Source organism: Microcoleus sp. A006_D1 (assembly GCF_036702805.1).
GTDB lineage: Bacteria > Cyanobacteriota > Cyanobacteriia > Cyanobacteriales > Microcoleaceae > Microcoleus.
This window is the reverse complement of the sequence record NZ_JAUBVZ010000026.1, coordinates 1-57,527: the sequence shown is the minus strand read 5'-3', so window position 1 is coordinate 57,527 and position 57,527 is coordinate 1. Positions and strand designations below refer to the sequence as shown.

The 57,527-nt window shown below is 46.0% G+C and carries 56 protein-coding genes, 1 tRNA gene and 1 pseudogene (1 of these 58 running past the window's edge); 30 read left to right on the top strand and 28 right to left on the bottom strand.

Going from position 1 to position 57,527, the window contains the following annotated elements; translation table 11 throughout:
- The 6 genes from QUB68_RS28720 to QUB68_RS28695 form a co-directional block, all read left to right on the top strand.
- Positions 1-460: the 3' portion of a hypothetical protein gene (locus QUB68_RS28720; RefSeq protein ID WP_332998313.1), read on the top strand. 419 nt of this gene lie to the left of the window's left edge; the window shows 460 of its 879 coding nt (coding positions 420-879); its start codon lies beyond the left edge, outside the window; its stop codon occupies positions 458-460.
- A gap of 10 nt (positions 461-470) precedes the next feature.
- Positions 471-1,100 carry a DUF1822 family protein gene (locus QUB68_RS28715; RefSeq protein ID WP_332998312.1) on the top strand — a complete coding sequence of 210 codons (630 nt, stop codon included), beginning with the start codon at positions 471-473 and terminating at the stop codon, positions 1,098-1,100.
- Between the two features lie 20 nt (positions 1,101-1,120).
- Complete coding sequence (locus QUB68_RS28710) at positions 1,121-3,832, top strand: protein kinase domain-containing protein (protein WP_332998311.1); 2,712 nt, start codon at positions 1,121-1,123, stop codon at positions 3,830-3,832.
- Between the two features lie 160 nt (positions 3,833-3,992).
- Entirely contained in the window at positions 3,993-4,424 is a 432-nt protein-coding gene (locus QUB68_RS28705) for a hypothetical protein (RefSeq protein WP_332998310.1), read from the top strand.
- Between the two features lie 104 nt (positions 4,425-4,528).
- The gene (locus tag QUB68_RS28700; protein WP_332998309.1) at positions 4,529-4,849 is read left to right on the top strand and encodes a hypothetical protein; all 321 of its coding nucleotides are present in this window, start codon (positions 4,529-4,531) and stop codon (positions 4,847-4,849) included.
- On the top strand, positions 4,850-5,296 hold the full coding sequence (locus tag QUB68_RS28695) for a DUF7689 domain-containing protein (RefSeq protein WP_332998308.1): 447 nt from the start codon (positions 4,850-4,852) through the stop codon (positions 5,294-5,296). It begins immediately after the preceding gene.
- Positions 5,297-5,360: 64 nt separating this feature from the next.
- Here QUB68_RS28695 and QUB68_RS28690 read toward each other — a convergent pair whose 3' ends face one another.
- Both QUB68_RS28690 and QUB68_RS28685 read right to left on the bottom strand, forming a co-directional pair.
- On the bottom strand, positions 5,361-5,750 hold the full coding sequence (locus QUB68_RS28690; RefSeq protein WP_332998307.1) for an SCO4402 family protein: 390 nt from the start codon (positions 5,748-5,750) through the stop codon (positions 5,361-5,363).
- Positions 5,751-5,766: 16 nt separating this feature from the next.
- The gene (locus QUB68_RS28685; RefSeq protein WP_332998306.1) at positions 5,767-6,090 is read right to left on the bottom strand and encodes a hypothetical protein; all 324 of its coding nucleotides are present in this window, start codon (positions 6,088-6,090) and stop codon (positions 5,767-5,769) included.
- Between the two features lie 252 nt (positions 6,091-6,342).
- Here QUB68_RS28685 and QUB68_RS28680 point away from each other — a divergent pair, with 252 nt between their 5' ends.
- Both QUB68_RS28680 and QUB68_RS28675 read left to right on the top strand, forming a co-directional pair.
- Positions 6,343-7,377: a mechanosensitive ion channel family protein gene (locus tag QUB68_RS28680; protein ID WP_332998305.1), complete on the top strand. Its 1,035-nt coding sequence runs from the start codon at positions 6,343-6,345 to the stop codon at positions 7,375-7,377.
- Positions 7,374-8,720, top strand: coding sequence for a DUF2254 domain-containing protein (locus tag QUB68_RS28675; RefSeq protein WP_332998304.1), 1,347 nt, complete (start codon positions 7,374-7,376; stop codon positions 8,718-8,720). The genes QUB68_RS28680 and QUB68_RS28675 overlap by 4 nt, the downstream gene beginning before the upstream one ends.
- Positions 8,721-8,763: 43 nt before the next feature.
- On the opposite strand, the gene QUB68_RS28670 is transcribed toward QUB68_RS28675, so the two are convergent.
- From QUB68_RS28670 to lpdA, 3 genes are all read right to left on the bottom strand, one after another.
- Positions 8,764-9,321, bottom strand: a complete 558-nt coding sequence (locus tag QUB68_RS28670) for a hypothetical protein (protein ID WP_332998303.1) — start codon at positions 9,319-9,321, stop codon at positions 8,764-8,766.
- A complete protein-coding gene (locus QUB68_RS28665) occupies positions 9,318-9,812 on the bottom strand; it encodes a DUF4365 domain-containing protein (RefSeq protein WP_332998302.1) in 495 nt (164 codons plus the stop codon). Before QUB68_RS28665 ends, QUB68_RS28670 begins: the two co-directional genes overlap by 4 nt.
- Before the next feature lie 328 nt (positions 9,813-10,140).
- On the bottom strand, positions 10,141-11,580 hold the full coding sequence (gene lpdA, locus QUB68_RS28660; RefSeq protein WP_332998301.1) for a dihydrolipoyl dehydrogenase: 1,440 nt from the start codon (positions 11,578-11,580) through the stop codon (positions 10,141-10,143).
- A 529-nt stretch (positions 11,581-12,109) separates the two neighbouring features.
- On the opposite strand from lpdA, the gene QUB68_RS28655 reads away from it, so the two are divergent.
- Positions 12,110-12,457 carry a hypothetical protein gene (locus QUB68_RS28655; protein WP_332998300.1) on the top strand — a complete coding sequence of 116 codons (348 nt, stop codon included), beginning with the start codon at positions 12,110-12,112 and terminating at the stop codon, positions 12,455-12,457.
- Entirely contained in the window at positions 12,457-12,594 is a 138-nt protein-coding gene (locus QUB68_RS28650; RefSeq protein ID WP_332998299.1) for a hypothetical protein, read from the top strand. Before QUB68_RS28655 ends, QUB68_RS28650 begins: the two co-directional genes overlap by 1 nt.
- Here the strand turns inward: QUB68_RS28650 and QUB68_RS28645 are convergent.
- Positions 12,574-12,873 carry a hypothetical protein gene (locus QUB68_RS28645; protein WP_332998298.1) on the bottom strand — a complete coding sequence of 100 codons (300 nt, stop codon included), beginning with the start codon at positions 12,871-12,873 and terminating at the stop codon, positions 12,574-12,576. The genes QUB68_RS28650 and QUB68_RS28645 overlap by 21 nt on opposite strands.
- Before the next feature lie 68 nt (positions 12,874-12,941).
- Between QUB68_RS28645 and QUB68_RS28640 the strand changes: the two genes are divergently transcribed.
- The 3 genes from QUB68_RS28640 to QUB68_RS28630 all read left to right on the top strand — a co-directional run bounded on the left by QUB68_RS28640 (position 12,942) and on the right by QUB68_RS28630 (position 16,939).
- Positions 12,942-14,045 carry an ATP-binding protein gene (locus tag QUB68_RS28640; protein ID WP_332998297.1) on the top strand — a complete coding sequence of 368 codons (1,104 nt, stop codon included), beginning with the start codon at positions 12,942-12,944 and terminating at the stop codon, positions 14,043-14,045.
- 29 nt (positions 14,046-14,074) lie between these two features.
- The gene (locus QUB68_RS28635; RefSeq protein WP_332998296.1) at positions 14,075-14,422 is read left to right on the top strand and encodes a hypothetical protein; all 348 of its coding nucleotides are present in this window, start codon (positions 14,075-14,077) and stop codon (positions 14,420-14,422) included.
- A 156-nt stretch (positions 14,423-14,578) separates the two neighbouring features.
- The gene (locus QUB68_RS28630) at positions 14,579-16,939 is read left to right on the top strand and encodes an AAA family ATPase (protein WP_332998295.1); all 2,361 of its coding nucleotides are present in this window, start codon (positions 14,579-14,581) and stop codon (positions 16,937-16,939) included.
- Between the two features lie 98 nt (positions 16,940-17,037).
- Here the strand turns inward: QUB68_RS28630 and QUB68_RS28625 are convergent, their stop codons facing one another.
- Positions 17,038-18,315 (bottom strand): ribulose bisphosphate carboxylase small subunit, encoded by a 1,278-nt coding sequence (locus QUB68_RS28625; protein WP_332998294.1) that lies wholly within the window; start codon positions 18,313-18,315, stop codon positions 17,038-17,040.
- 128 nt (positions 18,316-18,443) lie between these two features.
- Between QUB68_RS28625 and QUB68_RS28620 the strand changes: the two genes are divergently transcribed.
- Together QUB68_RS28620 and QUB68_RS28615 are read left to right on the top strand one after the other, a co-directional pair.
- Positions 18,444-19,715, top strand: coding sequence for an aspartate aminotransferase family protein (locus QUB68_RS28620; protein ID WP_332998293.1), 1,272 nt, complete (start codon positions 18,444-18,446; stop codon positions 19,713-19,715).
- 350 nt (positions 19,716-20,065) lie between these two features.
- Positions 20,066-23,731 carry a CHAT domain-containing protein gene (locus tag QUB68_RS28615; protein ID WP_332998292.1) on the top strand — a complete coding sequence of 1,222 codons (3,666 nt, stop codon included), beginning with the start codon at positions 20,066-20,068 and terminating at the stop codon, positions 23,729-23,731.
- Positions 23,732-24,024: 293 nt separating this feature from the next.
- Here the strand turns inward: QUB68_RS28615 and QUB68_RS28610 are convergent, their stop codons facing one another.
- From QUB68_RS28610 to QUB68_RS28600, 3 genes and pseudogenes are all read right to left on the bottom strand, one after another.
- Complete coding sequence (locus QUB68_RS28610) at positions 24,025-24,459, bottom strand: CAAD domain-containing protein (protein ID WP_332998325.1); 435 nt, start codon at positions 24,457-24,459, stop codon at positions 24,025-24,027.
- 423 nt (positions 24,460-24,882) lie between these two features.
- Positions 24,883-26,304 (bottom strand): annotated as a pseudogene (gene gltX / locus QUB68_RS28605) (glutamate--tRNA ligase); the annotation flags it as partial.
- Positions 26,305-26,368: 64 nt separating this feature from the next.
- Complete coding sequence (locus QUB68_RS28600; protein ID WP_332998291.1) at positions 26,369-26,536, bottom strand: hypothetical protein; 168 nt, start codon at positions 26,534-26,536, stop codon at positions 26,369-26,371.
- Positions 26,537-26,621: 85 nt separating this feature from the next.
- On the opposite strand from QUB68_RS28600, the gene QUB68_RS28595 reads away from it, so the two are divergent.
- Positions 26,622-27,104, top strand: coding sequence for a thiol-disulfide oxidoreductase DCC family protein (locus tag QUB68_RS28595; RefSeq protein ID WP_332998290.1), 483 nt, complete (start codon positions 26,622-26,624; stop codon positions 27,102-27,104).
- An 81-nt stretch (positions 27,105-27,185) separates the two neighbouring features.
- Entirely contained in the window at positions 27,186-27,395 is a 210-nt protein-coding gene (locus QUB68_RS28590; protein WP_332998289.1) for a hypothetical protein, read from the top strand.
- A gap of 25 nt (positions 27,396-27,420) precedes the next feature.
- Here QUB68_RS28590 and QUB68_RS28585 read toward each other — a convergent pair whose 3' ends face one another.
- The 4 genes from QUB68_RS28585 to QUB68_RS28570 form a co-directional block, all read right to left on the bottom strand.
- Entirely contained in the window at positions 27,421-28,086 is a 666-nt protein-coding gene (locus QUB68_RS28585; RefSeq protein WP_332998288.1) for a Uma2 family endonuclease, read from the bottom strand.
- 162 nt (positions 28,087-28,248) lie between these two features.
- Positions 28,249-28,322, bottom strand: a tRNA-Asp gene (locus tag QUB68_RS28580).
- 56 nt (positions 28,323-28,378) lie between these two features.
- Positions 28,379-29,509, bottom strand: a complete 1,131-nt coding sequence (locus QUB68_RS28575; RefSeq protein ID WP_332998287.1) for an esterase-like activity of phytase family protein — start codon at positions 29,507-29,509, stop codon at positions 28,379-28,381.
- Positions 29,510-29,718: 209 nt separating this feature from the next.
- Entirely contained in the window at positions 29,719-31,578 is a 1,860-nt protein-coding gene (locus QUB68_RS28570) for a TM0106 family RecB-like putative nuclease (protein WP_332998286.1), read from the bottom strand.
- 198 nt (positions 31,579-31,776) lie between these two features.
- Here QUB68_RS28570 and QUB68_RS28565 point away from each other — a divergent pair, with 198 nt between their 5' ends.
- From QUB68_RS28565 to QUB68_RS28550, 4 genes are all read left to right on the top strand, one after another.
- Positions 31,777-32,940 carry an aminotransferase class V-fold PLP-dependent enzyme gene (locus QUB68_RS28565; RefSeq protein ID WP_332998285.1) on the top strand — a complete coding sequence of 388 codons (1,164 nt, stop codon included), beginning with the start codon at positions 31,777-31,779 and terminating at the stop codon, positions 32,938-32,940.
- Between the two features lie 31 nt (positions 32,941-32,971).
- Positions 32,972-33,631, top strand: a complete 660-nt coding sequence (locus QUB68_RS28560; protein WP_332998284.1) for a Uma2 family endonuclease — start codon at positions 32,972-32,974, stop codon at positions 33,629-33,631.
- Between the two features lie 222 nt (positions 33,632-33,853).
- Positions 33,854-34,078, top strand: a complete 225-nt coding sequence (locus QUB68_RS28555; protein ID WP_332998283.1) for a DUF2281 domain-containing protein — start codon at positions 33,854-33,856, stop codon at positions 34,076-34,078.
- The gene (locus tag QUB68_RS28550) at positions 34,078-34,482 is read left to right on the top strand and encodes a type II toxin-antitoxin system VapC family toxin (protein WP_332998282.1); all 405 of its coding nucleotides are present in this window, start codon (positions 34,078-34,080) and stop codon (positions 34,480-34,482) included. The genes QUB68_RS28555 and QUB68_RS28550 overlap by 1 nt, the downstream gene beginning before the upstream one ends.
- A 44-nt stretch (positions 34,483-34,526) precedes the next feature.
- Here the strand turns inward: QUB68_RS28550 and QUB68_RS28545 are convergent, their stop codons facing one another.
- The 5 genes from QUB68_RS28545 to QUB68_RS28525 form a co-directional block, all read right to left on the bottom strand.
- On the bottom strand, positions 34,527-34,838 hold the full coding sequence (locus QUB68_RS28545; protein WP_332998281.1) for a DUF433 domain-containing protein: 312 nt from the start codon (positions 34,836-34,838) through the stop codon (positions 34,527-34,529).
- Positions 34,839-34,954: 116 nt separating this feature from the next.
- Positions 34,955-35,182, bottom strand: coding sequence for an AbrB/MazE/SpoVT family DNA-binding domain-containing protein (locus tag QUB68_RS28540; protein WP_332998280.1), 228 nt, complete (start codon positions 35,180-35,182; stop codon positions 34,955-34,957).
- A gap of 24 nt (positions 35,183-35,206) precedes the next feature.
- Positions 35,207-37,282: a DUF1036 domain-containing protein gene (locus QUB68_RS28535; protein WP_332998279.1), complete on the bottom strand. Its 2,076-nt coding sequence runs from the start codon at positions 37,280-37,282 to the stop codon at positions 35,207-35,209.
- Positions 37,233-38,615 carry a hypothetical protein gene (locus QUB68_RS28530; protein ID WP_332998278.1) on the bottom strand — a complete coding sequence of 461 codons (1,383 nt, stop codon included), beginning with the start codon at positions 38,613-38,615 and terminating at the stop codon, positions 37,233-37,235. Before QUB68_RS28530 ends, QUB68_RS28535 begins: the two co-directional genes overlap by 50 nt.
- Before the next feature lie 107 nt (positions 38,616-38,722).
- Positions 38,723-39,595, bottom strand: a complete 873-nt coding sequence (locus QUB68_RS28525) for a VWA domain-containing protein (protein ID WP_332998277.1) — start codon at positions 39,593-39,595, stop codon at positions 38,723-38,725.
- A 100-nt stretch (positions 39,596-39,695) separates the two neighbouring features.
- Here QUB68_RS28525 and QUB68_RS28520 point away from each other — a divergent pair, with 100 nt between their 5' ends.
- The gene (locus tag QUB68_RS28520; RefSeq protein WP_332998276.1) at positions 39,696-40,181 is read left to right on the top strand and encodes a helix-turn-helix transcriptional regulator; all 486 of its coding nucleotides are present in this window, start codon (positions 39,696-39,698) and stop codon (positions 40,179-40,181) included.
- A 181-nt stretch (positions 40,182-40,362) separates the two neighbouring features.
- Here QUB68_RS28520 and QUB68_RS28515 read toward each other — a convergent pair whose 3' ends face one another.
- Positions 40,363-41,559: a ferrochelatase gene (locus QUB68_RS28515; RefSeq protein ID WP_332998275.1), complete on the bottom strand. Its 1,197-nt coding sequence runs from the start codon at positions 41,557-41,559 to the stop codon at positions 40,363-40,365.
- 477 nt (positions 41,560-42,036) lie between these two features.
- On the opposite strand from QUB68_RS28515, the gene QUB68_RS28510 reads away from it, so the two are divergent.
- From QUB68_RS28510 to QUB68_RS28495, 4 genes are all read left to right on the top strand, one after another.
- The gene (locus QUB68_RS28510; RefSeq protein ID WP_332998274.1) at positions 42,037-42,618 is read left to right on the top strand and encodes a hypothetical protein; all 582 of its coding nucleotides are present in this window, start codon (positions 42,037-42,039) and stop codon (positions 42,616-42,618) included.
- Positions 42,611-43,336, top strand: coding sequence for a DUF3120 domain-containing protein (locus tag QUB68_RS28505; RefSeq protein WP_332998273.1), 726 nt, complete (start codon positions 42,611-42,613; stop codon positions 43,334-43,336). The genes QUB68_RS28510 and QUB68_RS28505 overlap by 8 nt, the downstream gene beginning before the upstream one ends.
- 134 nt (positions 43,337-43,470) lie before the next feature.
- A complete protein-coding gene (locus QUB68_RS28500) occupies positions 43,471-44,319 on the top strand; it encodes an alpha/beta fold hydrolase (protein WP_332998272.1) in 849 nt (282 codons plus the stop codon).
- Positions 44,320-44,427: 108 nt separating this feature from the next.
- The gene (locus QUB68_RS28495; RefSeq protein ID WP_332998271.1) at positions 44,428-45,510 is read left to right on the top strand and encodes a pentapeptide repeat-containing protein; all 1,083 of its coding nucleotides are present in this window, start codon (positions 44,428-44,430) and stop codon (positions 45,508-45,510) included.
- Between the two features lie 549 nt (positions 45,511-46,059).
- On the opposite strand, the gene QUB68_RS28490 is transcribed toward QUB68_RS28495, so the two are convergent.
- Together QUB68_RS28490 and ggt are read right to left on the bottom strand one after the other, a co-directional pair.
- Positions 46,060-46,926: a choice-of-anchor L family PEP-CTERM protein gene (locus QUB68_RS28490; RefSeq protein WP_332998270.1), complete on the bottom strand. Its 867-nt coding sequence runs from the start codon at positions 46,924-46,926 to the stop codon at positions 46,060-46,062.
- A 429-nt stretch (positions 46,927-47,355) separates the two neighbouring features.
- A complete protein-coding gene (ggt, locus tag QUB68_RS28485; protein WP_332998269.1) occupies positions 47,356-49,080 on the bottom strand; it encodes a gamma-glutamyltransferase in 1,725 nt (574 codons plus the stop codon).
- A gap of 1,077 nt (positions 49,081-50,157) precedes the next feature.
- On the opposite strand from ggt, the gene QUB68_RS28480 reads away from it, so the two are divergent.
- Both QUB68_RS28480 and QUB68_RS28475 read left to right on the top strand, forming a co-directional pair.
- On the top strand, positions 50,158-51,189 hold the full coding sequence (locus QUB68_RS28480) for a glycosyltransferase family 2 protein (protein ID WP_332998268.1): 1,032 nt from the start codon (positions 50,158-50,160) through the stop codon (positions 51,187-51,189).
- Positions 51,190-51,646: 457 nt separating this feature from the next.
- Positions 51,647-52,414, top strand: a complete 768-nt coding sequence (locus QUB68_RS28475) for a DUF1350 family protein (RefSeq protein ID WP_332998267.1) — start codon at positions 51,647-51,649, stop codon at positions 52,412-52,414.
- A 16-nt stretch (positions 52,415-52,430) separates the two neighbouring features.
- On the opposite strand, the gene QUB68_RS28470 is transcribed toward QUB68_RS28475, so the two are convergent.
- On the bottom strand, positions 52,431-52,940 hold the full coding sequence (locus QUB68_RS28470; RefSeq protein WP_332998266.1) for an ATP-binding protein: 510 nt from the start codon (positions 52,938-52,940) through the stop codon (positions 52,431-52,433).
- A gap of 59 nt (positions 52,941-52,999) precedes the next feature.
- On the bottom strand, positions 53,000-53,173 hold the full coding sequence (locus QUB68_RS28465; protein ID WP_332998265.1) for a hypothetical protein: 174 nt from the start codon (positions 53,171-53,173) through the stop codon (positions 53,000-53,002).
- 286 nt (positions 53,174-53,459) lie between these two features.
- Between QUB68_RS28465 and QUB68_RS28460 the strand changes: the two genes are divergently transcribed.
- Positions 53,460-54,596, top strand: a complete 1,137-nt coding sequence (locus QUB68_RS28460; RefSeq protein ID WP_332998264.1) for a PP2C family protein-serine/threonine phosphatase — start codon at positions 53,460-53,462, stop codon at positions 54,594-54,596.
- Between the two features lie 56 nt (positions 54,597-54,652).
- Here QUB68_RS28460 and QUB68_RS28455 read toward each other — a convergent pair whose 3' ends face one another.
- The 4 genes from QUB68_RS28455 to QUB68_RS28440 all read right to left on the bottom strand — a co-directional run bounded on the left by QUB68_RS28455 (position 54,653) and on the right by QUB68_RS28440 (position 56,995).
- Positions 54,653-54,979 carry an STAS domain-containing protein gene (locus QUB68_RS28455; protein ID WP_293148351.1) on the bottom strand — a complete coding sequence of 109 codons (327 nt, stop codon included), beginning with the start codon at positions 54,977-54,979 and terminating at the stop codon, positions 54,653-54,655.
- Between the two features lie 238 nt (positions 54,980-55,217).
- Positions 55,218-55,850 carry a helix-turn-helix transcriptional regulator gene (locus QUB68_RS28450; RefSeq protein WP_332998263.1) on the bottom strand — a complete coding sequence of 211 codons (633 nt, stop codon included), beginning with the start codon at positions 55,848-55,850 and terminating at the stop codon, positions 55,218-55,220.
- Between the two features lie 275 nt (positions 55,851-56,125).
- On the bottom strand, positions 56,126-56,677 hold the full coding sequence (gene dps, locus QUB68_RS28445) for a DNA starvation/stationary phase protection protein Dps (RefSeq protein WP_332998262.1): 552 nt from the start codon (positions 56,675-56,677) through the stop codon (positions 56,126-56,128).
- A 57-nt stretch (positions 56,678-56,734) separates the two neighbouring features.
- Positions 56,735-56,995: a sulfiredoxin gene (locus QUB68_RS28440; protein WP_332998261.1), complete on the bottom strand. Its 261-nt coding sequence runs from the start codon at positions 56,993-56,995 to the stop codon at positions 56,735-56,737.
- A gap of 146 nt (positions 56,996-57,141) precedes the next feature.
- Here QUB68_RS28440 and QUB68_RS28435 point away from each other — a divergent pair, with 146 nt between their 5' ends.
- Positions 57,142-57,375, top strand: a complete 234-nt coding sequence (locus QUB68_RS28435; RefSeq protein WP_006632006.1) for a DUF433 domain-containing protein — start codon at positions 57,142-57,144, stop codon at positions 57,373-57,375.
- Positions 57,376-57,527: the final 152 nt, after the last annotated feature.

Sequence of the window (57,527 nt, the reverse complement as noted above, 5' to 3'; positions counted from 1 at the left end):
AGAAGGGGAGTTAGCTAAGGAGCGAATTAAAAAAATTAAAGATAACCTGATAGCTGAGGCGCTGCTCAGGTATGGTGATTTGCCTGAATGCTACAGAGCCAAAGTCAGGGAAGTTTTATTTCAACGGGTGTGCGAACAATTTACCGCTCAGATCAAGTACGTGCCAGAGGTTCGCAGAATCTTTCAGGCACAGTTATTAGCTCAAGTTCATGCTAATTCAGCAGAACAGCAGCAAAAAACTCAAAAAACAGTAGATGATTCTATGTCTATACTCTTATCAGAAATGGGAGACATTAAAAACACTATGCAGCAAGTATTGAATCGCAGTAACGACCATCCACCCATTCAAAAAATGGACTTAGAAAAGTGTGCTGAGGGTACATTAGTATTGAGGGTATCAATTGATAATATATCTCCGCAAAGGTTGACAGAGATAGTCCAGTATTTACAACGAGTTTAGGAGAAATTTTATGGAGATACGCAGAATAGAAGCAAACGATAAAGATTCAGTAAATTTGGTTGTGGAAGGTTCACTAGAGCAGTTGCAGCGGATTCTGGAACTGTTTAGATCGGGACAATTGAATGAAATATTAGGAATTCCTGTTGAGGATATACAAGTAACTTTACCAGTCAAGGAAAAAGATGTCGTACATCGTGAAGTGCTGGTAAACTTGAGTCAGTGGCTTAACAATGTGGTTGACGAGCTTTGGAAAACTGTACAAGAAGTTTTGGATGAGGAAAGAGTTGATCTGATTTTTAGTCACAGATCCGCTAGCTCTCAGGCCGTGCTAAAAGCACAGCAGATTGTCTTAGGAATGCCACCAAATAGTCATTCTTTAGCTCTGGTAGTTGCTGTTATCGAACAAGCAGGTCAAGAAAGGGACATCTGTCTGCAAGTGCATCCCATTGGCAGCAAAAATCTCCCAGAAAGTCTGAGATTTGTGGCAATTAATACAACATCTGGTGAAACTATCGTGCAAGACAACGCTGGAAATTATAGAGAATGGATTCAATTAAATATTAATGGCCAACCAGGAGAAGAATTTAGTATAAGAGTTGAACTCGGTGATCTAAGTGTTACGCAAAGTTTTGTAATTTGAATAGTTTCCCAGGAGGGGCAATGGGTAAAATAGTTCTTCTCGATTTAGTAGAGGGTAATTTTGATAGAGGTTTTACGGTCACGCTTCGTATTGAAACTGAAGAAGAGCATCGTTGTATTAGTTATACCACAGGCAAACTGCCTCAAAATCCAGAGATTCGCGATTACTATGAGCTTTGGCAGTCACGCTATCTCTCTCGCGTAGACCCCATGAGGTCTGCTACTAGAATAGGTGGTCACACTAACCCTGACCCTGGTATCAAGCAAATAGAAGGACACGCGCGAAACTTGGAGTCAAGTATTAATCTATGGCTCAAATCTCCTGATATGTTCCCTATCAAAGAGGAACTATTACATAAACTTACTGATAAAAATGAAGAAATTAGATTTATATTTAAGACTGAAGACCCAAAGTTACAGCGATTGCCTTGGCATAGCTGGGATATTTTTCATCCGAAATACTATGCTAAAGCTTCGGCTGGTTTATTTTTACCAGTGGGAAAACAGCCACCTATTCCTAGAGAAAAAGTCAAAGTATTAGCAGTTTTTGGCAAGAAAGAAGCGGTCGGCAATACCACAAAAATTAAGACAGATAAGGACTGGGAATTGCTGCAAAAGTTTTTATCTAGAGACTCCAACGGTGACATTATTCGCTTAGATGAGCCGACTTGTGAGGAGTTAGGAGAGGAGATTGAGAAACAAAGTCCGCAGATATTTTTCTTTGCGGGTCATAGCAAAAGTGAAGATGATGCTGCTAGAGGGGTGATTGAACTAAATCAGAACGAGAGCATAACCATCGAGCATTTGAAACATGATATTACAGGTGCGGTAGAGCATGGTTTGCAGTTAGCCATTTTCAATTCCTGCGATGGGTTGGGAATAGCACAGCAACTGAGAAATTCAGGAGTTCCAAATGTCATCGTTATGCGAGAAATTGTGCCAGATGAGGTAGCACAGAAGTTTTTGCAGCGTTTTTTGGAAGCATTTGTGGCTGGATATTCTGTCAGCCTTGCGGTGCGGAAAGCACGGGAAAAACTCAACCGTCTGGAAAGTAGATTTCCCGGTGTAACTTTCTTGCCTGTGAGTTTTCATAATCCAGCAGAAGCACCTTTGACTTGGCAATCTCTTGGGGGAGAAGAGCTGAGACAATCAAATAAGACGGCTGAATCGGCTGCAAAGTCTCAAACAGGCAATCAAAATTCAATGTTGTGGTTGCCAAGTGCGGTAGTCCATCCACCTCAAGAGCAGCAAAATCACCCATCACATACGATCGTTATTCCATACCCTCACAAAGAACAAGAGTTACCTGCATCAAGCAACAATTCATCTCAGCTAGAGCAACAGCAAGCACCAGCTACTATCATACATTCATCTCAGTTGCCACAACAACAAACAAAGCATAGAATTTCTATTCTCTTGTGTAGTAAGGGACATGAAAATCCCTCAGAAAATAAATTTTGTATACATTGCCGTGAATCTCTCAATCCACTACCAGTAACGGGTGTTAACTCCTATGCGCCTCAAACACAACAATCGAAGCTAAATTTGCCAGAAAATCAAGTAGCGAGTGTTAATTCCTTGTTGTCGCAGCCACAGCAGCCAAAGCTAAAAGCGATCGCTAATCAACCTGCACCTAGAGTACAGGGGGGCGGTGTCTACTGCATTAATCCCAACTGCCGCTATCCAGGAAATCTTGTAACTGTCAACTTTTGTCAAAGCTGCGGCTCAAAGTTGTTGATAGACGATCGCTATCGGGTAATTACTGTTTTGGGACAAGGAGGCTTTGGGAAAACTTTTGAAGTCAGAGATAGAGACGGGACTCGGAAAGTTTTAAAAGTTCTCACTTACGTCGAACCGAAAGGGGTGGAACTGTTTCAAAAAGAAGCTATTGTTTTGCAGCGCCTGAAGCATCCGGGACTCCCGAAAGTGGAACAAGACGGCTATTTTACTTTCAAGCCTAACGAGACGAGCAATTCTCTGCACTGTCTGATAATGGAGAAAATTGAAGGTAAAAATTTGCAGCAGTGGTTGGAAGATCGGAACTACCAGTCCATTTCTTCGGAACTAGCTATTGACTGGTTGACACAATTGACGGAAATCTTGAATCTAGTTCACAATCAAAATTATTTTCACCGAGATATCAAGCCGGCGAATATCATATGCCGATCTGACGGGACATTAGTATTGATTGATTTTGGGGCGGTGCGGGAATATACAGAAACTGTTGAGAGAACAAGTGGAGAGGTGACAAGAATTTCTTCAAGCGGTTACACTCCGCCCGAACAAAAAAATGGCAGGGCCGAGCCGCGATCGGATTTTTTTGCTTTGGGCCGGACTTTTGTTTATTTGCTAACGGCTCAAGAACCGAGAAATTTGCAGGAAGATATGCGATCGGGAAAGTTGATTTGGCGAACTTTAGCGACTCAAGTACCGAAGCCAGTGGCAGATTTGGTTGACGATTTGATGGCTCATTTCCCGGATGGGCGGCCGAAAAATACGCAAGTTCTGTTGCAGCGGCTGGGTCAACTGAGAGTTCTACCAGCTCTACCGCCATCCTCGGCTACCTCCCAGAGAACTCCTAGGGGCAGAATGGCTATAGTTGCAGCATTCATTACTGCGATTTTTCTACTGAGTGGACTAGCATTAAAAACCTTTGCTCCCAAAATACCTATCTCCGATCATCCATCAGGGACACCCGGACAGAAAACAGGTGATGCTCCTTTCCCTCCCTAAAGTGCGGCTATTTTTTTGAGTATCACTAATTCTGTTTCTCCAACACCATAGGGAATTTTTACCGCTTTGACAACCATTCATAAGACAAGCTATAGTCAGTAGGAGAAAATCGGAGTGCGATATTTGGTATAATCAAAGAATCCCGATCGCAGACAACGAAATGGAATCTTTACCCAATAATTGGGATGAACTTGCTAAAATCTTAGAACCTATTCATATAAATCACCTCGTCACCCAACATTTAGAATCCTGTAATTACAAAATAAGAGGTTACTGGGATAGCAATAATAAGTTCTATGAAGAGATTGCTTTTATTCATCCTATCTGTGCAGAGTTGATCGGCCGATCGCTCGGCACAAACATTATCAACAACCATCCCACTTCTCACTGGATCAAGCTTAAATTTTTACTCAAAGCAGATTTATCTGCTAGCGAAAACAACGTAGTTAGCGATGATGACGATGAGGAAATTGGCGAACTGACTCTGATTTTAGATACGAATCACACAGTTATTGATGAAAACTGGCTAATTGATGTCGAATCTCCTTTTGTTGTTGCCAAAAGTCAGCCTGATTTGCAGCATTCTGCTTAAAGTGCGATCGAGGGAAGCTATCCTGAGCATGAATCGCCCTTTTCACCAGAGCCCAATACAATGCTATAATCCCATAAAGCCAATCAACAGCGCGATTACAGCTCATGGATAAACTAGAGCATTCCGACTTACAAACTCAGCAGCCATTGGAAGAAACATTTTTAGAACTTGCAGAAAAATGGCGTTATGACACAGAAATGTTCTCTTCACCCACCAAAAAATTAAATCATCCTGCTTACCAAAAAATTATTAGCATCGGTAAACCAGTTATCCCGCTGATTCTGCGTGAACTTGAGCGACAACCCGATCATTGGTTTATGGCCCTTACCGCGATCGCAAAGCAAGATCCAGTTGGCCCTGAAGACAACTTTAAACAAGCCGTTGAAGCTTGGTTACAATGGGGTAGGGAGCAGAAATTAATTTAGATGCAGTCTGTTTCATTAGAAATTCGTTTCCCCAACCTCCGAAACACTACATACAGCGTAGAAAGTCCAAGAACACCTGATTATAACTGTGTTGCTTGGGCCGCTGGCGTGTGCGATCGCCCTTGGTGGCCCATCTCTCAACGTCCTTATTACTGGCCTGAAGAACCGCGAATCGAATCTTTACCAGCTTTCATAAGTGCTTTTCAAACTTTAGGATATCAGATTTGTGAGAGCAGTAATCCCGAAGTCGCTTTTGAGAAAGTAGCAATTTATGTAGATGAAGATGAAATCCCAACACACATGGCTAGGCAGAGTCCTTCGGGAGATTGGACAAGTAAATGTGGAGATTTGGAGGACATCATTCATACTCTAGAAGGGCTAGAGGGTTCATATCAAGCCTATGGAAAAGTGGCTTGTGTAATGAAAAGACCAATATTGGCAAAATAGTAGTTATTACTGAATTACTATAAAGTACGCGCTGTAGCTATCCCGCAAGGAATTGCACTTTAACTTAAACCTTAACCGCTTGCTGCGATTTAGTTTCCATAGCCTGCAACGCTTTCGATGCCGCCTCAACTACGCTTATCCACTCAGAAGAGTTAATATAATCCTCATCTGAAGCTTCTGTCCCCAACACATCAAAAACTAAATCTATAGCCTGACAAACTGCTGCGATCGAACGGGCTTCTTTTTCATTTTCAATAATTACTCCGATTGCCGCATCAGGATTTTCTGCCAATACTGTATCGTCGTACAGAAAATGAACCGCCTCATCAAAACTATCGTACTCGATTCCTGGCGGATAATCGCTCTCTACCCAAGCTTTATGCTGATATTCTCGATCGCTCAAACTGCGGAGAGTCTCTAATAACTCTTCTCTCATTTTCGGATATTGTACCATACAAGTTTCTCCTGTACTAAGGTGCGTACCAGGTTTGCCACTGCAACCATTCATCTAAAGGAATATGAGCTTCTGTGGGATTATTTTTGATACTACCGATGATTGGTTGACCATTTCTGGCGATAACTTCACCGTCTTTTCTAAGAATAACGTGGTCTACTTGTTGAGAAGGAAAACTATTATCTGCATCCCCTCTGTCAATTCTCACGCCATTTCCCTGATTTGTTGGATCTCGCCAGCGCCAACCCGGTTTCTTTTTATTTGGCTGTGCATCGCCCCAGGATTGGGGTATTTTCTGGCTAGCTGCTTCTGGAAATGTCCAATCTTGACTTGAAATCACCTCGCACCTTGGTCTAGGCTTAGTCCTGTTTTTCTATAGCAATTTTAACACAAGGGAAGCTATCCCGTAGGGAATCGCCCAAACTGAATAATTTCTCGAATTAGCTCAAAATTCGATCGCCCATTTACCAGCGCCCCAAACAAGATAGCAGGCATTCAGGGCGATCCACTTCCGCAAATTCCTAACCTTTGGTAGAGGCAGACTCCATCCTTTTGGCATAAAATCTGACTTTATCTATTAGCTAAAACTCTTGTGAATACAACAGCAAAAATCACCGATGTTTGGAGTAAAATCCAGGCAATGGCCAATGATTTCCTGATTTTATTACCAAATATTGTACTAGCACTGATTGTTTTCGCAATTTTCTGTTTTATTGGCCAAACCCTGAAACGAACGGTCAGAAAACTAACCAGCGCCCACCGTCAAGCTCGCAATTTAGGATTGGTGCTGGGACGATTAGCACAAGGAGCAACCGTTCTTACAGGATTGTTTATTGCTCTGTCGGTTGTCATTCCCTCCATCAAAGCCAGCGATCTCATTCAGCTATTGGGAATTAGTGGTGTGGCGATCGGGTTTGCGTTTCGCGATATCCTGCAAAATTTTCTGGCGGGTGTTTTGATCCTGCTGACTGAACCTTTCCACATTGATGACCAAATTGTATTCAAAGACTTTGAAGGAACTGTAGAAAATATTCAAACGCGGGCGACGATAATCAAAACCTATGATGGTAGGCGCATTGTAATTCCGAACTCGGAACTATTTACTAACTCAGTCATCGTGAACACAGCGTTTGAAAATCGCCGTTTGCAGTATGACATTGGCATTGGCTATAGCGATGATATTGATACTGCGAAACAATTAATTTTAGAGGCAATTCATGAAGTAGATGGAGTGCTAAAAGATCCGGCTCCCGATGCGATCGTCGTAGAATTAGCTGGTAGCAGTGTTAACATTCGGGCCCGCTGGTGGGTGCAGCCTCCTCGCCGTGCCGAACTCTTAGATTTTCAAGACCGCGTATTAACTAAGATTAAAAACAAGCTAGTAGCAAATGGGATCGATCTGCCCTTCCCAACTCAGCAGATTTTGTTCCACGATCAGACAGAAGACACAGACGGCGATCGCAAGCGGCAGCGAGAAGGCTGGCCCGCCGGACAAGCTGAAGTTCCCAAATCGCGCAGTATCAGCTACGCCCTCAGACAACTTGCCGCAATCGAGTCTCAACGCAATAAATCTGAGGATGGCCAAGTAATTTCTAACAATAAATATACTGAAGGGAACGATCGGTGAAAAATACAAAATTCAGCAACTTTTGGGATTCCTTAAATTCGAGTTTCTGGTTTGTGCCAACCGTCATGGTTTTTTTGGCGATCGCACTTTCGTTTGTCACCATCTGGATCGACCAAAATCAAAAAACCCAACTGATTGGAGAATTGGGTTGGGCCTATACTCTCGGCCCTAGCGGCTCGCGCGCGATTCTTTCTGCGATCGCCAGTTCAATGATGAGCGTTGCAACCACTGCTTTTTCAATTACGATCGTTGCCCTTCAGCTTGCATCTTCCCAGTTTGGCCCTCGCTTGCTGCGTAACTTCATGCAAGACAGGGGAAACCAAATTGTGCTGGGAACTTTCATTTCTACATTTGTGTATAGCTTGATGGTGCTGCGAACTATCAATGGGTCAGAAAAAAATGAGTTTGTCCCCCACTTGGCGGTAACTTGCGGCATTGGTTTGGCGATCGCCAGCATTGGCGTATTAATTTACTTCATTCATCATTCTGCCTCATCGATTCAGGTAGATCATGTGATTAAAGTAGTTGGTGACGAACTCGATCGCGCGATCGATCGACTGTTTCCAGAAAATATTGGCACGAGTAAATCCAAAAACAAACAGCAAGACAACCAATCGGATATTGCCGCTAATATTCCAGCTAATTTCGATCGAGATGCCCGTCCAATTAAAGCAATCAATGGCGGTTACATTCAAGCCATTAATAATCACGAACTAATGCAAGTTGCGACCGAGCATAACCTGCTGCTACAAATTCTACAACGCCCCGGTCGCTTTATTGTCGAAGGAATTGAACTCGCACAAGTCTTTCCGGGAAAAGAGGTAAACGAGCAACTTGTATCCAAGATTAATGATGCCTTTCTCGTTGGTTCACAGCGAACAGAGAAGCAGGATGTGGAGTTTTCGATCGATCAACTCGTGGAGATTGCAGTACGCGCTCTTTCCCCAGGAATCAACGATCCGTTTACGGCTATCCGCTGTATTGACCAACTGAGTGCAGCCCTTTGTCGTTTAACCCAAAGAGATATTCCCTCTCCGTACCGCTACGACGACAGCAACCAGTTGCGGATGATTGCTGAACCCATCGCCTTTGCAGATGTGATCGATGCAGCCTTTAACCAAATTCGACAGAATGGAAAATCGAATGTAGCTGTCACGATGCGCTTGCTAGAGGCGATCGCAGTTGTCGCGCGTTTCACCGATCGAACCACACACCGAACAGCACTCAAGCGACACGCAGATTTGATCGATCGCGCCAGCCAGCAGGCCAATTTTGATGAATTAGATCGCAAAGATATTCAAGAGCGATATTTAGCAGCATTAAAAGCTATAGAGCAGGAATGAGCTACGAGGAAAAATGTGGTTATTGGTAATTATGGCAAGCCCTTCAAATTACTATTTTCCCTTCTTCCTCTGCCATCAAAGCAAAATTCCGCAAATTTTTCCCAGCAAAATATTTTCCCTCCTTGACAAAATCGCCGTCGCATATTACCGGAATTCTTTCCTGATAAGCTTTCAGTGCCAGAATCAAATCATTTTCATTCAAGTCGAGATAGATTTTTTGCAACTTACCAACCACAAATCCCATCATCGCAACTTTACCAATTTTCTCCCCTGCTTGGCGATCGACTTTGACAATAAATCCTTGAATTTCAGTATTTTCTAAACAAGTAATTAAATCGCTTAAAATCTCTAATTGAGAACGCTTTTCTAACCGTTCTAGTTCCTTGAGAGTATCACCTATCAGCAAACCGTAATCGTCAAAATTTTGTTTCGTAGGCTGCTTGACCTCAAACAACTCACCTGAATCATCTTTTTTGTGCCAAACCCAGGTATATTCATAGAATAAGCCGACTTTTTCCCAGCAGTGTGCTTGCAAGTATTCTGCCAGTACACTTGGTTCTATAGTCTCAAACACTTTGCGATCGCGTACAGTTACTTTCATGGGAAACCTCCTTGACTAATTCGCTGCATCATGGATTCAATAGCTTTTACAGTAAACAGGTTGCTGCGAGGAAATTCAACAGTCACACTCTTGATATTTTGAGTAACTGGCAACCCCCGCAGCGATACCCAGTAAGCACAAGATGTTATCAACATTTCCTGTTCAGATTGCTGTATCCAATCTGTTACATTTTCCGGTACTACCACCAGAACTAAAATGCGGGGAATTTGGCAATTGATTCTCAAATCATTATAATTTTTGAGAATGAGAGGATATCGGATACACTCGGCGTCAAGTACATACTTTGAAGTACATTTTAACTGTAAATCTAGCTGCGGGTAAGATATAGCCCCCTCAATGCTTCTAGCCTTGATTCGCAGATCAGTGCTGTCATAGTCATCTTCAGGCTGATTTACTGAACAGCCGGCTACTGCTGCCACAGCGCGCACGTAAGCTTTGCTAAATAGTTCTTTTCGCTGATTTAGTTCCATTTAAACACAATTATCAAAAATCGCGATCGCTAGCGAGTATTATACAGCTCGCGAGCGGGGACGATCGCACTGTAAAAAAATGGTTTTTGCAAAAATGAGATCCTCCCAACAAACACATCAAACTATCAGCCTCCTGTGGCTCCAATAAACCGCTCCATCCCCCCGAATTCGGGCAACCACGGGGGGTTGCCCTACGAAAACGGGGAGGGACAAGACATTCAAAGTCTCCCTTTTTAAGGGGGATTTAGGGGCATCAAGACTCGACTACAAACGCGATCGCTCAACGGTTAAAACTTGAATTGACAGCCTTCGGAAGCCACCTCCCAAATTAATGACCGCCCGCGGCCCCGGCCGCCCGTTTGAAAGCCTCATCCAGCACTTCCGAAAGCGTCGGATGCGTGTGAACTCGGAATGCTAAAGTGTTCACAGAATCGCGCTGGGCGATCGCATTTGCAGCTTCCTGAATCAAATCCGAAGCGTGCAAACCAAAAATGTGAACTCCCAACAATTCCCCATTATCTTTCCGGTAAATCACCTTAGCCATACCGTCAGTTTCACCCTCCGCAATAGCCTTAGAATTTCCCTTAAAATAAGTCTTGACAGAAGCGACCTCAAACCCTTCGGTTTTTCCTAACTCCTTCGCCGCAGGTTCAGTCATCCCCACATAGCTAATTTCTGGGTGAGTAAAAGCCGCCGCCGGGATACTCAAATAGTCAACTTCGCGAGTGCGGCCGCAAATATTTTCTACAGCAGCAATTCCCTGAGCAGATGCAGTGTGTGCTAACATCATTTTGCCATTAACATCGCCGATCGCCCACAAATTCGCGATCGGTTCTCCCGCCGCCAAAACCTGCATCTTATCGTTGACTGGGATATAACCGCGCATGGTTTCTACGCCAACAGTTTCTAATCCCAAATTTTTGCTGACCGGAACTCGGCCAGTCGCTACCAAACAAGCGTCAACTTCCAAAATTTCGACAACTTCCTTAGTTTTGAAATCAGCTAATTCAATAATTACGGGCGAACCGGGGATAATTTTCTTGGCCAACAAACCAACTTTTGTTTCAATATCGCGAGGTGCAATTAACACTCGTTCTGCTAATTTAGCAATATCCGGGTCAAAAGTTGGCATCAATTGATCTAGAGCTTCAATCATCGTAACTTCGCAGCCGAGGGCTGTGTAAATATCCGAAAACTCTAAACCGATATACCCACTACCAATAATTGCAATCCACTTCGGTAGCGATTCCAATCTGACAGCATCGTCGCTGGTAAACACAGTTTTGCCGTCAATTTCTATCCCAGGAGGGACGAAGGGAATCGAACCGGGGGCGAGAATAATATCCTTGGCGGTAATAGTTTTCTCGCCTTTATCCGTTTCGATGGTGATTTTTTGAGCAGCGGCAATTTTGCCCCAACCTTGGATGATATCGACGTTTAAACGCTTGAGGCTGTTGGTCAGATCGCCGCGAAGTTTGCTAACCATAGTATTAGCATGATTGGCGATCGAAGAGCGATCGAAATCCACACTTCCCAACTGAATCCCAAAAGTCTTGAGGTGGTGGGCATTCCGCAACTCCCGCACCCGCCCCGCAGCCGCCAACAGCGCCTTGGAGGGAATGCAGCCACGGTTGACGCAAGTCCCGCCCATGTCGCCCGCTTCGATAATTGCCACTTTCAGCCCGCAGCTAACCGCGTGTATGGCGGCCCCATGTCCGCCCACGCCAGCGCCGATAATTGCTAAATCGTAATCAAATCCCTGAGTCACCTTAAAATCTCCTAATGCCTTTGAAATCTTAGGACTCAAGCAAAAACACCGTATGTCTGTCATTTTAAGCTTGTAGGTTGCGATCGCAATCCTTGAACAGCGGTAATAGTTGCATAAGTCCTGTGTCCTTATTCTCGACTAGACTAGGGTTAATTAGACAGTAACTGAGATTTTTTTTAGGGTCGATGATTTTGAGCTGAGTGTGCGCCAAGTCTCAAATCACCCTGTAGGCGGGTGTAAAGTTAAGTACAGATTGATGGCTGACAATGCGCAAGCCGTGTCAACTGAAAGTCAAATGCAGTGCGGGTATACTGTTTGATGCTTAGGCCCTGATCCCCCCTAGCCCCCCGAAAGCAAGGGGGGAACCGGAAGTGATCAAAGTTCCCCAACAATTAGGTAGGGGGATTTAAGAGGATCGAGATTCGGCAAAATTCTTCTCAAAGTCCCCCTTGCTTTCGGGGGATGCGAGGGGGATCTGGCCTCGGATCAAAGTGAGAGTTATAAAGGGTTTTAGCTGATTGGGGTTTTCATGTCTAATATCTGCACGCGCGGGCGATCGCGAGTTTCTCGGCAAGTTTTGAAGTCTATGGAGTGGCTTATGATGGAAGACGATGATTTGAAAGATTCACGCCGGGCCTCGGCTCAATCTTTTTTTCAGTCCCTGGATGAATTGTTTGATTATATAGAAGCTTCCAACCCTGATGTGGCACAGCCTCAGTCTCCGCAGCCTCAAGCTAAGTCTGCGAGTCCGCCTTCGAGTCCGCCGCAGAAGGCTAAATCTGCGAAGATTAATTTGTCGGATTTTGAAGATGCGATCGCGGATTTGGAACAGTTTATTCAGAAAAAACGCGAGAAACGCCCGGAATCTAATCAGTAGTGCGACAAATTTTAATCAATCATGTCCGGCAAATGACGGATGATATATGCTGGCGGGCGATCGCCCCGGCTGGATTTTGCCGTTCAAGTGCGATCGCCCCAGCGGTTATACTGTGGTTAGTCTTGGTGTTTGGATAGGCGATCGAGGCGATCGGTATTTTGTTTCTCCAGCTTGACGAGCACAAACAGGATCTTGAGTGTTAACTCGCTGGCGGTGTTAATTGTTCCTTCTGGAACTTTGCCAGCTACAAAGGAACCGATACCTACAAGATAGAGCAAAACACTGGTGATGATGAGTCCACGTATTGCCAGAGAATAGGAATGAGCTTGATGCAAAAGTTCTTGTTGAGGAGTGCGATCGATTTTGCTAGAATTATCACACAAGAATTGTTGGTTAATATTTAAATCATTAGACATTTATCTTGCTGTAACTTTATAAACCTATTGCAGATTAAGAATCGAATAAATATTATTTGTTGATAATTATGGGGCGTTCGCTTAAAGTTTCTCCAGGGTACATCGAACAAGTAAAATCTGCTTTAGGGCGGAACGGCTTTCCTAGTCAGAGGGTTTTGGCTGAAGGATTGGGAATTGGGTTATCCACTGTCAAGAGATTTCTGGCGGGACTACCTGTTGATTATATGTATTTTGTTGAAATTAGTGATCAATTGGGGTATGAGTGGAAAACCATTGCGGATATAGAAATAACAAATTCCCAGTCACCTCAGCCTAATTCACAACCAACCTTTGGAGAAACTTCCCCGTTTATAACTGGCAATCCCATCACCAATCCGCGCTGCTTCTTTGGGCGCGAGAAGGAACTCAAACGCCTATTCAATTTGATCAAACGACAGCCATTGCAAAATGCCGCCATTATCGGCAAAAAGCGCAGTGGCAAAACTTCTCTGCTACAATACTTAAAAAACATTACCACCACCCCAATAGAAAAATTACGTCCCAATCAAAAATCTGAATGGTTGCCCTATCCAGAAAACTATCGCTGGATATTTGTAGATTTTCAAGATTCGCGACTTCAGAATCGGGAAGGGCTGCTGCGCTACATTTTAGAATCCCTAAAAATGGCAGTGCCTAATCCTTGCGACTTGGATAGATTTATGGATCTGGTTAGCCGTAATTTACATCAGCCCACAGTCATATTACTAGACGAAATTGGTGTCGGTTTACAACGCTGTCCCGAATTAGATGATGGGTTTTGGGAAAGTTTGCGCTCTTTGGCAACCAACCAAACAAATGGAAATCTAGGGTTTATTTTAGCAGCTCCTGAATCACCGATCGAATTAGCGAGTAGCACGGGACATAGTTCGCCTTTTTTCAATATTTTTGGATATACTAAAACTCTGGGAGCTATGACAGAAGCTGAGGCGCGGGAGTTGATAGGTAGTTCGCCCATTCCTTTTGCTGATGAGGATGTTGAGTGGATTTTGAATCAAAGTGAATGCTGGCCTCTGCTGCTGCAAATCCTTTGTCGAGAACGATTATTTAGTCTGGAAGAGGGGGAAACAGGGGATAATTGGCGCGAAGAAGGGTTAGAGCAACTAAAACCATTTGCTGATTTACAATCTAAATAAACTGAAACTAACATTTTTAGAGCGATACTATGACAACTAATTTACCGATAAAGTTGGAGCGTTTACCCAAAACTTTGCCAAGTGAAGGAGCTCTGAGGGTGGAGTTAGCACAAGGAGTTCTGGTATTTCGCGCTTCTAGGTTTTTCCTGGAGCGAATTGAAATATTAACAGCTAAAAGAAATGTAGTTGAACTCACTTCAGAAGAATTGCAAGAGTTGCAGGATTATGAAGAATTAAATAATTATCTTAGTTGGGTTAATCAGGCAATTGTCCATACTTTGCATTATCCCTTGCAAGGGACGGTCAATTACTACGATGACCCCTTTGAACCTGCTTTACCTCTGGAAGAATGGGAAGCGCTGCAAGGATCGTACTGAATACCCAGGCTGAGAAAACTGACAAAATAGGGCTTAAGCACGGATAGTCAGAAACCGGGTTTTTTTACGAAAATTGTTCGTCGCAGCCCGGAGATTAGGTAAAAAACCCGGTTTCTTTGGTCTTGATGTGTAAGCCATGAAAAATTTCCAACCAAAATGACCTCGCAAAATGTGCCGCGCAACGCCTACACCAATGCACCAGAACAGCATCCCAACCTAATTCTGGGTAGCCTGCAACTCCTCTGGTGGATAATAATTCACCCCTCAGCTTTCCGTAATCATTTAACCCGCATTGACCCGGACTTAAAGTTTGATTCTTCTCTACTTATTTTGATTAGAAAACAGCGCTGGCGGAAGCTGGCTTTGTGGCGATTGCTAATCCAAGGAAATCTGATATTGCCTGTTTTGGCTGGTTTAGCCCTTACTTTGGTACTCTGCGGATTGGGTTTTCCACCAGCAATGGTGGCGTTGGACGTGTCGTTCGGCGTGCCGTTCGGCGTGCCGTTCGGCATCGCGTTCGGCGTGCCGTTGGGCATCGCGTCGGGCGTGGTGTTGGGCATCGCGTCGGGCGTGGAGTTGGGCGTGGTGTTGGGCGTGGCGTTCTGCGTGCCGTTCTGCGTGCCGTTGGGTGTGCCGTTGGGCGTGGGGTTGGGCGTGGTGGGCGTGGCGTTGGGTGTGCCGTTGGGCGTGGGGTCGGGCGTGGAATTCGGCGTGGGGTTGGGCGTGGTGGGCGTGGTGGGCGTGGCGTCGGGCGTGACGTTCGGCGTGGCGTTCGGCGTGGTGAGCGTGGCGTTCGGCGTGGCGTTCGGCGTGGGAATGACTGTAAATTTATGGCTGCCTGTACTGCTTTATCCCTTCGTTACAGTTGGGAATTTTCTGCTATATCAACTGGACAAACTAGGTATCAGCAATAAATTCCATTTCTTATATTGGCATTCTGCTTTTTGGGATGAGTGGCAGCGCCTTCCCCTGCAAGGCTTAGACCAGCACGTTCTCTTAGTAATACAGCGTAACCCACCAGAGGGCAAAGCCGCACTCAATTATTTAAGTACAAGCCGTCAGCGTTGGGCAGCACAAGCGGTACAAATTGAACTTGATGCACGGGAATTAGAACATTGTACAGATGTAGTTGCTATCAGTAAAGCCTACCGCAATCTAGCCCTTGGAAAACTGAATAGCCAAGTTAGTTCTCTCCTAAGTAGCTTTAGCCGCATCAGCGAGGACGTAGCAGCAGCCCTCAACCAAAATAGTTCTTACAATCAGCGTTTAGCCCTAACTGCTATAGCAGAAAGATTAAATGGTTTCATTCGAGAGTTGACCCGCAGCAGTGATAAATATTTAGTACGCTTTCGCCCCATTGCTACCTGTTGGTATGAAATTGTCACCGACTATGTGCAAGAACAGGCGAAAGCAGTTGAACTGCGACAAGAAATCGACAACCCTTATATCATCGGCGTACCCCTGACAGAACAAGAGGAAATCTTCACCGGACGTGCTGATATTGGTACGCGCATCGAGCAATTACTTCTAGACCGCCGCCGCCCTCCTTTGTTACTCTACGGTCAGCGGCGCATGGGCAAAACTTCCCTACTCAACAACTTGGGGCGCTTGCTACCGAGCACTATCATTCCCATGTTTGTAGACTTGCAAGGCCCAGTTTCATCAGCAAGTGATTCTGCTGGGTTTCTCTACAATATCGCTAGGAGTATGGCAAACTCATCCCAGCGCCAAAGTGCGTTAATTCTCCCATCTCTTGACCGCGAAACACTTCAAGATGACCCTTTCACCCGCTTTGATGAATGGCTGGACAAAGTAGAAGCAGCGCTACAACAAAATATTGCCCTGCTTGCCTTCGATGAATTCGAGGCGCTAGATAATGCCATCACAAAAGGACGCTTTGATGAGGAGGATGTTCTGGGAATGTTGCGTCACCTGATTCAACATCGTCCCCGCTTCAAAGTAATGCTAGCTGGTTCCCATACAATAGAAGAATTTCAGCGTTGGGCTAGCTATTTAATCAATGTCCAAGTGGTTCATATCAGCTACCTGAAAGAACCAGAAGCGCGTCAACTAATTGAGCAACCCGTCCAAGATTTTACCCTGCGCTACGAACCGAATGCGGTCGATCGAGTTTTGCAACTCACCCGCTGTCATCCTTTCCTAATCCAACTCCTCTGTGCTGAAATTATCGCACTAAAAAATGAGCAAGATCCATCTATCCGCCGACTCGCAACCTTAGCCGATGTAGAAGCAGCAATCCCAGAGGCTTTAAGTGTTGGCAGTTTCTTTTTTGCCGATATTCAAAGCAATCAAGCAGATGCAGCAGGATTAGCTATTTTGCAGTTTTTGGCAGCACAAGGGGAAGCGGCAATAGTCAGCCGATTAACTATTTTGCAACACTTTCCCGATAAATCCGATGCTCTCAATTTACTTCTGCAACGCGAATTGATTGAGGAAGTTAGTGAAGGCTACCGTTTCCAAGTAGAATTAATTCGCCGCTGGTTTGCATCATCCTAATGTTTTTGATTAACCGCAGAGAACGCAGAGGACACAGAGTTTTTACTCTTAGAGATTTTGTCAGGTGCGCATGGCGCACCCTACTTTAACTTTAAAAATCAACCATTCGGCCGCTGAATAATTGTTTCAACTACCCGCCGCTTAACTTTTGGATCGATACCAATCAGCCGCACGTATTCGCCGCCATGTTCCGCCAAACAAGTTTCTAAAGATGCAACCACATCTTTTTCCTGTGCAGTTTGAATGGTCGCGCAACTTTGCCAAGAACCAGTCTTAAATCGGCGATTGTCTGCATATTCCATGCCAATTTTGCAGCCCCTTGCTAACAACTGCTGCACTTGTTGCAATACCTCGGAACTCAGCCGCGCAGCTTGACCGTTACCAACTTCAGAACTTGGCTCGACGTAAGCCTTATAATATTTCGAGGATGGATCGTTTAATTGGCTTTGCGTTGGCGCAGCAGCAGGAACATTGACGCTTCCGGGAACATTGAACAGCCGCGATTGGTTGTATTCATCTACTAAGCGCATTTCCTGCACCCGCTTTTGTTGGCCAACCATCAAACTGCCCATTTCTAATAAATGAGCGAGGCTGAAATTCGGGTTGGGAAAATCTGGCGGTGCTTCCAGAGTGTTTACCAAACGCTTGGAAACTCGCTCGATTCCTATTTTGTGAATGAATTCGCGGATTTGTTCGTCGTAAATGCGCGATCGCAAAGCGCTAAAAAAGTCGATCGCCTGATCGGCAAAATTATCCACTAACCCCACAATCTCGGTTTTTGACAATTTGTCCGACTCAAAAATTCCCCCAACAATCCCAATCTTATCATCCCGGCTGGGTTCCCAATAAAACTTTTCCATCCGCCCGTCGCGGATCAGCGGCGCGTACAGAGTAGAAAAGTCATTTCCGGTGACAATAATCGGCACTCGGTGCAGCGGTGTGTTGTCATAACTTCCCGGTAACTGCACGTTAGTTGGATTGTCCGCAATATTCATCAGAGTGGCATTGACCATCTGAGTATTGACAGTATATTGAGTAGTAGTATCGAACCTGCCAGCACCGGCATCCAAATCGTTAATAAAAATTGCACACATCTCGCCGCGCACCCGAATTTGCTCCGCAGCTTCCCGGTAGCGCAAGCGAATTAAACGCGCCGGATCTCCCGCATCGGGACTTTCTAATTCCCCGCCAGATATCATCACGGGTTCAAAGCCCATCCGCTGAAAAACCAGTTCGGCTTGAAAAGTTTTGCCTTCTCCTTTGCGGCCGTGAACTCCCAAAATTAGGGGAACTCTTACGCCGGGTAAATTTAAAAAGTTCTTCGTGATGTGCACCGCAACTTTATCGAGAAAGTTAGGAGAAATGTAATAACTCATCGGTAGATTTGTGAGGGATTTATTGCTGTTACTGTTATGAGTTTATGACAAAAGTAACATCCTACACCGCGAAGCTGGATTTTTACCGTACAATCGAGACCAGCACATGATTTTTTAAGGAGCAATTCGTGAGTCCACAAACCTTACTAAAAGAACCCTTAGTCCAAGTCGAAGCCAGCCCGTTTAGTCCCGAAAGCTTTGACAAATATGTAATGACGACCTACGGGCGTTTTAATATATCCCTGGAACGGGGCCTCGGCTGTCGCGTTTGGGATACCGAGGGCCGCGAATATCTCGATTTTGTGGCGGGTATTGCTACCTGCACTCTGGGACACGCCCACCCCGCAATGATTGCAGCGGTAACTCAGCAAATTCAGACCCTGCACCACGTTTCTAATCTTTATTACATCCCCGTACAGGGCGAGCTGGCAAAGTGGCTTGTAGACCATTCTTGCGCGGACAGAGCTTTCTTTTGCAACTCCGGCGCGGAAGCTAATGAAGCGGCGATTAAACTCGCCCGCAAGTACGCCCACGAAAAATTAAAGATCTCGAATCCGACAATCATCACCGCTGTTGCGAGTTTCCACGGGCGGACTTTGGCGACGATTACGGCGACGGGACAGCCTAAATATCAGAAGGGTTTTAGCCCGCTGGTTCCGGGATTTCACTATGTGCCTTATAACGATATTAGCGCGATCGAACTTGCGATCGACGAACTCGACAAAGACGAACGCCAAGTAGCTGCAATTATGCTGGAAGCGCTGCAAGGTGAAGGCGGAGTTCGCCCCGGAGATGTCGCCTACTTCCAGCGGATTCGGGAAATTTGCGACGAAAAAGGCATTTTGCTGATTCTCGATGAAGTGCAAGTCGGGATGGGGCGCAGTGGCAAATATTGGGGTTACGAAAATCTGGGGATTGAACCGGATATCTTTACCTCTGCGAAGGGGTTGGGCGGCGGTATCCCGATCGGCGCTATGCTGTGCAAGTCGAGCTGCGATGTGTTTGAACCGGGAAGTCACGCGAGCACTTTCGGCGGCAATCCTTTTGCCTGCGCTGTAGCTTTGTGCGTGTGCCAAACTTTAGAACGGGAAAACCTTCTGGAAAACGTCCAGCAGCGCGGAAAACAGTTGAAAGCTGGCCTCAACAAGCTGGCGGCCGCATATCCGCATTTGATTGCTGAGGTGCGCGGCTGGGGCTTGATTGTGGGGATGGAATTGCAGGCTGATATCCCGCTGACATCGGGTGATATTGTTAAATCTGCGATCGCCGCTGGTGTGCTGTTGGTTCCCGCAGGGCCCAAAGTGCTGAGGTTTGTTCCGCCGCTGATTGTCTCTGCTGCTGAAGTCGATCGGGCTTTGCTTGCCGTTGAGTCAGCGTTGCGCTCTCAAGCGGTACACTAAATCTACTGAGTTGATTTTAGTTGGCTTTAGGGCTACAACTGGCGATCGCCATCTGTCGGCGCGTTATTGAGACTAAACCCGGTTTATTTCGAGATTTCTCGTTAGAAAACCCTATAGTTGCCAAAAAATCCGGTTTCGCAGTCTAAAATCTATCAGGGTAAAAATTAAACCCGCCCCGCTGCAAGTCAGTCGGGGCGGGTTTGTCAAGTTTAGGACTTGCACAGAAACCTGTTTTTTTAGGCAAATACGTGGTGGCGATAGTTATGGTAGAAAAAGCTAGTTTCTTTAATCTCCCTCGGCGACTCCTACCTCCGGTTAGAGATTGAAATTTAAACCAGGAGGTGATTTAATTGCTGCACAGAAGCAGCGATCGTATCGTTAATAGTTCGGCGGAATGCACGATGGACGAACAGCGTCGCGAAACTGATGTTAATATGCTCCGAGCGCTGCTGTCCAATCCTGTGGACTCAGGAATAGATTTGATTTTGAAGACTGACTCAAAGTCGATCGACTTTGGGTTCGTGCAAACACTTTACTTGGAAGTGCCGGCACTGACGCGAGACAGTTTGCTCAAAGCTGCTAAATTTTTCCAAAGGACGATCGAACCCTTAGAATCTGCAAAGGGCAATTCTAGAACCGGGGTAGCATATCTGGTTTTTTTAGCAGAAGTATTGCAAGCAGTGGCGCGCAGCCCTGATTCGCAGCACGTGTACGCGCTACTGAAAACCAATTTAGACAAACTCGACCAGAATTTTGCACAACTGCTGCGCCGCTGGGCAACTTTGACGCTTGCTGCGGCCAAAGAATCCGAGGCGATGCGTATTGCAGCTTCGATCGGCAATCTCAGCAACAAAATTGGGCGGTTTCCCCTCGGTAGCAAGGCCAATAACTTGGAAATCGAAATTGCTGGTTACGAAACAGTTGCTAAGGTGTTTACCCGCAAAGACTTTCCCCAAGAGTGGGCGACGCTGCAAAACAATCTGGGTAACGCTTACACCGATCGCCCTAAAGGTGATAAAGCTCAAAATATCGAAATTGCGATCGCTTGCTTTGAAAATGCCCTGCAAATGCGGACTCGCGAACAGTACCCATCCCAGTGGGCGACGCTGCAAAACAATCTGGGAAGCGCTTACAGCGATCGCCTCAGGGGAGATTTGGCAGACAATCTCGAACGCGCCGTCGCCTGCTATCAAAACGCACTGCAAGTTCGCACCCGCGAGGCTTTCGGGGGAGACTGGGCGAGCACTCAAAACAATCTCGGCCGCGCTTACAACCGCCGGCTGCGGGGCGACAAAGCCCAAAATCTGGAACTGGCAGTTGCTTGCTATCAAAATGCTTTGCAAGTCTACAACCGCAAGGTGTTTCCCCGGCGCTGGGCGACGACTCAAAATAATTTGGCAAATGCTTACTGCGAGTTGCTGCGGGGGAACCGAGCCGAAAATCTTGAATACGCCGTCACCTGCTACCAGAGAGCTTTGCAAGTGCGGACTCGGGAAGCTTTGCCGCTCCAGTGGGCGACGACTCAAAGGAATTTGGGCCGGGTGTTTATGGATCGGATTAAAGGCGATCCGGTGGACAATGTGGAAATGGCGATCGCCTGCTTTCAAAATGCTTTGCAAGTCTACACCCGCACCAAATTTCCCGAAGCTTGGGCTTGGATTCAAACTTACCTGGGCAGGATCTACAGCCTGCGGGTGACAGGGGAAAAAGCCGAAAATACCGAAATGGCGATCGCCTGCTATCAAAATGCTTTGCTCTTTTGCAACCGCCAAAAAACTCCCGAACGCTGGGCAATGCTCTGTGCCTACCTCGGACGCGCTTTCAGCGAACACCTCAAAGGCGAAAAAAACCGCAACCTCAAAAGCGCGATCGTCTGGTACCAAAATGCCTGCCAAGTCTACACCCAGTCGTCGGCTCCCAACCGTTGGGCGATGCTGCAAATTTATCTCGGGCGCGCTTTTGCCCAACTGACGGAGACGGAAAACTCGTCTCACCTGGAGCGCGCGATCGCCTGCTATCACAGTGCCGGCCAAGTCTACACTCGCGAAACCTATCCCCACCGCTGGGCTCAGATTTTATTTTATTTGGGTCAAGCTTACCGAGTTCGAGGCGAGTTGTTTCGCGCCTACGGCGTGTTTGCTGCTGCTGTCGAGGCTGTGGAATTCTTGCGCTGCGAAGTTGGGGTGGATGCCGCCGATTTGGGCGATCGGGCGAGTACCGCCAAAGCTAAATTAGCCCGCACTTGGACTGAACTCTATCAAGGCCTGGTGGAAGTTTGCTTAGAACTTGGCCCCAACCAGCCGGAATATCGCGCTAAAGCCCTGGAATACGCCGAACGCCACAAAAATCGAAATTTGGTAGAACTGCTGGTTAAATGCCAGTTGATGCCGAAAGGTGACATTCCCGCAGCGGTGCTGGGCGAGCTGGAGTCGCTGCAACTGGAAATAGCCAGGGAACAGCGCCACCAAGAACAGCGAGAGTCTGAGTACAAGACTACCTTGATGTCTGAGGGCGACAGCCAAGGTTTGAACAGCGGTTCTCTGCTGCCGAACTCGGATTTCATGCACTTAAATCAATTGTGGCAGCAGTTGGATGGGTTGATTGCTCGATCGGTGCAGGCAAACGACCCTTTCTTCAGCCTAGCTCGCAAAGTTGAACCGATTACTTTCGAGCAAATTTGCCAATTGTTGCCGGATGCCAATTGCGCTGCTGTGGTGTGGGCGAATTTGGGGGATTTGCTGGTGGCTTTTGTGGTGGTGAAGAGTGCAAAATATCCCGCCGTTCACCTGTGTTCGCCGGAAAATGCTGTGGCTGCCGAAAGTTGGGCCCTGGAGTATCTCAGCGCTTATTCTGAACAAAAAGGTCGTTGGATCAATCATCTCCCGGCTCGCCTCAAACGTTTGGCTGCGCTGCTGGAAATCGATCGAGTGGTGGCGCTGATTCCCCAGAATTGCGATCGGCTGATTTTTGTGCCGCACCGATTTTTGCACGCTTTGCCGCTCCACGCTTTGCCTCTGGGGGTGAGAGAGGGGTTTGAAAGCGGCGGGGGCAGTTTTAGGTCTAATTGGGGATCGAACAGCGGTTTTGATGTGGAGACGCACAGCGGTGCGGATTTTTCTCAAGGTTCGGCTTTTGGGGAGGTTGCAGCGCCTGTTTATTTGATCGATCGATTTGCTGGAGGAATTCGCTATGCTCCTAGCTGTCAGCTTTTGCGGTTGAAACAAATCGCGCGCAGCGCTGCTATTGGCCGCTACAGACCGCGTTTGCAGCACATTTTGGCAGTTCCCACTTTCAACAAAAATTCGCTCTACAGCAACATTGAAATCGGCACTATTTCCCAGTATTTTTCTAGTGCAGAAGTTTTGCGCCAGAAGCCAGTCATTAAACAGGCTTTTTCCCGAGCAATGTCTGGGAATCACGGGCATTTCCTCCGGCCAACAGGGCAGTTGCAGCAGAAAAACTGCGCTCACTTTGCTTGTTTGAGTTGGCTCGATCTGGCTGTGCCTCTCAACTCTGCGGTGTGTTTGAGGAAGGATTCTCTGAGTTTGGAAGAAATTTTTAATCTGGATTTTCGGCAATACTTTTTAGTTACTTTATCGGCTTGCGAAATTGCCGCCGGCTCCCAGGGCGGTACTACAGATTTTGTCGGTTTGTCGGCGGGTTTTTTGTATGCTGGTACGTCTAGTGTTGTCAGCAGTCTTTGGAAGGTGAACGATGTTTCAACGCTGCTGTTGACGAGCAAGTTTTATGAAAATCTCGGACACTTTCCTCGGTTGCAGGTGGGAGATGTGGCGCGAGCGCTTTCGGACGCTCAAAGGTGGCTGCGGGATTTGACTGGCGAGGAGTTGGAGGTGTTGCTGGCGGATTTTCAACCTCAGATTGCGCAAACGTTCGATCGGCTTTCTCAAAGTTCTCGCCTGATTGCGGAGGCTTCTTTGCAGCAAATTCGCAACCGCAAACGCTGTCCTTTTGCTAGTCCCTATCACTGGGCAGCTTTTACGGCTACTGGGGTTTAGTCAGTTGACAGTTGACAGTTGACAGTTGTCAGTTGTCAGTTGACAGTTGACAGTTGACAGTTGACAGTTGTCATTAGTCATTAGTCATACAAAATCCGGCTTAAATACCCCGTTTATTTCTTAGTCCGCGGAGGCGGACATCGTTTGTCTAGGCGCGATTTCAATCGTACGTCCGCTCTTTAAGGCGGATTTAACGCGGATTTGAGAGCGTTAAACCATCAAAAAACCCGACACTGACAATATATTTAAAATTGTCAGTGTCGGGTACAATTCAACTAATTACGAGCAAAAATTTAGGATTTTTTGCCGAGAATTTGTTCTTTCAAAGCTTGAATTTCTTGACCTAATTGTTGGCGGTTGGAAGAGCGCAACAAATAGCGATATACAAACCACGCGGTGTATCCGATCCCAATCAGCTCGAATGTGGGTGCTAGCAGGGGGATGTCATTGAGTTCGTCTACTATGCCCAAAAGCACTTTCAAAGAGACAATCGAGGCTAAAATTACACCGACAACTGTCAGAGGACTTTTGTACTGCTCGTAAAAGCTGCCGATGTAAGCGGGAAACTCCGACAAAATTGAGATAATTTGTTCTTTGATTTGCTGGGTCTGACTTGGCGGTTCTTCGGTAATTATAACTTTTGTGGTACCGCTCGAACTGCCTGCTTCATTTTCAGCAGGAATTTCGGTGATAATAACGGTTGTTTCTGGTTCGTTTGATGAAGTCATTTCTCCACTCGCAATAGTTTTTTGCTGGTTGGCGGCAGGTATTTCAACTGCTGCTGCGGCTATTTCAACGGTCGAAATATCGACTGCTGAAACCTCCGTTCCGACTGTTGAAACAGTCGGGGTTTCGACTGCTGTAACTTCCGCTGCCGGTTCAACAGTCGGTGTTTCGACTGCTGTAACTTCCGCTGCTGTTTCAACAGTCGGTGTTTCGACTGCTGTAACTTCCGCTGCTGGTTCTGCTACCGGGGTTGCGACTGTTTCAACAGTTGGTGTTTCGACTGCTGAAACTTCCACTGCTGGCTGTTCCGGGGCGGAAGTTTCAGCGGGAATTGGGGTGGAAGTTTCGGCTTTGATTTGTTCTGGGGTAGGAGTTTCGGCCACGGCACCACCAGCCGACAAATTCAAGTTGCTAACGGCATCAAGCAAGCGGGTTTTAGCCGTTCCTCGCTGGTGAAGGATTACCCAAGATTCTATCAGGTCGGGGCCGTGCATTGCACCTGTCAGAGCTGCTCTGAGCGATCGCATAATCAGCCCTTTGTTAAGATTTTTCTCTTTACTGAGCTTTTTAGTGATTTTCTGAGCTTCGGCGGATGTCAGGGTAGAATGAGTTTCGAGAACTTCTAGAACTGCTTGTAAAGCCTCCGCTGCTCCTGATTGCTGCAACTGCGCCAGTGCTTCTTCTTCGTATTCCAATGTTGGGGAGAAGAACAACTTGCACATACCGACAGCATCGGTTAAGCGAACGAGACTTGCGCCGATTAAAGCAGCTATTTGTTCCAGCCAGGGGCGGTCTGCCTCGGCGTCAAACTCGTAACCGGCTTTCTGCCAATAAGGTATCAGCAAATCTGTCAATTGCGGCACTGGCATTTTGTGCAGGTATTGACCGTTAAGCCAATTCAGTTTATCCCAGTCAAATTTTGCACCAGCTTTGTTGACTCGATAGAATGTAAATAATTCTGCTGCTTCCGACAGTGTAAATATTTCCTGCGTTGAATCCGGCGGAGTCCAACCCAGCAAAGTCATGTAATTGACTAAAGCTTCGGGGATGTAACCCATATCTTTGAAGTCAGAAATGGAGGTTACGCCATCGCGTTTAGAAAGCTTTTGCCCTTGCGCGTTTAAAATCAGCGGCGTGTGGGCAAATTCTGGGATTGTCGCGCCCAAAGCTTCGTAGAGCAATATTTGTTTCGGAGTATTGCCGATGTGATCTTCGCCGCGGATGACGTGGGTGATGGCCATGTCGATGTCATCGACAACTACGGCGAGGTTGTAGAGGGGTTGGCCGATGACGCCGCCGCTGGATGCCCGGGCAATTACCATGTCGCCGCCGAGGTCGCTACCTTTCCAGGTTACGGTGTCGCGCACCATGTCGTTCCAACAAATTGTGCGATCGTCATCAATGATAAACCGAATCACAGCTTGCCGCCCTTCGCCTTCAAAAGCTGCGCGCTGTTTGCTTGTCAAGTTGCGGTGGCGGTTGTCGTAGCGGGGCGCTTGTTTGTTGGCTTTTTGTGTTTCCCGCATTTCGTCGAGTTCTTCCGACGTGGTGTAGCAGCGGTAGGCGAGTCCTTTGTCTAGCAGGGTTTGGACTGCTTGGCGGTAGATTTCCAGACGCTGCGACTGAAAACTCGGGCCTTCGTCCCAGTTCATCCCCAGCCATGTGAGTCCTTCGAGGATGTTATCGGTGTATTCGCTTTTAGAACGTTCGACATCTGTGTCTTCTACCCGCAGGATGAATGTGCCGCCTTGGTTGCGGGCAAACAGCCAGTTAAAGACGGCGGTTCTGGCGGTACCGATGTGGAGGTTTCCGGTGGGACTGGGGGCTAGACGGACTCTGACGTTCATGTATCTTTTTGCTTTTAGATTGGGGGCGATTTGCTGGTTGGGGGATTTGCTGATGTTTAAGACTTCAAATTTTATTATATTTTGTTGCCGGCTTAAAAGTTGTGCTTGGCAGTTGCTTTGCCTCGAATTGCTCGATCGTGCGCTTCGCCGGCGATCGGGCGAAAGTCTCGGCCAAGGCAGCAGACGGCATCTTGATGATATTAGCATTGCGGGCGGCCAAGACTGGATTCACCTTTGGGACTATTTTTCAAAGCACCTGATAACTATTAATGCTTGTAAAATGTTTGTGTGCGATCGATCTTCAAATATATTTACCTATGTCTGCTGCTAAAACTGAGTTTTCCGAATCTGTTGAGGTTAAGCCGTCTTGGCAAATCGAATTGCTGTACGACGCTGAATGTCCGCTGTGCGTGCGAGAGGTGAATTTTTTGAAGAAACGGGATGCGGGGCGAGGTTTGGTGTCGTTTGTGGATATTGCGGAGGATGGCTACAACCCGGAAGCCCACGGCGGAATCGACTACGAAACGGCGATGGGCCGGATTCACGCGGTGTTACCCGACGGTACGGCAATTAAAAATGTAGAGGTTTTCCGCCGCATTTATGAGATTCTGGGGATGGGCTGGATTTATGCTGTTACTAAGTTGCCGGTGATTGGGACGATCGCCAATTGGCTGTACGGAATTTGGGCCGGCTGGCGGCTGAGGTTGACCGGAAGACAGGATTTAGCAACTATTATGAGCGATCGAACTGCACGGATCGAGTGCGAAACTCAAGGCCGCTGTCGGCCCAAGTCGGAATGAGTCATATTGAGTAAGTGCGATCGACCGATTTGCAGATTTCAGCAGAAACAAACTGCAACTAAGATTAGAGCAGGAGAAAAAATGGAAGACGCAGGATATAAAGTTTTCCTGGGCTTCGGCGGCTTTTGGGTAGTCATGGGAATTGTAGCTGTGACTTTCCTCTTCAAATCCGACGGTCAAAAACTTAAGCTTGGCAAATGGGGACTGTTGGTGGCTATTCCGATCCTAGTGCCGATCGCCCTGGTGTTATTTTATCAGATTGCCCGACCGTTTATTATCTCGCATCTGTGACCTGAGAATCGCTGCAACTCAAGTATTATTGCTCAGTTGTTTCGGGCGAGCGCAATTCCTCGCTCACCCATTGACGCAAAGCTCGAATTATGGCATTATCATCTTGACTTTCTGCCATCTGCAAAAATTGATTGAGCATTGCAGCAGAAAGGATGGGAAATGTCGGACTGCGATCGCAAATAATATATTCCCGATTTTGCAATTGATAAATTTGTACGCTTTGTCCCGAATACCGCCAAAATTCAGGAATTTCTAGCTGTGTGTAAACCACAAACCGATTAGAAGAAGGACTGGTAATATCAACTTCTATCACCAAGTCTGGCGGCGGATCGGTTGAGATGTCAAGCCTTCTCCCTAGAATGCGATCGACATTTTGGATATAAAAACACGAATCTGGTTCTGCACCTTGTTTTAAATCTTCACGGTTGAGAGTTGTCGAACCAAATCCCTTGATTTTCAAGTCCAACTCTTCAGTCAAAGCTGTAACAATCCGTTTTAGCAAACAATTAATTGTTTCATGCAAGTCTGATGGCATGATAATTTCCAAGACTCCTTGAGAATATGAAAATCGCGAGGATCTCTTGTCTCCCGCTTCTGTTAATAAGCTTTCATAAGTCTGCCAACTGATATTAGATAATACTATCCGTTGTGTAGTTTTTTCCGGTGAGGGCTTAATGGGCGTAACGAGCATATTTTCCCACTCCTTAATCATGTCCGGTTATTTAACTATCATAAGTTCGCACTCAGGACTTTAGTCCTTGTTTACATTTTTGAGGACTAAAGTCCTTACTACAAACGAACTTAATCTAGAACAAGGCTGATTAAAGCCTTAGACTTTTGATTTACGAGAGAACGGGACAGACGGGGCTCGAACCCGCAACTTCCGCCGTGACAGGGCGGTGCTCTAACCAATTGAACTACTGTCCCTCGTTTTGCCTTTCTTTCAGGCACAATTTCTATTATGCCTATAACCTCACCTTTTGTCAAGAGGTTTTTTGAACTTTTATTTGGAAGCCCAAAATTTGAGTCTCTTGCAGGGGACTGAAGTTGTTGTCGCTCACCAAAATCAGACCTCTGCTACCATCGGCTAACTCGGGGCCAAATGTCAAGCCCTCAATGTTGTCTAGGGGGATTTTCAGGGTTTCCAAATCCAGCAGCAGCCGTTTTTTAGCGGGGGAAAGCTCGCTGGGACTGCTTTTGAGGCTTGGGAGTGCTTCAATGCGATCGGCTTTTTCTAAGGAAATCTCAAATAATCTAACAGTAATGCCGGTTTCCAGGGAGAAAGCGCGCTCTAAACTCAGCAAGCGGTTATTATCGATCGCCAATAAATCCACTAAACCGTTGCTAGTTAATTTTCCCACAGGATTCGCGCCGGCGGGTAGCGGTTCGGTGATGTAGGCAAAAGAGGCATCTGGATTGCCGCTGACTGCATCGTACCGCAAAATCCGGCACGGGCTGCCCTTTTCCAGGGAAGGCACGGCGCCATCTTGTACGATAGCGTTTTCGGTGGCGGTAAAGAGGTATTTTTGGTCTGGCGTTAGAGTCAAACTTTCAAAAGCGAGATTATTGCGAATGCCTTTAGTGCCTTTGTCGTCGGGCAAAAATAGTTCAGGAATGGGCAGCGTTTTCAGCAGTTTACCATCGAGGGAGAATTCTTTGACAAAAGGAGCGATTTGGCGATCGACATCTCCCTCAGAAGAAACAAACACGCTATTGCCAGTAAAAGCTATTCCTTCCGGATCTAAACTTAAATTCGGAAAACTTTCGCCGTTTTCATCTAATAAAGTAGTAACGCCAGTAAATGCAATATTTTCTTTTTCCAGCTTACCAGATTGCAAGCTGTTTATTTTGAGAGTATAGAAGCGCGCCGGAGCCTTGCTGCTGCGGTCATCAGAAATGGCATAATAAACTTGTTTGTCGGCATCATAAGTAATGCCCGAAAGCCCGCCAATTTCCGTCCCCTGAAACGGAGAACCCGTAGGAAATATTGCTCTGCCGATAAAATCTATTTTGGTGACAGCGAAAGATTGGGCTGACAGGTTTACCAAAATAGTAACAGTTGCTGCCACCAAAAAACAGGCAATAAATATAGTTGCTTTTGCTAAATTTCGCATTGTACGAATAAATCCGTTGTTAAACTATTCCACTTTTGACCCACATATTTGGGGCGGGCAAGATGCCCACCCCACAAGAATTTTACCGGATGCCCACCCAAAACAATAAGAGTTTTCAAAATGCAAATTAAATGTTTTTTAGCTTACCTATCTTCTTCTCTTTCGTCTTTCGCGGCCTTAGCGTCTTCGCGGTTCGTTAAATCATAAAATCACTGTTTCTGGCTTAGCAAAAAATTGGTCAACCAATCTTTAACGACGTAAGTAGCACGACAGTCGTCCTCATTGTAGCGGACGATCGCCTCCAAGATCGATCGATCGCCCGTTTTGAGCCAATCATCGTACCAGCAGACACACTGAGCACCATTAGCCTTAGCATCACGCCAGTCAAAACCCAGCCAACGGGCAATGGGTTTGAGCGCGTAACTTTCCACCGGCATAATCGCTTTTTGCGTAACTTGCTTGTGAATATCCACAAACCGTTTCAACACGGGCTTCCACAAATAAGCCGGAGTTTTGTAAAGTTTAGCTAGGCGTTTAAAAGTTTTGACTTCGTAGTCGCAAAAGTGGAAAATGGGAGCAATGGGATAAGCCCACATTAATTCTAAAAATTGCTCCCAGATTGCACCTTCCTCGGCTGCGGATTCTGCCAGGAAACCGTGGAATTTTTCAGTATTGTTGTACCTGTCCACAACTAAGACTCCGTGGAGATAATCTAAGTTCATCTCCGGTTCCGCTTCAATGTCAAAGTAGAGTTCGATTGGGGCGATCGGCAAAAACACAGATTGAGAATAAGGAATTGGCTTGCTGCGGAGAATTGGCGCTGGTTTAGAAGGTGCAGTAGATTTATTTTCTGTAGCCTTTACCAACTCAATATTAGCTATTACTAAACGATTTATTGCATTTTCTGGTATTCTTATAAACTGATTAACCTCTGCCACAACCGAACCTACATCCGTGACATCCGCTAAATCCGCGACAAAATCCGCTGCCGAACCTACATCCGTGACATCCGCTAAATCCGCGACAAAATCCGCTGCCGAACCTGCATCCGTGACATCCGCTAAATCCGCTACAGAATCCGCTGCCGAACTTCTTTCTTCCCGCAACAGCGGTTGATTTAGCAAATGAGATTGAGCTTGCCGCACCACATCAAAAGCCACTCCATCGGGAAATTCTGGATAGTCAGCAAGCAATGCGGAACTAGCATTAGCGAGAGATTTTACATCAGTAATTTTGAGAGTCTTTAATCTAGCATAGCGGCCGGCCGTAACTCCCGGCAATAACGAAAGATGTTTAATAGATTCTGCTTCTGCATGACAGATAGTATACCAACCGCAAAGATTGCACTTTTGGCGGGAGATGAACACCTCTGGTTTATCCCGATTTTCGATCATCTGAATGCAGTTATCTAAAATCTCGAACATCTGAGGAGTTCGCTGATCGAGATTGACTTGCCAAGGCCCTTTTGTTCGCAGCATCAGCCACGCAGTCTCTGGCATTGTTCCCTGCATGGAAGCCAACACTTGGGCGTGAAAAGCTGCAATAATTTGATAGTCTAGTTTCGGTCTTTTGCTAAGCCAAATATCCGCAGTAGCATAACTCCAATCGCCAAATTTCGATTGTCCGGGCTGTTTGATTAATAAATGCGGGCGGCTGACGAGGGTAATGTTTGAAGAGTGTAGGATTGAGGAGGAAAGATGAACGGAAGTTTCGGGAATTTCGCTAATTTCTGGGAAATATTGATTGTCAATTCCTACTAGAGAATCTGTTACACCGCTGATTTTGCCGAATTCGCCCTGGACAAGAACTCCTCGATAAATGCGATCGACTCCTTGCTGCATTAAACTCAAAGTAGCAGCCGCCCCAGCTTCCCAATCCCCTCTAGGATAAAATGGTTGTTGGTAAGTCTCGTGTTCCAAAACCTGCTGCTGATACGTCCCGCTGTCGCGCATCAGTTTCAGCAGAAAGTCGCTGGGGGGGTCTTGTTGTTTCCAGTCTCCGCAGGTGTCTAAAAATGCTCGGAGATTGCATCGCTGGTAGGAAAGTAGTAGTTTGTCAGTTATTAACATTTAGTGTTCGCAAGGCATAGAATAATTAGAAGCAAGTTCGGCAACGGATTTTGTAACGGATGTAACGGATAGAATTCTTAATTCTGAAGTCTGAATTCAGAATAAAAAAGGAAAAAGGAAGAATAAACCTTTTTTACAGAGGTTTTTGACGATCGACATTTATGCAATATTAACGCTATCAATAATTTCCCAGAAAATATGACAAAGGACACTCATCGGCAACAATTCCCAGCTTTGACCAATAAAGCTTATTTTAACTACGGCGGACAAGGGCCACTCCCTGAGCCTGCTTTAGAGGCGATTTATGAGGCTTACAAGCGGGTGCAGCTTGGGGGGCCGTTTTCGGGGGAGGTGGGGGCTTGGGTGGTTCAGGAGGCGATGCTGACGCGACGGGCGATCGCATCTGAGTTGGCCGTACCTGCTGAAACCATCGCCCTGACGGAAGATGTCACCGTGGGCTGCAATATTGCGCTGTGGGGCATTGACTGGAAAGCGGGCGATCGACTGCTGCTTTCTGATTGCGAACATCCGGGCATTGTAGCTAGTGTAATGGAACTTCAGCGCCGTTTCAACCTTGAGGTTGCGGTTTGTCCGTTGGCGGCAACTTTGAATGAAGGTGATCCGGTGGCGGCGATTGCTGATTGTTTGCAGCCAAATACTCGGTTGTTGGTAATCAGTCATATTTTGTGGAATACCGGTCAAGTTTTGCCTCTGACTGAGATTGTGAATGTCTGTCATGAAACCAAAGTGAAAGTTTTAGTTGATGCGGCTCAATCTGTGGGAGTTTTGCCTTTGAATTTGATTGAATCGGGGGTTGACTTTTATGCTTTTACTGGTCACAAATGGTGGTGCGGCCCGGAAGGTTTGGGCGGGCTTTATGTGAGTGCAGCAGCTTTGGCAGATTTGCACCCGGTGTTTATCGGTTGGCGGGGAATTGTGACGGATTCTCATGCTAAGGTGATTGGCTGGAAGGCTGGAGCTCAGCGCTACGAGATTGCGACTTCGGCTTATCCTTTGTATTCTGGTTTGCGAAGTGCGATCGCCCTTCAGCACGAATGGGGTACGATTCAGGAAAGGTATGCAGAAATTTGTCGTTTGAGCAAGTATCTCTGGGAGCGTCTGTCGGAACTTCCCGATGTGGAATGTTTGCGGAAATCTGCACCGGAAGCGGGTTTAGTTTCGTTTCGATTGATGAATGGGAAGCCGCACAACCAGTTAGTTAATTTGTTGGAAAAACAGGGAATTATGGTAAGGACAATTCTAGATCCTGATTGCGTTCGGGCTTGTGTTCACTATTTTACAACTGAGGCGGAAATCGATCGGTTGGTTGAGGGTGTTCTTAGTCAAATGGAAAGGATATAATAAGCTGAGATACTTCTCGGAGACAACAATTATGCAAGTCACAACCGAAGAAATAATTTATCCATGTAGCGACGGTCAACCAATGGCAGATAGCACAATTCAATACAAATTAATTGTCACTATCAAAGAAGGTTGCGAGTTGCTGTTTAAAGATGACCCCAACGTGTTTGTAGCCGCCGATTTACTGTGGTATCCGCTTGAGAGAAGAAATGACATATCTCAAGCACCGGATGTGATGGTGATCTTTGGCAGATCAAAAGAGGATCGACGCTCCTACCTGCAATTTAGCGAAGATAATATTGCTCCCCAAGTCGTGTTTGAGATTCGCTCTTTTAGCGATAATCAAACCAAGATGAGCAAGAAATTTTCATTTTATAATCGCTATGGAGTCGAGGAGTATTATCTTTACGATCCCGCAGAAAACGAGTTAATTGGTTGGCAAAGAATTGAAGGAGTGTTAGAAGTAATTGAACCGATAGAGGGCTGGATAAGTCCGAGATTGGGAGTGCGCTTTGAGTTACCAGAAACAGGGTTAGAAATTTATCGACCTGATCGAGAAAAGTTTCTTTCCTATTCCGAATTAGATCAACAGCGAGAATTAGAGCGACGGCGCGCTGAAGAAGCCTCGCAGCGGGCAGAACGTTTAGCAGCAAAACTGCGCGAATTGAACATCGATCCTGATAGCATCTAAGCCAGAACAACGAGCAGAAATCCGGTTTTTAAAGAAATCGGGTTTCTGGATAAGGCGAGCATCTCAGTTGACTTAGAAACGCTATACTAAAAGCAGACGGTGCTCGGATACCACTAAATTACAGTACAATCAAAAAAATGGTCTGGTTTAAAAAACATTTTTTAGATTTGCTAAGCAAAGACGTGAAGATTATTTTGGATTAATTACGGAGGTAAATGAACCATGAATTTAGAGCAAGCAGTTTTAGATAAGTTGCGGGCATTGCCCCCGGAGAGACAGCAAGAAGTTTTAGATTTTGCTGAGTTTCTTCAACAAAAAAATATGCCTAAACGACCGCTCAAGAGTGCCAAAGGCTTGTGTGCTGACTTGAAAGTAGATATTACGGAAGAAGACATCGCCCAAGCCAGACAAGAAATGTGGGGAAATTTTCCCAGGGAGATTGTTTGATGCCCTCAGTCGTAGCAGATACCCATACCCTGATTTGGTACATTTTTGAACTACCAAGATTGTCGCCAACAGCATTAACAGCATTGGAACAAGCGATTAATGAGGGAAATTTTATCTACTTTTCCGCAATTTCAATTGTAGAAATTTCTTACTTGATTGAGCGAGGGCGTTTGGCAGGCGAAGTGCTGACACGAATTTTAAATGCTGCGGACGATCCAAATGTGGGGATTCTGCTAGCACCTTTGGATCGCAATATCTCGGCAACTATTCAACAAATTGACAGGGCAACGGTTCCTGATATGCCAGACAGGATTATTGCTGCCACTGCTTTATATTTGAATCTTCCGTTAGTCACCCGCGACGCAAAAATTCAAGCGTTAACCACTATTCAGACAATTTGGTGAGTATGACTGGAATGTGCATCGGCTGTGTATCTTGAGTGAAGCAGTCATTCATTTTCAGCCAGCCACCCATCGATTTCTTCTCGGTTGCGATCGTAATAGTTCACAACCGCTTGCAAATTCTGAAGGGTGAGTCCAGGATAATTATAGAGAAGTTCGGCTTCAGTTGCGCCCTGTTGTTGGTAAGCGACAATCGTCCACACGGGAATGCGAGTATCACGAATTCGCGCTGCACCGCCACAAATTCCTGGAGTTTTGTGAATAGGATACTCAAGGGTTTGGACAAATTTCAGGGTGGCTGCCAGCAAGTCATCAGGCAGTGTTTCAATGGTTTGGAGAAGTTGTTCTTTGATGGTCATAATCGATATCTAGATGCAATAGCGGTTCATAAACTTGCAGCTTCGATAATTTGCTCGGCGGCAATAGATGCGTCTATTTCCTCTCCCAATATGGGGATTATGATAGCACCTTTATGCTACCAAACTTCTTTCCCCACAGCAACTCCACTATCAATCTCAGTATGAACATTCTCTGGCGCGATCGCCTCAACCAATTCCTCAAGTGAATAATGCTGCTTGAGGGCGGCCACTTTTTCGGCTACAGCCCAGAGAATAAACTCATCGAGTGAAATGCCTTGGAGTGCCGCTAATTTTTCAGCTTCTTGCTGTAGTTGAAGGGGTAAGTTTAATGTGTATGGTGTCATTTTAATTGAGAATATAAAAAAACGTTATATACCTTCCAGTGTTGAATCCTTATCATTAAAATTCCAATTATTTGTACCAGGAGAAACACCAAACTCACTCATTTTTACTTTTCTTTGATTGCCGCCACTACAACTAGCTTTGTCGCTGTTCGGAATCTTGAAAGCATTAACTATATCTACACAAAATGATGAATTTCCCGCTCCCCAACTTCTTTCACCTCTATTGTATGTTCCATGAATATATACATTGCCACGATAATTTTGGTCAAGACCAATTTCCATACATTTTCCAGCCTCAACCATCCACCAACCTCGTGAAGTCAATCCTTTTCCGTCCCAATATGCAAATGCAGCAGCTATCTGTTTGCTAGAAGTTTTGTTGCAGAAGTTTATATAAGTAGTTTTTTCAAATTCATTCACTTTGCTTTGCAACCGATCGCGTTCCTCCTGCAAAGAGCCATTTTGACCTTCTAGTTTATTAACTCTACTTTTCCAATTATTAATCTCTGTTTCAAAATCTGAGTTTTGGGTTTCTATTTCGGAGATTAATTCTTCTATGTTTAGATATAAAAATGACTCCTTTCCTTTAAATACATTCATAACGTCTTGTAGTTCAACTGACAAAGATGGTTTGTTTCCTTTGGGTGGAATCAATTTCTTATCAAGTCTAATTTTTTCTATTTGTTGCTTAACTTGATTAATTTGTTGATACTGGTAGTAACAGAATCCACCAAGAGCAGTAGCAATGACTGTTGAAATTACAGCAATAGTTTTTACCAAAACAGGATAACTCCCTTTTTGAGTTGGTTGAGTAGGTGAATTTTGCGAGGTATTCATCGGTTGTGTACCTTGCGTTGAATTTCCTGGTTGAAAATTGACTTTTCGATTGGTATTTTGCTGAGAACCTGTGAATAAATTTGTTACATCTATTGGCTGTGAAGTGCCTGATGTAGCAGCCCCTTGTTTATTTTGTTGAGAACCCGTGAATAAACTTGTTACATCTATTGGCTGTGAGGCTTTTGATGTAGCAGAGCCTTGTTTATTTTGTTGAGAACCCGTGAATAAACTTGTTACATCTATTGGAGTTGGTGCAACAAGCTTCAGTACATCATCAAGGGAAGGAATTTTGTTAAAATCTGTTAGCTTGCAAATTTTTTTAAGCTCATCAGCAAGTCGTGCAATAATATTGGGAGAGAGTTGAGAGAGAACTTGAAAAACTTGCGATCGATCGGGATTTTGGAAATCTGGAACAGAGAACAACAATCTTTCTGTATTATCGAGATTATAAGTGTTCCATAGATGAGGATTTTCAGCAATTGCGACAATTGAGAGATAAATAACTAATTGAGGGAAAAAATCTATTTGAAGGCACTGTTTTTGGAGTTTCGATCTCAATGGATGCTGATAATCAGGTATACCTTTAATTTCGTCATTAATGGCATTGCCATCTACAGAAAAATAAAGGCTATCGTAGTCAATTAATTTTAGATTTATGCCATTACTATCATCAACGGTGATATTGCCATGTTGTAAATCCCCATGAGCAATTCCATTGTCAGCCAAGTCTTTTGATAATTTTACCCAAGCTTGAGCTAACAAATCTAATTTATTTTTATTGTTGAGATTATCTCGAATAAACGTCCTTAAATCTTTACCATCAGCCCATTCCATTTTGACAGTTGGATAAAGGTTGCCATCAACTCTAATTCCCTCAGCTAAGAAGCTACATTCAACAAAATAAAATGAGCAAGGAATATTTGGGAGGCGAGTGGAAACCTTGCTATAATGAGTGGCAACACTCGATGTACTTTGTAGAAAACATCTAACAGCCCACAATTTTTGAGGATTGAAAGTTTCATATTTAAAAACGCAGGCAAAGCCACCAGCGGCACTCCATAAATCTTTGAATCCTATACTATTGGCTGCTTTTTCTATAGGTTTGCCAGTAACTAATATTGGGTCAAGGTTCTTAAATGTAATTTGAGGATGACGAAGAGCACTGGAATATTTACCGGCAGTTGGATAGAGAACATGAGTTTTTGGCAAAATATTATCCCCCTTTGTTTTCCCACCTAAAGTTAACCTTAACCCAACGAGCATCCTTGAATGTTCTTGAATCTATAGGCTGAAAAACAGAGTATTGTGCAGGTAGCAAGTAACCAGCAAAGTCTTGAGGCGAAATATCCTTTGGTGCAGGCTTGTCTATATAGAGTGCTAGAGGTGTAGCATCAGCAGGAATTGTCATAATAAATCGATCGGTTTCTTCTGTTTTATATAGATACGCTTTCGGAATGTGAACCCACAATGATTGTGAATTTTCCAGTTCAGACGGTTTTTTCAAAAGATAACCGATAGGTTTGTCACTCTCACTGCTTTCAACAGAGTAGATAGGTAGTTCAGGATAACTAGATCGGTAGCTACTGCTATCACTAGCACTAGAAAAGTTCCCCCCTGTTGTAGATTTAGTAGGTGTAGGAACATTATTTATAGTCTGTTTTTTAGCAACATTAGTGTCAGACTTTTGCTGCTTTTTAATACTTATAAAAATCATTAGTGTAATCAACGCTAAAAATGCTATTATCCCTGCTGTAATTACAAGAATTTTCCGAGGGTGAACGGTGGATTTTGGAGGGTTTTGCTGTGATGGCTTAGGTTTTTTACCTTCGGGGATTACAACCTTAAGTCGCAAAAGTGTGGTATCGTCATTTTTAATCAGTCTGTCATCTCTAAGCTGGTTAATAAAATTAGTAAATTCCTCTTGGGTAGCAACTGATATCAATTTTTTCCATCTATCGGTACGATTTTCACAATCCTTGATAATCCACTCTGCTAAGGCATCAGTTGCTAGTAAAAATATGTCTCCTTCTTCGTACAAATCATTCCTAAAAGCAGGCGGATATGACTTGTACTCTGGCAGACTGTGAAAACAGTTTGTTACTGTCGTAAATTGTTCCGATTTATTAAGTAGGAAAGCTACTAACTCATCTGAATTAGGCTTGATTTGAAACAAGCAGCTATCACCAACAGCTAAAGCTTCCCAGATTTTTTCACCTGCTTCATTTGGCGGTCGAAGTTTTAGACCTACAAAAGTAGCTGAACCATGATCCTTATCTTTCGACCCCTGTGCATACCAGGGAATAGTTGGGTCTTTTTTGATCTTGAGAGAGTGCTGTCTCCACTTTTCCTGCAAGGGGCGCAACCATTCTTCCCATCGTTCATGAATGCTGGCGATTGAATCTTGATTATGGTGACAAAAATGTTCAACCAGAAAATTAGCCCACTCTCTAGGCCAGAGAGAAGTAGAAGCACCATCGGCGATCGCGGCTAGACTTCTGTCGGTACTCCAGCAACAAACATCCTGTATATCTGTTTCCTGCTCACCTACCTTTGGCATGGTGAAGTGGGCTATCTCATTATGATTGTGATTTTGCATTTTTCCTTCATCTATTCTGATGAGATGGATTGCTTGAAAGTTAACTCTTAGTAATTGGAAAAGCGACTAGCTTATCTGAGTTAGCTTGGCTTAAAAATAAACTGCAATTACTGTAAATTAGACTTGGTTCCAACATCCAATAGCCGAATCATTGTCTCAACATCAGCGTTATAAACAAATCCTCTTGAGCCAGGTGCAAGGTTGTTATAACCCACTGCCCCTGCACGCTCAAACATAACTGGTGGCAATTCGCTAGAGATATCAAATAAAAACTGGGCATTCCCATCTCCTGATGGTAACTCACTTGGCGAAGAAGGTAATTCTACTCTAGCGGCTTTGCCTGCCGAGATGTGTGCATTAAGTATTAAGGTAGTGCCGTCACTGGTTCCTAATTTAGATAACTTCGAGACCGCAATTTGGGTATCAGGTTGGCTATCCGGCGCACCATCAGTGATGTTAACTAGGATTGGCGGAAAACTTGCCGGATGGCTTTTAGTCCAACTATCTACCAGCTTATAAGCCATCTCAAAAGCGGCTGCCATTGGGGTTCCACCACTAGCAATTGAGTCAATCCAGATCGGAAATTGTTCGTCAACTTCTACCAGTCCGCCAGCACCGTCAGAGATTTTCATTTTGACGGTATCGACTCTGAGGCAGTTGTTGACTAATTCTTGCATTGTCACAACTGGTTTAGAAGCTAAGTTCCCTCCAAAAGCGTTTTTTGCTTGATCGCCAGATGCACCATAGCTCAGCACTGAAATATCGCATCGATTCTTAATGACTGAACCTGCTGTACAAGTTAAACCTATTTCCCGCAAGACACGGTTAACAGCCTTTGCACATTCCTGTGCCTTAGAGCCTCCTGTTGTACCGCCGAAGCCAGACGACATTGAACCTGATTGGTCAATTAGAATGAGAATGTATCCCGGATTTTCGCTACTGAGTGATTGAGTGTATGACATTGCTGTACTATCGTGCATTTATTTGATAATAAACTAGCCGACCTCAGCTTAAACTTAGCGAACGCTACAAATTACGCTAGGATTAAGCTAGGAAAATTTTTTATAAAGAATCCCTGCGATGCCATATACCAATGAACAATTCACCCAAGCTGCCAACCACTGGGACTTGGAAACGCTGTACATCGACCTATCCTCAGCTAAGGGAAAGCGTCTCACACCCGTTGAAAAGCTGCACCTGCGGGGATTGCTTTGTGGTTACAGTCCCGCCGAAATCGCTGAAAAGCTTCATAAGAGTGTTAAAGGTGTGGAAAGTGAGATGTGTACGACTCTGTATCCACACGTTAAAAGTCTCGTTGGCAAATCTCATGAAAAAATGGACAACTGGAGGAATATTACTGAGTGGCTTGAAGGAGCCGGATATAAAACTCAGTCATCTGCTGAAGCTAAATTGAAGAATTGTGTACCTGTTGACATCATCGGAAAGATAGCAAATATCAGTATTAAAAAAAATCGAATAACAATTGAAATAGACTTGCAACTGACAGATCAATTACCTTCAGAACCCTCAGCAGAAGACCTAAACAACAACCACACTAATAACTAAATTATCGACAAAACTTGCGCTCGCCCTTTCAGCAAAAAACACCAAAGGTCGATCGCCCTTTTCGCCCAAATTTCGACCTACGCACCCCAACAAAAGAAACCGGGTTTTTCACTAAATCTGCCATTTCAACGCAGTATCTTCGCAAAAAACCCGGTTTCAGAGCTCTCAGGCTCAAGTCCTATTAGTGATTGTGCCCGTGCCCACCATGAGAATGACCATGATCCCCATGAGAATGCTCGCCGTGAGAATGCCCATGATCGCTATGAGAATGTACGTGATCCCGTACAACCAAATTCGGATTAACAGCGATCGCACTTTCACTCAACAACGCTTCAATTTGAGGATTAGCCCACTCTGCGGCCATTTTCAGGAACTCAGGATGGTCATTTACACAAGGCAATTTGCGGTAAGTAACTCCTTGACGCTGCTTCTGCAAACCCTCAATAATATGGTCTACATCTAACAAAGTTTCGTGATTTTCTGTCGCAAATCCGATCGGCATAAACACGATCGCAGTTGCACCCAAATCGATCAAATTCTTCGCAGCCAACGTCGCATCCGGCTGAGTCCACTCAATCAGAGGCGTGTCGTGATTCAGCCAACCCACCGAAATCAAAGGATAGCGATACATCAAACGTTCCCGCACGCGATCGTACAAAGCTTGACTTTCCACAATTCCCGAAGTAAAGCCCTTCGCCTTGTGCGGACAACCGTGATTCATCAGCACGATTCCAATCTGAGAAGGCAAATGCGCTACTGCTAAATCGTTCTTAATTTCTTCTTCAACCAAATCCGCCATTAGCTGAATATAAGCCGGTTCATCGTAAAAAGAAGGAATGTAGCGCTGTCCTGTTACCCAATGTTCTTTGCCATCAAATGTTTGTGCTAAAGCTTTATTCACCTGTTCGACTGCAATGCCGCTGGTGAAAACAGAATCAACTACCAACAGCGGATAAATCAGAATTTTGTCAAATCCTTGTGCTTTAATTTGCGGGATTACTTGTTCCGGCAAAAACGGCGCGCAAAAGTTAAAAGCTTTGAAAACTTTTACTTTATCGCCCCATTTTTCCTGCAAATTCTTTTCAATCCCGGCGCGCTGCTGTTCAAAAATAGCATTGTGCGGCGAGACGAATTGACCGTGCTGGTGACTCCACTCGTGCAAGTCAAAGATTGCTAAAATCTTTGCCAGCGGCGGATAAATCCAAGTCGGTACCGGGGCAAACTTTGCCGTAAGTAAGTTTAAAGCTTGTTCGTTGTAGTTGGCAAAATCGTCGTAGCTTTCGACTTCGCCGTAACCCATCAGCAATACAGCAACGCGATCGTTACTTGCGGGTGCAGGAGATGTTTTTAACTGAATTTTTTCTGGAGAAGCAACCACTTTGTATTCCTCAATTTTATTTATGCTAAGAGTCGCAGGCAGGATGAAGAGTGAATCTGAGATTTTTGATTTTTGGCGATCGCACGAAGGTTGCGTGCGGGGCTGATTCCCGGTTTCTGCGCCGATACTTTCGGGCTAAACCTCTTATTTATCCTAGAAACCGGATTGATGAGCGTCAGTCCTAAATCGGCTTTTTACTCTTACCCGAAACCCGTAGGGCGGCTAAAACTCGAACCAGGCTTTGCTAAGCCTGACAGGAAATGGGGTAGGGGGGGATAATTTTTATGTTTTCTTAAGACTCTCTCACCTTGCCTGTGATTCAAGCTGTTTGGAGCGTTCCCAGCCTTTAAATTGGGGGGATACTCTTCAAACTTTGCTCTATTATAAGTTTAACACCCTATCCCCCCGGATGGTATATAATAAAAGTGAAATATGATAAAGTTATGTTGCGAAGTATATTAACTTTCTTGACGAACTATGAGACTGGTAATTTGCCCCGGAATCCACGACCCAAAACTCACTGATTGTTTCCTGGCGGGACTTTCGGAGGTTTGGGAAGATGAATATCCTCGGCAAAATCCGCAAATAGTCGATCGCGTCAAGATTTTTCCCGCTCATAAATATCCGCCTTTTTCAGCTCTTGACATATTGCACTTTTTGTGCAGCCAAGACTTAGCAGGAGAAAGTCTAGTATTTGTCAGCTTTTCGGCAGGAGTAGCGGGGGCGATCGGGGCGGCTTGGATGTGGCAGCAAATCGGCGGCAAAGTCGGGGCTTTTTTTGCCCTAGACGGCTGGGGAGTACCCCTGGGGGGCAATTTCCCCATCCACCGCATCAGCCACGATCGCTTCACGCACTGGAGCTCGGCCATTCTAGGCAGCGGTGGAGACAGCTTTTACGCAGATCCGCCGTTAGCGCATTTGGATTTATGGCGCGATCCCCAAGCGGCAACAGGCTGGCACATCAGCCAAACTGCGGGCATTGAGACAGCCGCACCGACAACAGCAGCACAATTTTTAGTCCACCTATTGAAACAATACGGAGTCCAGTCAGTTGTTTAATTTAGATTTAGTATCATCTGCGATCGCACCGATTGCCACCCTCACCCGCCTTGACAATTCTGTCACTTCTGACAAAACAAACAGCATCAAACAGTGGCTAATATTTGGCGCATCAGCATTTTTAGTATCAATTCCCGTCTTCGTGCAAGCACCCTTAGTTCGCTTATATCCAACCATCAGCTTACTCTCAACAATCCCCTGGTTCGTCATCAGTTTAATCCTAATTTTCCGCCCTAAAACCCAACTTTGGGGAGACTTATTATTAGGATTTGCCGGATGTTGGCTGGCAGGTTCCATCTATTGGGGCTGGTTTAGATGGGAACCAATTCTGCACTTACCTATAGAAGCAATTGGCTTGCCCTTTGCTATTTGGTGTTTGAACAAATCTTGGGGAAAAGTTGGCGCATATTTTTACTTGGGTTCGTTATTTGGCACTGCGATTACTGACTTATATTTTTATTTAACTGGGTTGATGCCCTACTGGCGCCAAGTGATGCACGCGGAACCGGAATTCGCGATGCCGATTTTTCACAGTGCGATCGGGCAAATCGAAACTCCTTGGGGCATCGGTTGCGCTTTAGTATTAATCGGTGTGTTGCTAACAGTCGGTTTGCTGAGTTTGCGCGACAAGCAATTGCACTGGCGCGCCTTCAGCGGTGCAGTTTTGAGTACGCTTTTGGTGGATGGTTTGTTTTGGATCGCAGCTTCTGCCGCTTGAGATTTCTGCGGATTTTTGACCGCAGATGTGGGCAGATTGACGCGGATGGACGCAGATTTTTTTGATATGGGTATTTAGTTAACGATCGCGAGTTACAATCTAAAATCTAAAATCCAAAATCTAAAATCGACATCATGGCTTTCATTTCAATTCGCGGTGTAGAACATTATTACGAGTGGATAACAGCAGACAAGAGCGCCCAACCCAGCGGCAAACCTGTAATGGTATTTCTCCACGGCTGGGCTGGCTCAGCCCGCTACTGGGAAAGCACAGCGCGCGCTATTGCCGACGATTTTGATTGTTTGTTGTACGATATGAGAGGATTTGGCCGATCGCCCTTACCGACAGAACCTCCTGAGTCCAGCTACGAGCTCGAAACCTACGCCCGCGACTTAGCCGAATTATTAGAAGCTCTGAATTTAAGCCGCGTCTTTCTCAACGCTCACTCCACAGGAGCATCAATTGCTACTTTATTTCTCAACCTTTACCCCGAAAAAGTAGAAAAAGCGATTCTCACTTGCAGCGGGATTTTTGAATACGACGAGCAAGCCTTCACCACCTTTCACAAATTCGGCGGCTATGTGGTCAAATTTCGCCCGTCTTGGCTGGCTTCTATCCCGTTTGCCGATCGCATCTTTATGGCCCGGTTTTTGCGCCAATCTCTCCCCACAGCAGTCAGTCTGGCGTTTCTCAAGGATTTCTTAATGGCCGACGAGGAAGCTGCTATAGGTACAATGGTGACAGCAGTCAGCAAAAGAGCAGCCGAGGAAATGCCCGCAGAATTCGCACGGTTGAGTGTGCCCACACTGCTTGTCGCCGGAGAATTCGATCGAATTATCCCCGCCGTCATGGGAGAGCAAGCAGCCTCCCTCAGCAAAAAAGTAGAATTTGTTATAATTCCCAATACGGCTCACTTTCCGATGCTGGAGGATGCCGCAACATATTTGCAGCTAATCCGAGACTTTTTGCCAGCAGCGGCATAGCTGAGTTATAGTTCATCCAATGTACGATCGGACAAGCAAGCTTTTACAGAGGCTTTTGCTCCGATCTTAATTTTTAATTTCTAATTTCTTAACGCGAAAGGTGGTACAATGAACGACCTCGACCAATACTATAAAGTGCTGGGACTATTGCCGGGAGCCTCCCGAGAAGAAATTAGCCAGGCCTATAAGGATTTAGCGTTCATTTGGCACCCCGATCGCATCCCCAAAGATAATCCTAGACTACTACAGAAAGCTGAAGAAAAGATTAAGGAAATTAATCAAGCTCGCGAACAATTGCGATCGATTCAGCCAAGAGGTCAGAATCAGAACACTCAGCACAGAAATACTCAGCACAAAAGCACCCAGCAACAAAACACCCAGCAACAAAGCACCCAGCAACAAAACACCCAGCAACAAAACACCCAGCACAAACACACCCAGCAACAAAACACCCAGCACAAACACACCCAGCCACAAAATACTCAGCACCAAAATACTCAGTACCAAAATAGTCAGTATCAAAATACTCAGCAGCAAAACACTCAGTACAGAAACACTCAGTACCAAAACAATCAGCCACAAAGCACTCAGTACAAAAACACTCAGTACCAAAACAATCAGCCACAAAACACCCAGCCGCCGCCAGCAACGCCAAAAGAACCCCGCTACTCTTCGGAGCCGTCTTCAGGAAAATCTGCTGGGAATTATGCGGGAAACTATGGGGGAAACTATGCTGCAAATCCGACCGGGCCCTATTCAAGTGCCTCGCGCTACCAATCGCAGCCGCCGCAGCCATCTCAGTCTTACCGCCAAGCAGCGCCGCAAGCTCCCGATTTGAGCGGTTCCAACTTCAAAGGAGCTTCCTTAAAAGAAAAGGATTTTTCAGGGAGAAACTTGAGCAATGCCAACCTGAGTGAAGCCGACTTAAGCGATACTTTTCTGCACAACATCAACCTCACAGGCGCGAATTTGCAGCAAGCTAACTTGTTCAGGGCGAACTTGTTAGGGGCTTGTTTGATCAATGCCAACTTGAGAGAAACCAACTTAATCGGAGCGGATTTGAGCGGTGCAGACTTGAGCGGTGCGGATTTAACAGGGGCTAAAATCGGTTATGGCGATCGGGTTATGGTAAAACTTACGGGAGCTAGATTAACAGGTACAATCTTGCCCGACGGTACGGTTCACAGTTAAAGCATTTACTTTTTCGTTAGTAGTGAGGAATGCAAGTCCTCTGACTTTGAATAGGACTTGTATTAGACCTATTGCAAAAATAGCTAGGAACGGGCTCTCCGGCCCGTTCTACAAAAATAATTTTTTATGTGGAACGGGCATCTTGCCCGTTCCAAAATTTGATTAAAAAGACTTTTGCAAGAGTTCTATTCCTCACTACCAACTTATAGCGTTCCCGCTTTCTTTCTTTCTTTCTTTCTTTCTTTCTTTCTTTCTTTCTTTCTTTCTTTCTTTCTGCCTCCAACACCGTTAATCGAGCTTCATTTTACCAGAAAGAATTGGTTTAAAGCCCCAAGCCCTAAAGGCGAGAAATTAAAATCAGACTATTCATTACTCCAATCCTCTTCCTTCTAGGTAGAAGTAGCTGTCAACTGTCAACCCTTCGGCTTCGCTCAGGGCAAGCTGTCAACTGTCAACTGAATGAAAGCAACCGCCAAAACTGTTGCAGTTTTTTCCGACTTCCCTCGGACTTCTTCCGACTTCCCTCGGACTAATGACTTCCGTTATTAATTACTTCCGGCGCCGCAATTTTCGCCCAGCAGCCAGCATAGCGCCTCCCGCCATCAAACCCCCTACAGTCATCGGCTCGGGAACCGCCTCAGCTTTTAGCGTCCCTACAGAACCGCCTTTAATAAATACAGCAGAATCTAAATTACCGTCACCCACATCTTTAATGCGGATGCTGAGAACATTCATCTGATTTTGCTTGAGCAAACCCTCAAAACCTAAAACTTTAGTAAAACCGTCCAGCTTAATGATGTTAGCAGCAATACCTGTCAAACTTGGGTTGTCAATATAGTCTGGGTGATCTGTAGAGCGATTATTTGGATCGGGAACAAGATTATTAATCGTAACTGTTTTCCCGTCGCTCAATTTTGCCAAATTAGTGCCGTTCAGCAGCAGTTGAAACTCGTCATTAAATTCAGAACCGCCGAACTCTGGAAACTCCTCCGAAGCAAATACATATTCAAACAACAATTTTTCAACCGTGGAATTAGCAAAAAAGCTGAGGTTGAGCTGAGTCAAATCCCCCTCTTCACCCTTAGGCCCAAAATCCGTGTTTAAATCGCTGCCGTTGGTCATTACGTTATCTTTGCGATTCTTTCCCGGTATATCGGCGACTTTACCAGTGCTGAGAACCACACCTGATTTCAAGCCGAAAGGGTCATTAGTGAAAGTACCAAAAGCAGCCTCATTCCCCGTAATTGAAACAGAGAAATTACTCAAGCCCGCTGTATTGGTTCCCAATAAATTATTTTTCAAAGTCTCAGTGTTATTAGTTGCCCCTACCGAAAATGCCATTGCTGGCGCTGCCAACAAGCTCAGAACACCAGTCAATGCAGCAGTTAAGGCAGCTATTTGGTGATTTTTTATCATAAATTATTAGGTAAAAAGACAAAGTTGATTAAATGCTTGTATTCATTGTCACACTATATAACTATCACTGTCTAGTGCCTTTGCAAACAATTTATATCTCCGTAATTATACGGTTTTTGTAGTCAATTTTTTGGGGTATTTTTTGGGAGTTAATCACTCAAAAAATCACCCGGTAGCAAAAATACGGATGCCAGAATATACGCAGACCGACTAATGATTTCACGAGTTACGTAAGGGATACCAATGAAACCGGGTTTTTTTGATACGGTTGGCGATCGCCACCATCACCAATAGACTTATTGCATAAATATTCGATCGTCCAAGCGCAGATAAACGCAGATAAACGCAGATAAACGCAGATAATTTCAAAGATTCAGAGCTTCTGCAATGCAATTGCTCGTCTCATGATTAATGATTCATGACTGAGGACTAAAACCCCCTTGCTTCTCCTTCCCCGCGCCGATCGGCAGCACCTTCCAACCAACCGTCACCAGTCAGCCCGATCGCATTAGCATTTCCCCAGCCGTCACGTTCTACAATTTGGTGTCCCCGCCGGCGCAACTCCGCAAGCGTCGCAGCATCAAAACCTCCGCGTTCCACCCTCAGGCGATCGGGCTGCCACTGGTGGTGTACCCGAGGCGCAGATACAGCATCGCCCACATTCATGTCGTAAACCAACACATTGAGGACAATTTGCAGCACCGTGGTAATAATCGTGCTGCCTCCGGGAGCCCCCGCAGCCAGGCGGAATTTGCCATTTTCCGTGACAATCACCGGCGTCATGCTGGATAAAGGAGTCTTCCCCGGGGCGATCGAATTTGCCTCACCGCCCACCAAACCAAACAAATTCGGAACTCCAGCCGCCGCCGCAAAATCGTCCATCTCGTTGTTAAGCAAAATTCCCGTACCCGCCGCCACCGCCCCAGCCCCAAAACCGCCGTTCACCGTAAACGTCAAACTCACCACATTGCGATCTTTGTCAACTACCGTCAGGTGCGTAGTTTCCGGCGACTCGTACACAAAACGGCTCAAAGTTTTAGCGTCAACCGCTTTTACCTGGCCCGAGGGTTTGGCTTTTGAGATATCGATTTGCGATCGGCGCAATTTGCCATAATTCTTGCTAGTCAGAGCTTTAACCGGTACCGTCACAAAATCCGGATCGCCCAAATACTCAGCCCTGTCAGCATAAGCAATCCTCATGCTCTCCGCCAGCAAGTGCAAAGTATCTGGACTTTGCCTCCCCAACCTCTTGAGATCCGTATCTCCGAGAATATTTAAGATTTGCAACAAATGAACGCCACCAGAAGAAGGAGGCGACATCGCGCAAATTTCGTAAGCCCGAAACTTGCCGCAAATTGGATTGCGCCAAATCGGCGTATAGTTTTTGAGGTCTTCGAGAGTCATGATGCCGCCGTTTTTAGCCATATCGGAGGCGATCGCCCGAGCAATATCCCCGGTATAAAAACTTTGCGGATTTTTAGCAATGCTCCGTAATGTCCGCGCCAAATCCCGCTGCACCAAAAGCTCCCCAGGCTGGTATAAAACGCCACCGCGAGTAAAAACTTCCCGCGCCGCCCGGTTGTTTTTGATCGCATCCACTCGCCCCCCAACGGCCTTTGTGAAGCGCGAACTCACCGGAAAGCCATTTTCAGCCAGGGCGATCGCCGGCGCCACCACCTGCGCCCAAGGCAACTTCCCGTACTCGCGGTGCACCGTATAAAGTCCAGCCACAGTCCCCGGAATGCCCGCAGCCAAATGCCCGTCCAGACTTGCCCTCGGGCGCACCTTGCCTTGCTTGTCCAGGTACATATTGCGCGTCGCCCGTTTCGGAGCTCGTTCCCGGAAATCCAGCGCTTGCACAGTCCCCGTTTCGGCCCGCCGCAGCAGCAAAAACCCCCCGCCGCCGATACCCGCTGAAAAAGGCTCCACCACCGAAATCGCCAAAGCCGTAGCAGCCGCCGCATCCACTGCATTGCCTCCCTGTTGCAGCACGCTGTGCCCCGCAGCGCTCGCCAGGGGGTGAGCCGAAACTGCCATGCCCTGTTTGCTGCGCTGCTGTTGCTGCGAGTTTGGCTGTGGCTGCTGGCAGCCAAACAGCACCACTGTGAGGAAACAAGTATAAATTCGCGCTTTTATGAAAAATTTTGGTAACATTTTTTACGTGTAATCTGAGGATTGTTTACAGTATAATTTTACGAGCACCTTGCCACCAGACCGATCGCTACTGAGTTCAACCGCAGAGCAATTACCTGCGATCCCAGAGGAGAAGAGAGTTTGAGGCTGGGAGGCTCTCCCAGTGAAACAGGAACAGGGAAATCAGGAACAGTTTATGGAAACTCAATCATCAAACAAGTTTGAAACAGCATCTTTATTGAGCAACTACTTATTATCTCAACCAAGCTGATGAACGCAGAAAAAATTAGTTGATGAAATATCAAAAACAATTAAGTCAAAATTTGAGCTGATTGCTGTTTGACTGCAACACATCGCAAGCCTAGCATAGCGGTTTTTGGGCAGTTATTAGACTTTTTAGTCGATCGATCGAACAAAACTCACCCGCTCTCACTCTCAAGTTTGGTTGAAAATTTACAATTAGGTTCGATCCTTCGGACTTGAGTCCTCTATCGCCCGCCCCGCGCGCAGGACAAACAATTTGAGGCTCGGCGATTAACCGAACTCGATATCAGCCAGAAACCCGGTTTTTCAGCATAGATATCGCTGTCAAACCACAATTTTGAGTGATGCCTCGTTTTTCTGGGTAAGTCTTATTTTTGACGCCTGAGTGTGAGAAAAATTGCCCGCCAAATTGTCTGCACTTCAGCTTCTGATGGGTATCCCCCCTTAGGGTAGATAACACTCAGGTTGGTAAGCCTGTTATATTGGCAGTACGTAAGTAAGTTTCGGGAATACACGTACTTGCACGTGAAGAAGTCAGAGTCTCGGCTTCCAGACTCTAGGCAACCATAGCTTATCCTAGACCGCTCTCGGGGTCGGCCAGTTTTGGCGAATCGGACAAAACAACTACCAACGGCCCAAAACTCAGATTTTCCCCGATTTCGTTGGACAACACTTCTGGAAATCGCACCTTCTTAGCAGTCGCTGTGCTGCAACGTCTTCAATTCTCCAGTTTGTGCTGGAAACAGATTTAATCGCAGTATTCAAATTCAGGGGCCATATGTGGCGAAGACTATACTTCGGCGAACAACTACCAAACCACACCTAATTCAAGTTATGAACAACGCAAAAGTCAGTGTAATCATTCCTGCATTGAATGCAGCGGACACTCTGGCAGAGGCAGTTGCCTCCGTAGTCAATGGTACCCACAAGCATCTAGAAATTTTAATTGTTGATGACTGCTCTACTGATGATACTGGCAAAATTGGTGCTAAACTTGCCGAGCAAGATTCCCGGATTCAATACTTCCGAAATCCCCAAAATTATGGGGTTTCTAAATCGAGAAATTTAATGATAGATCGGGCAACGGGCGAGTATGTAGCGTTTCTCGACAGCGACGATACCTGGGAACCCAACAAGCTAGAAGTTTGTTTGAAAATGCTGGAAGACAATCCCGATGTCAAAGCTGTGGCTCACGCTTTGCGGTATTTGGATAAGCGCGGTAACAAGTTGAGTTACGTTCCTACCTATCCGACAACTAAAGCAGAAATGCAGGCGATTAAGGAGACAGGCGAAAGTCCTTGGGTTTTTCCGTCTTCTGTTGTAGTCGATCGCTCTATACTCCTCCAAGAAGGCGGCTTTGCAGAAGATTGGCAGGTAGGAGAAGATACAGAATTATTTACAAAAATTGCTCAAAAGTACGGCTTGCTCGCGGCGACAGCACCTTTGGGAAATTATCGAATTAGAGGGAACTCTCTCACCGACAAGCACTGGCTGAAAAAGCGCATAGCTGCTGATTGTGTCAAGGAAAACCAACGGCGGCGCTTGCGGGGAGAAAAAGAGTTATCGCTGGGCGAGTACGAACAGGTATGCTTTAAAAATTTGCCGCTGTTGAAAAAACTTAACAAATTCCGAGAAGTTTTGGCACTGCACTACATGAGAAAGGTGGGACAAAGCTTGTTAAATCGGGAGGTTTTGCCGACTCTTATTTTCGGCATCGCTACCACACTCCTCAACCCCATCGCTACTCTCAACAAGTGGAAATGGATGAAGTCTCAGGAAAAGTTGAGTCATCAACCCGCAGAAGGCATCCGTCATAGGGCAGAATTAAACTCCCAGCGATCGTCCCACATCCGAGGCTTCTCCTAAAAAATCTTGTATTTGTATGCAGGTTGCAGTCAAGAAATTAGGTGATGTCAATTCAGCCGCATCGCAGCCGATTAAATTAGTTTGTAGTGAGGACTTTAGTCCTCTTCATCATCAGAGGACTAAAGTCCTCACTACAAACTAACTAGATCGCTCTGTCAGGGGATGCAGACAAGATAAAAATCATTGAAAGCGGGCGATCTGATATCAGGCTTGAGTGCTGCGGCGTCACCTTCAAACAGATCGATCGCGCCCATCTTCAGCGCCCGCCCGCCGTGCTATTTGCTGCCAAAACAGTTACACTAAATAATGATTGAGTAAAAAGCAACGTTTTTTGAAGGAAAAAATGGGTGACAAACCCCTTTTTTTACGCAGAAAGTAACAGCAAAAACTTAGAAAAAATTCTATCTTCTACCGGAGAGAGGACGATCGCCTTTTTACTTTGAACTAAATTGAATTTATGGACTGGCAAGAAATTTCTGGCAACTGGGTATTAATTCCCTCTAAACCGACCGCGATCGTACATTTTCTCGGCGGTGCATTTGTCGCCAGTGCACCGCAACTCACCTATCGCTGGCTGTTAGAGGCTTTGGGGAATCAAGGATATGTGGTGGTAGCAACGCCGTTTGTCAATACTTTGGATCACATGGCGATCGCCCGCGATGTCCTCAACAAATTTGAAAATGCCCTCGATCGCCTGCGCGCCACTAAATTGCTCAAATCTTCCTATCTCCCAGTTTACGGCATGGGGCACAGCATGGGATGCAAACTGCACTTGCTGATCGGTTCGGTGTTTGACGTAGAAAGGGCAGGCAATATTCTGATCTCTTTCAACAATTATCCGGCATCCGAAGCAATCCCGATGGCCGAGCAAATTTCCCCCGTCTTTAACGTAGAGTTTACCCCTTCCCCGCAACAAACAAATCGCCTCGTGCAAGATAGCTATCAAATCCGGCGCAATCTGTTAGTCAAATTTAACAGCGACAACATCGACCAAACCCTGCTGTTGACCGGTCTGCTCAAACCGAGATTTCCCGACATGATTACAGTTCAGACTCTAGCCGGCAACCATCAAACGCCCTTAGGTCAAGATGTGAGCTGGCCTGTAGGTCAAATTTTTACACCCTTCGACGCGATCGGCCAATGGGTCAAACAAGAAGTGTATCGAGAATTAAACCAATTAAAACGGACAATTCTGCTGTGGCTGAACCCGCTGTCCCGCGTTTAAAAGTTTCTCTCGCCAATTAACCAGAAAGTTCCTCCGGTAGTTGCAAAATATCCTCTTCATCGTCCATCTGCGAGATAGGAGTATAATTTTTGACGATCGACAGACAGTTGCGACCATCAGCCGTTCTGGTATAACTGAGACTGTCTGCGATGTCTTTCATTAACTTGAGACCCCGCCCGCCCGAAGCTTCAGGATCTATTTTTTCCGACATATCTTTAATTTTTTTGTCTAAATCAAAGGTCGGGCCCGAATCCCAAATTTTCATCTCTACAGATTCAGTACACACCGCCACCTCAATGTCAACCGGCAAATCCGGCCGTTTGCCCTCGTGGGCGTGACGTACCGCATTTGTAAAGCCCTCAGCCAAAGCCAACTGACAGCGTATCCACACACTTGTGGGAATTCTCGGGTCGTACAATTGTGCAAACCACGACAAAACAGGGTCTAAAGCATTCAGACCAGTATTGATTTGAAGATCCGCTTTCTTTAGGACTTGCAACTTTTCGGAACCTTTTAATTCAATCACGCTCTGCCACTGAAATTATAGTTCCATAAAATATAGGCAAATATTGTATTGCCTTTACTTTACGTTTTTAACTTTTTTCCCACAAGGCGGGGCAACATCACCGATCGCAGTGATTCACCGGCCGCGTCATTTTCCGCGTTCTCGATCGGCTGCGGCATGGAAAAACGGGGAAAATTGAATGGGAGTTCGATCGTACTAGCTTTTGCTGCTAGGAAAGTAAATCTCAAATCCACTAATTAGCTATTTACGATACCAGAAGTGGCGTCCAGAAGTCAATTCGCCCCTGCGGCCAAAAAAAGTCCATAAAAGTTTATGTTCTGAGTATAAACTGAGTGAAGTTCGACCGAACCAAAATTTGCATCAAATTTAAAGGTAAATTGAACTCGATGGCTGGCCGGCAAAAGCATTTACCTGCAAACCGATGTTATTAGACTATACTCAATCTCAGACAAGCGCGCTGACAGGATATATTTTTAATGACCCCCAGACCTTTGAAAGACTTGTAGTACCTGAGTGCCCATGTTTCAAATTCTGGTTATTGACGATGATACTGCCGTTCAAGAACTGCTGAGAAGAACCCTGAAAAAACAGGGTTACGAAGTAACAGTAGCAAGCAATGGCGAAGACGGTGTAGCCCAGGCGCAAAAATTGCGTCCGGCGCTGATAATTTGCGATTGGATCATGCCGCGCTTGACGGGCATAGATGTTTGCCGTCGAGTCAAGGCAGATCCGGATCTGTCAACGACGCAATTCTTTTTGTTGACTTCTTTGGGTTCGATCGCCGATCGAGTCAAAGGGCTCGACGCCGGTGCCGACGATTTTATCTCGAAGCCGATCGAACTCAACGAATTACAGGCGAGAGTCCGCGCCGGATTGCGGCTGCACCAACTCAGCCGAGATTTGAAAATAGCCAAGCAAAATCTGGAAGCAGAATTAGCCGAGGCGGCGGAGTACGTGCAATCGCTGCTGCCAGATCCGATGACGGAACCTTTCAGCATTGAGGCAAAATTCATTCCCTCCCGGCAGTTGGGGGGAGATTGCTTCGACTACAACTGGCTGGATGCCGATTATTTGGCTATTTACTTGCTCGACGTAGCCGGTCACGGTTTGCGGGCGGCGCTGCCTTCTGTAGCGGTGCTGAATTTGCTGCGATCGCGCACACTGCCAAACATTGACTACTACAAACCCAGCGACGTTTTGCGGGCGCTCAACACCACCTTCCAGATGACGTACCAAAATGACAAATATTTCACCATTTGGTACGGCGTTTACAACCGCATTACTCGCCAGCTCACTTACGCCAGCGCCGGTCATCCCCCGGCCGTGTTGATTTCCCAGTCGCCTGCTTCCACTGCTAAAATCCAGCGATTAAAAACCCCCGGAATGCCAGTCGGAATGTTCCCCGACGCCCCCTATATCGATAATTGCTGCGATGTCGAGGATTTGAGCACTCTCTACATCTTTAGCGACGGGGTATACGAGATCCACCAACCTGACGGCAATATCTGGGGGCTTGACCCATTCATCGACCTGCTAGCAGCTTACAACGGTGCAACTTCCGACCAGTTAGAACTGGTTTTGAACTACATTCAAAAGTTGAACGCTAAAGCAGTTTTTGATGATGATTGGTCTTTACTCAAGGTAAACTTTGGCTAGCTGACCTCTGACAGCACATCTGCGACCAAATAGCAAGAAGTCAGCAGCCAAAAGATTTAATTAGTTGAGAGAATTTTGCTATTAAAAGCATCGCGGGTCGGAAATATCTCGAAAACTCGATCCATGCTGGTGAGTTCAAATAAGATGCGGATTTGCTCGTTGATAGAACAGACGACTAATTGACTCCCGGCGGCCCGGACTGTTTTGAGCGCCAAGACTAAAGCGCCTAAACCAGAACTATCCATAAAAGTCACATCTTGGAAGTCTATTAATACCACATCGGCTCCCGCTTCCACTAGGTCGCTAATCTCTTGGCGGAATTGACTTGCCTTGGTGCCGTCTAAAATGCCAGAGGGCTGAATAATTTTAACTACAGGACTCATATTTTGCAGTGGGAAGGTCAGAATTTCTTGTCCAGACTAAGCTAGTATAGCTGCGAGACGGACTCCGATCCAAATAACAGAGCCAGAAAGCGCCAGAGCCACAGAGCCGCAGAAGAGTTTTGAGTGTAAGAGAGGGCGATCGTCTAGGATCGCAGGGCCGATCGCAGTCGCAGCGCTTCGCCACCGCGAGTGAATTTGGAGAGGGGACAATCTTAGTTCTGCCGAATGCCGAATGGCATCAAACTAAGCTGACTTTGGCGCGGTAGAGAAGTTTGTCGCCTTGTCTGTATCCCGTGTAGCGGACTTTGACGGGTTCTCCGGGCTGGGCTGTTCCTTCAAGGAGTTGGTGCTGTTGCGGGCTGTAGGGAATCTCAGCTCCAACTGGGGCGATCGACTCTATCCCCCAATGCTCCAATAACTGCTCGACTGGCCGCAGCAACGGCAGCAGTTTCTGGGCGCGCAAATGATGATTTTCCTGAGCTTTGCTCGCAGCAGTCGGCCACTGCAACATCCAAGATTCTAAAATTTGCACGCTGGAGAGCTGGAATTCCTGCATCAAAGATTCTCGCTGCTGTGCGATCGAAGCTTGCAGGCGCTGATATTCTTGTTCTATTGCTGTGGGTGCTGCCGGTTCTAACTCTACACAGTCTGGCGCCAAGGTTGCGAGCAGTTCGTTTAAGGAAATTTGCAAAGCTTGACTGATTTTGAGCAGGATGTCGGCTCGGGTTTTCAAAGCTAAGCCGCGACGCAGGCGGCTGAGCTGAATTTCGGGAACTCCGGCTTTTTGGCTGAGTTCTCGATCGCTCGCAATCCCGGCTTGTTGCATCAGGCGTTGCAGTTGAGCAGAATAATCTGGAATATTGGCGGTCACGAAAAAGTCATCCAAATTAATAAATGGACATATAGCCTTTCTCAGAAAGATCAGGTACGCGAACGGCTATGGGCATAGGGCATAGGGCATAGGGCATAGGGGATATGGCATACCTCACTTTTTTGAGAACCGCTATATTCTTGATCGTAAACTGTCTGGAGCCTTAAGGAAATACATCTTTGGGGCGGGCTTTTCGGCCCGCCCCATCAGAGTTTTTGTGGCACAGGCCGGAAAGCCTGTGGCGGGCTAGGAGCAACGCCCCACAAGAGAAGTAGCTATTTGACGGCAACTTGTTCGCGGGCGGCGGCTGTTACAGTTGTCGCAGAGCCTTGCAAATGCGCTTCTAGGAACCACAAACGCTTGTCAATTGCCCGCGAGATTTCGGTGTAGAGATCCGCTGTATCGGCGTCGCCGAGTTCGCCTGCTTTGTCGATCGCGACTCGTAGATGTTGGGCGTAGGGTGCGTAGCGATCGGCCAAAGCAGTGACGTATTCTTTGCCGTCTAGGATGTCGAAAGGAAATTCTGGCAGGATCGAATCTGCGGCGGCTGTGCGGGCTGTTCCGACAGCTAAACCGCCCAAAGCTGTGACTCGTTCGGCAACTAAATCGATGTATTCTTCGAGTTCTGTTGCCATTTCGTCAAACAGCAAGTGCAACTGGTAGAAGTCCATGCCTTTGACGTTCCAGTGAGCTTGCTTGACTTGAGTTTTTAAGTCCAGAGTCGTGGCTAGCGTGGCGTTGAGCAGCCCGACTATTTGAGAGCGAGTGCCGGCTGACATATCGATGCGCGTCGGGTAAAGATGTTGTTTGTGGTTGTTGGTAGTCATAGGTTTTTAGGTTGTGAGTGGTGATTGGCGATCGAATATTTGCCTGTCGTGAATTGCTCAGGCTAGGTGCATCTGCAACACAGCACGGGGAGCTCGGCGGATTTTGCACGGGATAGTTTCTAAACCGAGACGCTGGCAAGCTTCGTAGCGGTGGCAGCCGGAAAATCCGTAATACTGGCCATCTACCTCTAGCACGTCGATGGGTTCGTTTAAACCTACCTCGCGGATGGAATCCATGAGGGCGGCTACTTTGGTTTGGTCGTTGACTCGCGGCAGGGGGCGGCGAATCTGGTTGAGGGGTATTGCTTCGATCCTCATGGCGGCTCTTTGTTTTGCTTATTGTTAAATCATACTCGTAATGACTTCGACTTGGCAAGCAAAATCAGGACTGAGGCAAAAATAAGGTTTGGACATAATTACTCGGTAAGATGGAGACAAACCAAGCAACTTGCAGGCAACCCCTGATGAACTCAACAACTGGCTTGTTAACTCGCATTACCCAAACCCCCGGTCAGTGTGGTGGTCGTCCCTGCATTCGAGGAATGCGAATTCGAGTCACGGACATCCTAGAAATGCTGGCTGAGAACGTCAGCGTTACTGAGATTTTAGAAGATTTCCCTGACTTGGAGCTTGCAGATATTCAAGCTTGCTTGCTGTTTGCTGCACGACGTACCGATTTCCCAAGATTGACGGCATGAAAATCTGGATCGATGCTCAACTGCCACCTACTCTGGCAAATTGGCTGACAGATAACTTTAATTGACAATTCGCTATAAGCTGTTGCGCATTTAAACTGTGATACAAGCATTACCTTTGTTTTTGACTTTTCGCTCCCATTTAATAATTAGTT

Excerpts from the sequence above, each read along its gene's own strand:
- QUB68_RS28670 (WP_332998303.1), bottom strand. The coding sequence starts at position 9,321 with ATGAAAGTAACTGTACGCGATCGCAAAGTGTTTGAGACTATAGAACCA.
- QUB68_RS28435 (WP_006632006.1), top strand. The coding sequence starts at position 57,142 with ATGAACTCAACAACTGGCTTGTTAACTCGCATTACCCAAACCCCCGGT.
- QUB68_RS28475 (WP_332998267.1), top strand. The coding sequence starts at position 51,647 with ATGGACTGGCAAGAAATTTCTGGCAACTGGGTATTAATTCCCTCTAAA.
- QUB68_RS28700 (WP_332998309.1), top strand. The coding sequence starts at position 4,529 with ATGGATAAACTAGAGCATTCCGACTTACAAACTCAGCAGCCATTGGAA.
- QUB68_RS28690 (WP_332998307.1), bottom strand. The coding sequence starts at position 5,750 with ATGGTACAATATCCGAAAATGAGAGAAGAGTTATTAGAGACTCTCCGC.
- QUB68_RS28510 (WP_332998274.1), top strand. The coding sequence starts at position 42,037 with ATGAGACTGGTAATTTGCCCCGGAATCCACGACCCAAAACTCACTGAT.
- QUB68_RS28520 (WP_332998276.1), top strand. The coding sequence starts at position 39,696 with ATGCCATATACCAATGAACAATTCACCCAAGCTGCCAACCACTGGGAC.
- QUB68_RS28705 (WP_332998310.1), top strand. The coding sequence starts at position 3,993 with ATGGAATCTTTACCCAATAATTGGGATGAACTTGCTAAAATCTTAGAA.
- QUB68_RS28645 (WP_332998298.1), bottom strand. The coding sequence starts at position 12,873 with ATGTCTAATGATTTAAATATTAACCAACAATTCTTGTGTGATAATTCT.
- QUB68_RS28500 (WP_332998272.1), top strand. The coding sequence starts at position 43,471 with ATGGCTTTCATTTCAATTCGCGGTGTAGAACATTATTACGAGTGGATA.
- QUB68_RS28530 (WP_332998278.1), bottom strand. The coding sequence starts at position 38,615 with ATGCAAAATCACAATCATAATGAGATAGCCCACTTCACCATGCCAAAG.
- QUB68_RS28715 (WP_332998312.1), top strand. The coding sequence starts at position 471 with ATGGAGATACGCAGAATAGAAGCAAACGATAAAGATTCAGTAAATTTG.
- ggt (WP_332998269.1), bottom strand. The coding sequence starts at position 49,080 with ATGTTACCAAAATTTTTCATAAAAGCGCGAATTTATACTTGTTTCCTC.
- QUB68_RS28495 (WP_332998271.1), top strand. The coding sequence starts at position 44,428 with ATGAACGACCTCGACCAATACTATAAAGTGCTGGGACTATTGCCGGGA.
- QUB68_RS28710 (WP_332998311.1), top strand. The coding sequence starts at position 1,121 with ATGGGTAAAATAGTTCTTCTCGATTTAGTAGAGGGTAATTTTGATAGA.
- QUB68_RS28630 (WP_332998295.1), top strand. The coding sequence starts at position 14,579 with ATGACCTCGCAAAATGTGCCGCGCAACGCCTACACCAATGCACCAGAA.
- QUB68_RS28460 (WP_332998264.1), top strand. The coding sequence starts at position 53,460 with ATGTTTCAAATTCTGGTTATTGACGATGATACTGCCGTTCAAGAACTG.
- QUB68_RS28570 (WP_332998286.1), bottom strand. The coding sequence starts at position 31,578 with ATGTTAATAACTGACAAACTACTACTTTCCTACCAGCGATGCAATCTC.
- QUB68_RS28545 (WP_332998281.1), bottom strand. The coding sequence starts at position 34,838 with ATGACCATCAAAGAACAACTTCTCCAAACCATTGAAACACTGCCTGAT.
- QUB68_RS28555 (WP_332998283.1), top strand. The coding sequence starts at position 33,854 with ATGAATTTAGAGCAAGCAGTTTTAGATAAGTTGCGGGCATTGCCCCCG.
- QUB68_RS28550 (WP_332998282.1), top strand. The coding sequence starts at position 34,078 with ATGCCCTCAGTCGTAGCAGATACCCATACCCTGATTTGGTACATTTTT.
- QUB68_RS28535 (WP_332998279.1), bottom strand. The coding sequence starts at position 37,282 with ATGCTCGTTGGGTTAAGGTTAACTTTAGGTGGGAAAACAAAGGGGGAT.
- QUB68_RS28585 (WP_332998288.1), bottom strand. The coding sequence starts at position 28,086 with ATGCTCGTTACGCCCATTAAGCCCTCACCGGAAAAAACTACACAACGG.
- QUB68_RS28640 (WP_332998297.1), top strand. The coding sequence starts at position 12,942 with ATGGGGCGTTCGCTTAAAGTTTCTCCAGGGTACATCGAACAAGTAAAA.
- QUB68_RS28665 (WP_332998302.1), bottom strand. The coding sequence starts at position 9,812 with ATGGAACTAAATCAGCGAAAAGAACTATTTAGCAAAGCTTACGTGCGC.
- QUB68_RS28540 (WP_332998280.1), bottom strand. The coding sequence starts at position 35,182 with ATGACACCATACACATTAAACTTACCCCTTCAACTACAGCAAGAAGCT.
- dps (WP_332998262.1), bottom strand. The coding sequence starts at position 56,677 with ATGACTACCAACAACCACAAACAACATCTTTACCCGACGCGCATCGAT.
- QUB68_RS28565 (WP_332998285.1), top strand. The coding sequence starts at position 31,777 with ATGACAAAGGACACTCATCGGCAACAATTCCCAGCTTTGACCAATAAA.
- QUB68_RS28575 (WP_332998287.1), bottom strand. The coding sequence starts at position 29,509 with ATGCGAAATTTAGCAAAAGCAACTATATTTATTGCCTGTTTTTTGGTG.
- QUB68_RS28610 (WP_332998325.1), bottom strand. The coding sequence starts at position 24,459 with ATGACTTCATCAAACGAACCAGAAACAACCGTTATTATCACCGAAATT.
- QUB68_RS28590 (WP_332998289.1), top strand. The coding sequence starts at position 27,186 with ATGGAAGACGCAGGATATAAAGTTTTCCTGGGCTTCGGCGGCTTTTGG.
- QUB68_RS28490 (WP_332998270.1), bottom strand. The coding sequence starts at position 46,926 with ATGATAAAAAATCACCAAATAGCTGCCTTAACTGCTGCATTGACTGGT.
- QUB68_RS28455 (WP_293148351.1), bottom strand. The coding sequence starts at position 54,979 with ATGAGTCCTGTAGTTAAAATTATTCAGCCCTCTGGCATTTTAGACGGC.
- QUB68_RS28695 (WP_332998308.1), top strand. The coding sequence starts at position 4,850 with ATGCAGTCTGTTTCATTAGAAATTCGTTTCCCCAACCTCCGAAACACT.
- QUB68_RS28480 (WP_332998268.1), top strand. The coding sequence starts at position 50,158 with ATGAACAACGCAAAAGTCAGTGTAATCATTCCTGCATTGAATGCAGCG.
- QUB68_RS28525 (WP_332998277.1), bottom strand. The coding sequence starts at position 39,595 with ATGCACGATAGTACAGCAATGTCATACACTCAATCACTCAGTAGCGAA.
- QUB68_RS28625 (WP_332998294.1), bottom strand. The coding sequence starts at position 18,315 with ATGAGTTATTACATTTCTCCTAACTTTCTCGATAAAGTTGCGGTGCAC.
- QUB68_RS28595 (WP_332998290.1), top strand. The coding sequence starts at position 26,622 with ATGTCTGCTGCTAAAACTGAGTTTTCCGAATCTGTTGAGGTTAAGCCG.
- QUB68_RS28440 (WP_332998261.1), bottom strand. The coding sequence starts at position 56,995 with ATGAGGATCGAAGCAATACCCCTCAACCAGATTCGCCGCCCCCTGCCG.
- QUB68_RS28655 (WP_332998300.1), top strand. The coding sequence starts at position 12,110 with ATGTCTAATATCTGCACGCGCGGGCGATCGCGAGTTTCTCGGCAAGTT.
- QUB68_RS28560 (WP_332998284.1), top strand. The coding sequence starts at position 32,972 with ATGCAAGTCACAACCGAAGAAATAATTTATCCATGTAGCGACGGTCAA.
- QUB68_RS28635 (WP_332998296.1), top strand. The coding sequence starts at position 14,075 with ATGACAACTAATTTACCGATAAAGTTGGAGCGTTTACCCAAAACTTTG.